The sequence below is a fragment of the Nitrobacter sp. TKz-YC02 genome (assembly GCF_049852135.1).
Classification (GTDB): domain Bacteria; phylum Pseudomonadota; class Alphaproteobacteria; order Rhizobiales; family Xanthobacteraceae; genus Nitrobacter; species Nitrobacter vulgaris.
Genome location: NZ_CP180728.1, coordinates 3,695,937 through 3,753,607 on the forward strand (window position 1 = coordinate 3,695,937; position 57,671 = coordinate 3,753,607).

A 57,671-nucleotide genomic window follows, 5' to 3' on the forward strand; every position below is an offset into this window, starting at 1 on the left:
CCGAATCGGTATCCAACCTGCAACACGCAGTGCGCGGCAATTCGCAGGAGCGCTATCGCGCGTTCGCAAAGACACTCAATGAACAGTCCGAGCGCCTGCTGACGCTGCGCGGTCTGTTCCGGTTCAAAACCGCGGAAGACGATCAGCGCAAGCCCGTCGCCCTCGACGAGGTCGAACCGGCGAAGGAGATCGTCAAGCGCTTTGCGACCGGCGCCATGAGCTTCGGCTCGATCTCGCGCGAAGCTCATACCACGCTCGCGATCGCGATGAACCGGATCGGCGGCAGGTCGAATACTGGCGAAGGAGGCGAGGAAGCCGACCGCTTCAAGCCGATGCCAAACGGCGACTCGATGCGCTCGGCGATCAAGCAGGTCGCCTCGGGGCGCTTCGGCGTCACCACGGAGTATCTGGTCAACTCGGATATGATGCAGATCAAGATGGCGCAGGGCGCAAAGCCCGGCGAAGGCGGACAGTTGCCCGGCCACAAGGTCAACGCGACCATCGCGCGCGTGCGCCATTCAACGCCGGGCGTCGGCCTGATCTCGCCGCCGCCGCATCACGACATCTATTCAATTGAAGACCTCGCACAGCTCATCTACGACCTGAAGAACGTCAATCCGGACAGTCTGGTTTCGGTGAAGCTCGTCTCCGAGATCGGCGTTGGCACGGTCGCCGCCGGCGTTGCCAAGGCCCGCGCCGATCATGTCACCATCGCCGGCTTCGAGGGCGGCACCGGCGCCTCACCGCTAACTTCGATCAAGCACGCCGGTTCGCCGTGGGAGATCGGGCTTGCCGAAACCCACCAGACACTGGTGCGGGAGAAACTGCGCTCGCGCGTCGCCGTACAGGTCGACGGCGGCTTCCGCACCGGCCGCGACGTCGTGATCGGCGCGCTGCTCGGGGCCGACGAATTCGGTTTCGCCACTGCACCACTGATCGCTGCCGGCTGCATCATGATGCGCAAGTGTCATCTCAACACCTGTCCGGTCGGCGTCGCGACTCAGGATCCGGTGCTGCGCAAGCGCTTCACCGGCCAGCCCGAGCACGTTATCAACTTCTTCTTCTTTGTCGCCGAGGAGGTGCGCGAGATCATGGCCGAGCTCGGCTATCGCACCTTCAACGAAATGATCGGCCAGGTGCAAATGCTCGACCAGAGCGCACTGGTGACGCACTGGAAAGCCAAGGGGCTCGACTTCTCGAAGCTGTTTTACCGGCAGAAGGAAGCGCCGGGTCAGAAGATCTATCACGCCGAGGAGCAGAACCATCACCTCGACAAGGTGCTGGACCGCAAGCTGATCGCGCAGGCGAAGCCGGCGCTTGACCGTGGCGCACCAGTGACGATCGAGACCACGATCAACAACACCGACCGTTCAGCCGGCGCGATGCTGTCGGGCACTGTCGCGAAGATTTACGGCCATGCCGGCCTGCCGCTCGACACCATCCAGGTCCATCTCAAGGGCACAGCCGGACAAGCGTTCGGAGCCTGGCTCGGGCGAGGAATCACCTTCGACCTTGAGGGCGAAGGCAACGACTATGTCGGCAAAGGCCTTTCCGGCGGACGAATCATCGTGCGGCCGCCCGCAAACTCCGGTATCGTCCCGGAAGAGTCGATCATCGTCGGCAACACCGTGATGTACGGCGCGATCGAGGGCGAGTGCTACTTCCGCGGCGTCGCCGGCGAGCGCTTCGCCGTGCGCAACTCCGGCGCGGTCGCGGTCGTCGAGGGCGCCGGCGATCATTGCTGCGAATACATGACCGGCGGCATCGTCGTCGTGCTGGGCAAGACCGGACGCAACTTCGCGGCCGGCATGTCCGGCGGCGTCGCCTATGTACTCGACGAGGCGGGCGATTTCCCGAAGCTCTGCAATCTCGCGATGGTCGATCTCGAGCCGGTGCTGTCGGAAGAGATGATCAATGCCGGCACCTATCATCACACCGGCGACCTCGAGGCGCATGGTCGAGTCGATGTGTTCCAGAATCTGCTGAGCTCCGATGTCGAGCGGCTGCACGTTCTGGTCATGCGCCACGCCAAGCTGACCGGCTCGAAACGCGCCGACGATATTCTCGCGAACTGGAAGGCCTACTTGCCGAAATTCCGCAAGGTCATGCCGGTGGAATACCGCCGCGCGCTGAAGGAAATGAAGACCGACGCCGACGCCGAGCCGAAGATCGCGATCGGGGCGTAAGTTGAATGGCGTGGCAAAAGCGACTCGCGACCGTACATCGGCTGCTGTCGTTAGCGGTTGCGCTGGCAGTGCCTCTCGCAGCTTATCTCGTCAACGGTACGCTGGAGCCATGGATGTTCGTTGTGGGTGCCGTGATCGGGTTTAGCTACTGTTTCCCTTTTTTTCTACCGTGAGTGTGAACAGCCGTGGGTAAAATTACAGGTTTTCTCGAGATCGAACGGCACGACCGCAAGTATGCGCCGGTCAGCGAGCGTGTGACGAACTTCAAGGAGTTCGTGATCCCGCTATCCGAGAAGGAGACGCGCGACCAGGCTGCGCGCTGCATGAACTGCGGCATCCCTTATTGTCACGGCACCGGCTCGGTCGCGCCGGGCACATCCGGCTGCCCGGTCAACAACCAGATCCCCGACTTCAACGACCTCGTCTATCAGAGCAATTGGGAGGAGGCCTCGCGAACGCTGCACTCCACCAATAACTTTCCGGAGTTCACGGGTCGCATTTGTCCGGCACCGTGCGAAGCCTCCTGCACGCTGAACATCGACGACAATCCCGTCACCATCAAGACGATCGAATGCGCCATCGTCGACCGCGCCTGGGATAACGGCTGGCTGAAACCGGAGGTCGCGACGCAAAAGACCGGTAAGAAAGTCGCCGTGGTCGGGTCTGGCCCCGCCGGCCTTGCTTGCGCGCAGCAGCTCGCGCGCGCTGGCCACGAGGTGCATGTCTACGAGAAGAACGCGAAGGCCGGCGGGCTGCTGCGCTACGGCATTCCCGACTTCAAAATGGAGAAGAACATCATCGACCGCCGCCTCACACAAATGCAGGCCGAAGGCGTAATCTTCCACTACGGCAAGCCGGTCGGTGGCGGCGCAGCGGACGCGATCGATCCGGCGCAGCTCGTCGGAGACTATGACGCGGTGGCTTTGACCGGCGGCGCGGAAGCGCCACGCGATCTGCCGATCCCCGGCCGCGATCTCGACGGCATTCACTTCGCGATGGATTTCCTGCCGCAGCAGAATCGCCGCAACGGCAACGAAAAATTCGACGAGGCGGACATCTTCGCGACCGGAAAGAACGTGGTGGTGATTGGCGGCGGCGACACCGGCTCGGACTGCATCGGCACCTCGTTCCGGCAGGGCGCTAAATCGGTGACTCAGCTCGAAATCATGCCGGCGCCGCCGGAGCATGAGAACAAGGCGCTGACCTGGCCCAACTGGCCCTTGAAGATGCGCACATCGTCGAGTCAGGCCGAGGGCGCCAAGCGCGACTACGCGGTCCTGACACAGAAATTTTCCGGCATCGACGGCAAGGTGACCAAGCTGCACTGCGCACATGTCGACAGCAAGTTTCAGCCTATCGCAGGCAGTGACTTCGCGCTGGAAGCTGATCTCGTGCTGCTGGCGATGGGCTTTGTGCATCCGGTGCACGAGGGCCTGCTCAAGACGCTCGGCCTCGACCTCGACCAGCGTGGCAACGTCTGCGCCAATACGCAGGACTTTCAAACCTCGCTACCAAAAGTGTTCTCGGCCGGCGACATGCGCCGCGGCCAATCGCTGGTCGTATGGGCGATCCGCGAGGGGCGCCTGTGTGCTCGCGCCATCGACCAGATGCTTATGGGATCTACCACGCTGCCACGATGAGCCGCGCGGCTTGTTATTCGGCGGCATCATTTCTGGTCGTTATCAAGGCCGCCCCGGCAACCGATCTCATCTTGGAATTGGCCAATTTGTAGGCACGCATCGCCAGTCATCCACACGCCGAACGTAAACCGTGCACAGTGACAATCTGTGAATTGATCGCCGTCCTCCGCACGTTACTGTCATGACAAAGTGGGGGGCAGCGAAGTGGCGACATCGCGTTGGGTGGTTTTCTTGATCGTCATCCTTCCGATCGCACCTGCACAGGCAATGTCCCGCTACGTCGCCGTTAGCGCCGGCTCATTCTTCGCCGCTGCCACGCGCTGCGAGGAACAGAACCTGATTACGCCCGGTCAAGCTGAGTATCTTCTGAGAGCGCTTGATCCCTATCTTTCGAAATCCGACAAGGAAAACATGGCCACCGGCGACGCGCACGGCAAAAAGAATTCGCAGGTGTTCGTTGAGGCGGAGAAAAAGTGGGTGAGCTTCACGCCTGACGCAACGAGCTGCTACCGCGTGCAAGGCGTGCTCGACGACTACAGGGCACAGCTGGGAGAATAAGACCGCAACGAACCTCGTGCTCGCATGAGGCGAATGTGCGCGAAACAACGCATCAAACAAAAATATAGTTGCCTTCTGATTGCTTTCCTTTTGTCAGCGCAGTCATAGGTGAACGTCGGGCCGATTCGGTAACTATCGCGAGAACAGATCCGAAAAGAATCCTGGCAGTCCGAAAGCAGCAGGCGGACGTGACGGCGCTTGCGATCTTCCCGCCTGCGCAGGCGAGAAGGCGCGGGCTCCCGACGATCCGTTCGACTGCGCTTGCTGAGCGGAAGAAACGGGTCGCGGCTTATTCGGCTTCGTGGCCGAAGAGGCGTTGTTACCCTCCGGTGCCCCGGCAACCGGCACATCGCCCTTGGCGGGTTCAAGGCCGACCTCGCGCCGCGGCCAGACGAAATCGTCGGCACGCCCGGCGGGCGCGGATAACGGTTCGCCCCTCACCAGCGTTCGCGCAGCCAGCGCGTCGATCGCCGCGGGGCGGCTGCCGGGACCACCGAGCAACTGGTCGGTCCCGAATGAGGAGGCCACCAACGGCACGATCGGACCAGCCAGCGGACGCGGCGCCGGCTGCCCCGGTTTAATGTCGGTGTCGGGCGTGCCAGGCTCCGTGGGGATTGCGATCGGCCCCGACCGCGCCGCCAGCACGCGCGTGATCTCACGCTCGACATAATGGGCGAGCTTGCGCGCGCCCGCCCTGGTGAAGAATACGCCGTCGTATGAGCGCAGACGGCGGATCTGACCTTCGAAATCCGGCCCCTGTTGGATATAACGGCCAGCCTCGTCGACGAACCCGTCCCAGATATCGACGTACGTGATACCCGCCTTACCCGCAGCATCCCGATAAAGCGAGTTGAGGAACAGCATCTCGGCAGTTGATTTTGTACCGCGCAAGGCAGGCAAGGCGACCCAGAACACCGGCACGCCCTTCGACTTGAGCACCGTGATCATTTCGTCGATCTTTTTGCTGTAGAGGTCGGCCCAGCGATCGCTGCGGAACTCGGCAACCCCGTTGGGCGCACGCGCGCTTTTCTCCTTGGCAATGGCGGACTGATCGTCGACGGCCTCGTCCGGAGATAGTTCGGAATCGGCTGGCTTTCCCTCGGACTCGGCGGCGGCTTCATCCGTCTTGTCGCTCTTGCCCCCCTCCTTCTTGTCAGCATCGGCCTTTTTCTTGTCGTCAGCTTTGTCGTCCGTCTTGCCGCTCTTGTCCTTTTCCGGCACTTCGCGAATCGACGTGCGATCGTGCAACCCGAGCATCACCACGATGGCATCCGGTCTTTCGGTCGCAAGAATGGCTTTCGCCGCGGCCGCCCAATCCGCGGGCTCGCCCTTCGGCTGATAGTGAATGAGGCCGGAAACCGTCTTATGCTTGCGGATCACGCCCATGTCGGGCGTCTCGCTAAGAGCATCCTCAAGGCCATAAGCAAGCCAGTCGGCCATGGCGTCACCGAGCACCAGCACATTACGCTCGGGCACCGTGTCCCGTTTTTCAGGCGGTGGCGCGTGTGAATTATTTTCGGCTGGCCGCTGCTGCTGCTGTTGTTGTTGCCTTGGCGGCGGTTGTTGAAAGGGTGCGAAGAAAGGATTGTCCGAGCCGAACCAGCCTCCGCCTCCGCCCCCACCTCCGCCGCGACGCGCCGGGGCTGACGCCGGGCGGTCAAAACCGAAATTGAAAAACTGCGCCGACGCGGGCGCGGCGGCCAGCGTCGCAACAACGACCGCCAGCGCGATCCATGATCCACGTTGGGTTAGTCGGCGAAGCAGCGATTTGGGTCCGGACATACGCTCAATCGCAAAGAAAGTCTGGCAATGCCATAATAACGAAATCGGGCCGCAAGCGGGCGATTTTCACGCCAAATGCGGGGCGCAAACTTGTGGCTTCAAGTACGCAAGTACGCCCTTCCCTTGGCATTACCTTGATGCCCCGGCCAGGCCCTACCGCCGCCGCAGCCGTTCCAGCGCGTCGGACGACGCAAAACCATCGGCAGGCGCCCCGACAGAAGCCTGAAAACCGCGCAGTGCCTCCCGCGTCTGGCTGCCGATCTGGCCGTCGGGAGTTCCACGATAAAAACCCTGCCGGACCAATAGCTGCTGTAACTCGAGCCGCTCGGCACGGGATAGCACCCGCTCCTGCCGTGGCCACGGCTGCACGAAGGGTTCCCCACCACGCAACCGATCGGCAAAGTGGCCGATCGCCAGCGCATAGGCCTCCGCCGGGTTGTACTTCATGAAGGCCCGGAAATTCTGCAACATCAGAAAACCCGGCCCTCCAGCGCCGGCGGGCGCAAGCAGATAGGCGCGGTCGGAGGGGTACGGGAATGCCTTGTTGCCGGCGCGCCGGATGCCGAGTTGCTCCCACTGAGCAAGCGTCATCATTTTGGCGCGGTCCGCCAGCATGTAGTCGAAGTTCTTAGGAACGACCACTTCGTAACCCCAAGCCCTGCCGGTCTGCCAACCGTCTTTCTTCAGATTGTTGGCGGTGGATGCGATCAGGTCGGCGGGATCGTCGACCACGTCGCGGCGGCCATCGCCGTCGCCATCAACCGCGTAACGTTTGAATGCAGTCGGCATGAACTGCGTAGGGCCGAACGCGCCCGCCCATGAGCCGCGCATCTGCTCCGGCCGCAGATCGTCCCGATTGAGGATCTCAAGCGCGGCCAGAAACTCATCCCGGAAATATGTCTGGCGGCGGCCGACGCATGCCAGCGTCGCAGTCGATTGCAGCACGCTGCGATCACCTATCCGCGTCGAATAATTCGACTCGATGCCCCAGATCGCCGCGATGGCGTAACGGTCAACACCATAGGCCTTCTCCGCCGCGTCGAACTGGCGCTTGTAGCTCGCGAGGACTTCGCGGCCACGCGCGAGCCGCGCATCGTTGACCAGGGCATCGAGATAATCCCAGATCGCCTTGGTGAATTCCGGCTGCGAGTCCATCAGGTCCATGATGCGGAGATCGGGCGACAGTCCTGCAGTGAAGCGCTCGAAATTTTCACGCGTAACGTGACGTCGCGCCGCGTCGGGCCACATGGCCGCAACGCAGTTCTGGAAATTCGCTGCGGCTTGACGAATAGCACTCGCAGTCATCAGCGGATGACCGGAGGCGCCGTCCTCGCCGCTCCAGGGCAACGCCTCCGAACCCGCGGCCTGCTTCGGGGCGGGCTGAAGCTCTTTCGATCCGCCGCCCGGCGGCAGGGACGCGCCCTGCCCGCCATTCTCGACCGACCCGGTGAAAAGGTTGTCAAGGAAACCCTGGATGCCGTTGCCATTCGATGCCTGGGCGCGCGCCTCGCCTGGCGGAACAAGCACTGCAAGCGCTAAAACGGCCGCCATACTTATTCCGCGCATCCATTCTTGCATCACAGTCGCAATCATTCCGGACCTTTATCTGACCTATATTTGATGGAGTATCCTGATCTCAGGAGGCCCTGTCACGGTTTCCATCGGCTTAACAGCGAATCTTTTTCCTGCCTGTCGGGGGACAGTCGGCCGCAGCTTGAACCTAATCGGTTCATGCACCGAAGGAACTCCGCTTGAAGGGCAGAGCACCTGACCGGAAGGAACACATTCACGGCATCTTATGATGCTTCCCCACAGGGCCACCGGCAGCAACCACATATCCATCTTTGTTCCCGGCTGCAAAACCGGCTAACAACGTACCAACTGATCGTATCATCCCGCCTGCAAAACAACCCACAGAATCGATATGAAAATCCGCAAAGCCGTTTTTCCGGTTGCCGGCCTCGGCACCCGCGTTCTTCCTGCCACCAAGGCCATGCCGAAGGAAATGCTCACAATTGTCGATCGGCCGTTGATCCAATACGTGTTCGACGAAGCCAAGGAAGCCGGCATCGAGCATTTCGTGTTCGTTACCGGCCGCAACAAGAGCGCAATCGAGGATCATTTCGATCGTCAGTTCGAACTGGACGAAACGCTGAAGGCGCGCGGCAAAAAGACCGAGATGGATCTGCTGGCTCAATTCCAGGCCGAAGCGGGTGCCGTGAGCTTTACCCGACAACAGGCGCCGCTCGGGCTTGGCCACGCGGTGTGGTGCGCCCGCGACATCGTAGGCCACGAGCCTTTCGCGGTGGTGCTGCCGGACGAACTGGTGCTGAACACGCCGGGCTGCCTCAAGCAGATGATGCAGGCCGCGGAGAATCTCGGATCGAAATCCAACATTGTCGCGGTGGAAGCGGTGCCCGACGACATGACCCACAATTACGGGATCTGCGGAGTCGGCAAGCGCAACGGCAATACCTTCGAGATCGAGGGCATGGTGGAGAAGCCGCCGAAGGGCACAGCCCCTTCGAATCTTTCCATCACCGGGCGCTACATTCTCCAGCCCGAGATCTTCGAAATTCTCGGAAGCCAGGAACGCGGCGCCGGCGGCGAAATCCAGCTCACCGACGCCATGATCGGCCTGTCGAAATCGCAAGCCTTCCATGGTCTCGAATTCGCAGGCGAGCGCCACGACTGCGGCTCGCGGGCGGGTTTCCTGCGCGCCAATATCGCTTACGGGATGGCGCGCCCCGACCTTCGCGAGGGCCTGCGCGCGGAAATGAAGAAATATCTCAGGACTTAACACGGTGCCGAACTACGATGCGTTGCGCGATTACCTGAAACAACAGACGCAGATCGAATTCGTCCTGAGCTTCGCGCAGATCGAGCAAATTATCGAAGACGATCTCCCGCGAGCGGCGCAGCGCGCGTCGTGGTGGGATACGACACGTGCGGAGAAGGAACGGATGCCGCAACGTGAAGCCTGCATCGAAGCCGGCTACGTCGCAACGCGTCTTGGCGACAAGGAAGGGGTGCGTTTCCGCCGAGCCGACGCAAAACGGCCGCGCTTCAAATAGCTGTAGCGGAGAGGCGAGTCGTGCCTGCTTACGGCGTTGGAGCCTTTCACGCGAACCGATATCCACTTCGCTCGAAAACGCTATACCGCCGGCCATCGCCCAAAGGACGCTGCTCACGGATTCGTGGCCTGCCACGACATAACGACCGGTAACCAAACCGGCCATCTCCGCGTATCTTGAACACGTACGCTGCAAAAACGGCGCTGTTGTGCGGCGTGCCTTTCAATCGTGCCAAGGACTCACGCATGACCCGCAATCCGTTCTGCCGCAGGGCCTTCGTCGTCGCTACTGTCGTTGGCGCAGTTGCGCTGTCGTGGCTCCTTTCCGGAGCATCCCGCGCCGAAGACGCCGTGATCATTCCGCCGCCGGCTCTGGATGTGAAGGCTGCCGACGGCATCCAGACTGCAGTCATCGCCGGCGGCTGCTTTTGGGGCGTGCAGGGGGTGTTCCAGCACACCGCCGGCGTGGTCAACGCGGTCTCGGGTTATGCCGGCGGCGCGAAAAAAACCGCCGAATACGAACTGGTGAGCACCGGCACCACGGCACACGCGGAGTCGGTCGAGATCAAGTTCGATCCAAAGCGGATCAGCTACGGAAAAATACTGCAAATATTCTTCTCGGTGGCGCACGATCCGACCCAGCTCAACCGCCAGGGGCCGGACACCGGCACGCAATATCGCTCGGAGATTTTCGCGCTCAACGGCGAGCAGAAAAAAGTCGCCGATACCTATATCGCCCAACTCAACGCCGCCAGGGTCTACAACAAGCCGATCGTGACCAGGGTTGGAACGCTGCAGGGATTTTTTCCGGCCGAGACCTATCATCAGGATTACCTGACGCTGCATCCCGACCAACCCTATATTGCATATCATGACCTTCCGAAGATCCGGAATTTGCAGAAGGTTTTCGCACCCAACTATCTCCAGAAGCCGACGCTGGTCGGCAGCACCAGGAATACGAACTGAAGAATAGAGGAAGAGTCATGCCAGACAGCAGGACAATGCCAGCCAAAATCACGAAGAGCGACAGCGAGTGGCGCAAGGAACTGACACCGATGCAATATGCGGTCTTGCGCGAAAAGGCGACCGAGCAGCCGTTCTCCGGCGAATACGAGCACGAGCGCCGCGCGGGTACCTATGTCTGCGCCGGCTGCGGGCAGACGCTGTTCGAATCCGACGCCAAGTTCGATTCGGGGTGCGGCTGGCCGAGCTTCACCGCGCCCGCGGTCAAAAGTCACATTGATGAGGAGCACGACACCAGCCACGGCATGATCCGAACCGAGGTGCTCTGCTCGCGATGCAGCGGTCATCTCGGCCATGTCTTCAATGACGGTCCGGGGCCCACCGGTTTGCGTTACTGCATCAATTCAGCGGCCGTTAAACTCGAGCCCAAATAACGGCGGCGGGCCACCTCGAATTCCGCCCTTCTCGCGCCACGATGGTCCCGGCTGTGGGTGGGACACTCCAATCTGACCCGACGGGGGCGAGAGTAAACGGCTCGCCCCAGGCGGGGCTACGTTATTCAATAGCCAAGCTTTTTATCGATATTTCGGTTTTGGACCCCGGATTCATTATCCCGGCCCTAAAAGGTCGCAATTTCTACTCCGCACACCTATATAACTGTTCATCATGACATGCCGATGCTCAGCGGCCAGGGGTGGCCGGTGCCAGTGCATTGATCCGTTGCGTACACGAATTTGTAGAGGTTCCGCCATGGCCTTCAGCTTCAAGAAATCCGCCGAACTGTTTCCCGCCGCGGTTCGCAAGAAAAGGCGTGCCGGTTTTACCTACCGCCGTTTCGATACCGCAGCCGACGCCGTACGTTTCGCAATCGAGGAACTACCGGCCGACTCACTGAACGGCGCGTATCTTCAGGTGGACGAAGCTCGCTTCGATCAGAACGGTATCCGCTCGCTCTATGACAGCCGCGATTTTCCGCTGCCTCGCCGCAAATCCGAGACGGCATCCGCGGAAACAAGAGCTTCGAAGGACGCTGCTTGATGATTCCGAGTCTGATTCACCCGACTCAAACGGAATTGAATCGGGCTCGCGCTTTGATGTTTTGATTAAGCACGGATTTTATCAGAACCGGTTTCCTCTGTGCGTTCGCGCGGCGCTTCGAGTCGGGCTCGTGCTCTAACGTGGCTGCCGCTCGAGCCAGCGCCTGAACATCCGCACGTTGCGCACGTTGGCGCGAAACATCACGTCGAAGGCATCGCCGGCCACGGGCACCAATCCGACCACCCCGTCAACCGCAACGTTGCTTAACATCCGCGCGGTGATATGCCAGGGCGCACCAAGCGCCCGCGCTTCTCTCACTAACCATAGCGAGAATGCCGTGGTTATGATGTCGCCGATCACCGGCACCAGCCCGACCAGGCCATCGATGCCGTACCGGATGTTCGTTCCCGGCACGACGAAAGCAACGTCAAGCAGCTTTGCGATCGCGTCCAGCCGCGCCAACCGCTGCTCGCGGGTGAGCGGCTGGAACGCCGCGATGAATTCAAAGCCGCCGGATGCCGAGGCGCCTTGCTTAAATGCCCCGAATGCGCCGGCCTCGAAACCATCGGGGCCCGCAGGAATTTCACGACCGTCCTGATCGATGACCTTTGCGCGTGCCGATCCCCGGGATCGGGAGGTATCGCGGAAATACAAATCGTCGTTCGGCGTGGATCTCATGGCTTTCACATGGGCTCTCCCGGCAACTTTCGCAAGCTACGTCACGCGGCCGCGCAGGATCGTGATGAGGTCTCCTATTCCATCGTGGCGCCTTCGCACATCATTCCATCATTCGTTGCTCACATGTAGTCATCAGTGCTTCGCATCGGAACAACGCTGCGGTCTGCCCTGACATCTCCCTGCCCAAGACGCAACTCCGCCCCATTGCGCCGCCACTTTCTCTGCTCAAGCGTCTTGCATGATCGCATCGGATACTTTGGAGATCATGTCGATGGGGAGGGGCATTGCATGAGTCAGATTCCGCCGCAGAAATTTGGCGCCGAATATGTCGCGCACTTGCGCGAGTTGCTCGACAACGCGGCCGAGCAGATCGGGCCAGAGCATCGCACATTGGCGAGCCAAGCGGAAACCGCCGAGGCCAAGTCGCATCATGTCACGAGCACGGCCTCGCTCGCAGGCGAGGACCGCACCGCATAAAGGTACGTTTTCGATATCTGCTGGTCATGCGGAGTATTCCCGGCGTCCGTCACCTCTGATTCAATCAAAAGCGATCTTCCGGAGAGAGTATGTCCCGACGTGACGGAGAATCTTAACAACCACGCTTCACATGAATAACGGCGCCAAAGTCACCGTCCAAGAAGCGCTACTCGCCCCACGCCGTGAAAGCCTCGTTGAACGCACGATCCCCCGGCGCGCCCTTCTCGATGGCGATGATCGCGCGACGTTGATTCGTATAGACCAGTGGCACGTCAAACCACGAGCGCTCTTTCAAGAGCTGAAGATTGCGCGCCCGATCGGACTCGACGTTCGATAACCCGACCAGGAAGAAGCCGTCGGTGACCTTGACGGCGAGCCCCGCCAGCGGGGTGCCGCGGGACTGTTCGTTGGACTTCATCAGGATGCCGGGGACGTTGGAAACTCCGCCACCATCGAAATCCTGCGGCAACACAAAGGTCAGCTCCGCAGTATGACTGGCGGGCAGCGAGGTATCGGTGTTGCGGCGGAACGACATCGTCATCTTGAACTTACGTTCGGGGATTTCGATCTCGGCGCGCACCGCAATCTCCGGCGTGTTACCCGCCGCGCCCTTCACTTCTTCGGTGCGCCATACCACCGAGCCGACATACTGTTTGCCCTTGGGATCCGCCGGATCCTCGTCATACAGCACGACGCGCTGCGCCACCGGCGCGATCGTTTCGGATAAGGAAGGCTGACCGACCCGATCAGCGATCTTCGGCTTCAGTCCCGGCGTGGCCGGCTTGGCAACCTCGGCAGTTTGGTTTGAGGAATCGAACAGCCCGCGCACGGCCGAAACCGCATTCGGACCCCAGACAATTCCAGCTCCGGCGAGGATCAACACCAGGCCGACCGCGATCGCAGTCTTGAGCGGAAAGCCGCCGCCGAACACGCGCTTCGGTCTGTCGCGGCCAGGCTGCGGCCACGAACGCGGCAGGGGCGGCGGTTGGTCGTCCACGGCCCCGCCGAAGGACGATCCATTGGAAGGGTACGCTCCCTCGAACGCACCGCGATCCTCAAGGCTCGGCTCAAGCCGGTCGAATTCGGGTGACTGTGATCGCACATTGGCATAGGTGCGGCGGGCCGAGCGATTGGCTTGCGCCGCGGCGCGGCCGAGATCGTCAGCATCCGCGGTAACGTCTCGAAAACCCGGAACCGGCGGCGGCGGGCGATCGGGCTCGAGATTGCGGCGCGGCTGCCCCTGGCTTTGCCGCTCGCGGGCAGGCGGTGGCGGCTCATCCTGTATTGGGATCGGCGGCCCGGGCGGTCGCCAAGACGGCGGCGGACTGGGGGATGGCGGTGGATCAGATGGAGGTGGGTCCGCGCGGAGATTGCGCGGTTGCGGCGTCGCGTTGACGCGCGAGCGGGTTGGCGGCGGGGCAGCCAGGTCCTGCGACTTCATCGCAGCGCGCGTCGCGGCACGGAAAGCATCCCCGGAGCGCGAACCACCGCTACGCGAGGTTTCGCGGGCGCGCTGGGCAGCCTCGGACTCGACTTTGCGCACAGCCTCTTCCAGCGCCAACCGCTCGCGGGTGATCTCGGACTCGCTTAAAGGCGGCTCGACGCCGCGGAGCTGAGCGATCAGAGCCGTCCTTGCCCGCTCGTAGAGCGCGCGCCGCTGCTCGCCGGGCGCGTTGACGTCCAGTCCAGAGATAGCGCGTGCGATCAGCGGGTAATAATCAGCCATGTCTCCTCAATGCACGAACATTAACCTTGAACGCATTCCCGTAACACCCCGTTAAGCCTCGAAAGGGTTCTGAACTAAAATGGTATCTTCGCGCTCGGGGCTGGTTGACAACAGAGCGACCGGACACCCCACCAGTTCCTCAATCCGGCGAACATATTTGATGGCCTGAGCCGGCAAGGCCGCCCATGAACGCGCGTTGGCGGTCGGCTCCTTCCAGCCCTCGATCGTTTCATAAACTGGCTCGATGCGAGCCTGCGCCCCCTCTCCGGCCGGCAGATGGTCGATGTCCTTGCCGTCGAGACGGTAGCCAGTGCAGACTTGGATGGTGTCAAAGCCGTCAAGAATATCGAGTTTGGTCAGTGCAAGGCCATGTATGCCGCTGGTACGCACGGTCTGCCGTACCAGCATGGCGTCGAACCAACCGCAACGCCGTTTGCGCCCGGTGTTGACTCCGAATTCCTTGCCGCGCTGACCGATCGTTTCGCCGATTTCGTCCGTGAGTTCGGTCGGGAACGGCCCCTGGCCGACACGCGTCGTGTAGGCCTTGCAGATACCGAGTACGTAGCCGAGCGCGCTCGGCCCCATGCCGGTGCCGGTGGCGGCCTGGGCTGCAACGGTGTTGGAAGAGGTGACGTAAGGATAGGTGCCGTGATCGATGTCCAGCAACGCGCCCTGCGCGCCTTCAAACAGGATGCGCTTGCCTTCGCGGCGCTTGTGATCGAGCAGATTCCACACGCTGTCAGCATAGGGCAGCACACGCGGCGCAATTGCGGCGAGCTCCTTCAACAACGCGCCGCTATCCACTTCCGCGATACCGTGACCGCGGCGCAGCGCGTTGTGATGGGTGAGCAGCCGCTCGATCTTGTGCGGCAGCGTCTGCGGGTCGGCGAGGTCCATCAGGCGGATGGCGCGGCGGCCGACCTTGTCCTCATAGGCCGGACCGATGCCGCGCTGGGTGGTGCCGATCGCTGTCGCCGCGCTTGCATTCTCACGCAGGCTGTCCAGTTCGCGATGCAGCGGCAGGATCAGCGTGACGTTCTCGGCAACGCGCAGGTTGTCGGGGCCGATTTTGACGCCCTGCCCCTTCAGCTTCTCGACCTCGCTGACGAAGGCTTGCGGATCGAACACGACGCCATTGCCGATGATTGACAGCTTCGACGAGCGGACGACCCCCGAGGGCAGCAACGCCAGCTTGTAGGTATTTCCGTCGATAACGAGCGTATGACCCGCATTATGGCCGCCCTGGAAGCGAACGACGATATCCGCCTGCTCCGACAGCCAGTCGACGATCTTGCCCTTTCCCTCGTCGCCCCATTGGGCGCCGACGACGACAACGTTGGTCATTTCCGCGGAAATTCCTTGCAAAAGTGGGGCGCGTCTCGACAGCGCCTTCGGTAACGAACCTCGAATTCGAAGGGCACCGGCAACTCGTGATTGTCGTAAATGGTGTGGGTTCGGAAACTCGCTTGAAAAAAGATCGCAGCGAAAATGAAGCGATCTTCCGGACCACCCCGCCAGCCGAAACACGACAGACGCAATACAAAGCCGCCAGCCACGCGAGGCGTCCCATCGGATAAAGGATGCGTGCGGTTGACGCAAGCCGGAACGGCCCCGAACTGCCCCTCCAAGCCGTTGATTCATCCTGACAAACGTGGCGTCCTGCGGCTTCCATGCGGTCCCGTGCCCGCCACAGTTTTCAAGGACGCTCGATAATCAATGTTCGGCTTACCGCTCAATCGCCGAGAACAGGAGGAGAGATGCGCCGTCTGACGACCCGCGAGTTATTCGCGGGAGCGATGTTGCTGGCGATACTGGCTCCTTCTGCCGCTTACACGCGCGAGGGGGCGTCCAGCGCGCCATCACACCATGCAGAAACCACGCCTGCCGACCCACAGGACGGCGGCGACCGGCCTGCCGCAACCGCCGACGATCGCCGGCTGCCGCCGGATTCAACCACCAGGCATAAGCTCGTCCTACCGGGCCGGACGTTGGCCTTCGCCGCAACGGCGGGCACGATTCATATTTTTAACGACAAAGGCGAACCGCAAGCGGACATCGCCACCACAGCCTATCAACTTGACGGCGCCGACCCCCGCAGCCGCCCGGTGACCTTCGTTTTCAACGGTGGTCCCGGCGCCTCTTCGGCGTGGCTGCAATTCGGCAGCAACGGCCCCTGGCGCATCCCGATGGACCGCGCGATCGCTAGCCCTTCCATTCCAATGCCGCTGGAGCCGAACGCGGAAACCTGGCTCGACTTCACCGATCTCGTTTTCATCGATCCGTTGGGCACCGGCTACAGCCGCATGGTGGCGCACGGGGACGACGCACGAAAACGCTTCCTCACAGTCGATGGCGACGTGGACTCGATTGCTCTGGTGATCCGGCGCTGGCTGGAGAAAGCCGACCGGATGCAGTCGCCGAAATTCATCACCGGCGAAAGCTATGGCGGTATTCGTGGACCAAAGATCGCCCGTAACCTGCAGACCCGGCAGGGCGTCGCCGTCAAGGGGCTGATTCTGATTTCCCCGGCGCTTGACTTCGGCGACGTGCTGGGCGCGGGGTTGACCCGGTTCGTGGCAAGCCTGCCGAGCATGGCGGCGGTTGCACGGGAAAAGGAGAAGGACGGAACGCTGACCCGCGCGGACATGGCCGACGTTGAAGCCTATGCGCGGGGCGATTTCCTGACCGACCTTGTCAAGGGACAGGCCGATGCGGAAGCCACGCGGCGGCTTGCCGACCGCTTCGCGTTGCTGACGGGAATCGATCAGGCGGAGAGCCGCCGCCTCGCCGGGCGATTCGACGTCAGCGAATTCCGCCGCGCCTTCGACCGCAGCAGCGGCAAGGTAACCGGACGCTATGATGCCTCGGTGCTGGGGTTCGACCCCTACCCGGAATCAAGCGCCAGCGACTTCAACGACCCTTCGGAGGAACCGCTGCTATCCGCGCTGACATCGGCGGCGTTCGAACTCTATGCACACAAGCTGAACTGGCGGCCGGCGGGCTCCTATGAACTGCTCAGTCGCAGCGTCAACCGGGAATGGGATTTCGGCAAGAGCCGGTCGTCCGTCGAGTCGGTGTCGGACATCCGCGAACTGCTTGCTGCGGACGGAAAATTCAAGCTGCTTGTCGTGCATGGATTGTTTGATCTGGCGACACCATATCTCGCCTCCCAGATCCGCCTCGATCAATTGCCGACCTTCGGCTCGCGCGATCGGGTCAAGTTCGTGGTCTATCCCGGCGGCCACATGTTCTATTCGCACGACGGCTCGCGTCAGGCGCTGCGCGACGAGGTTCGCGCGCTGATGAAGTGATGAAACGCCGGGCTGACTCAGAGCGTTTTCTGGCGAAGTGGATACCGGCTTTGCGTGACGTGTCAGACCAAAATCATAGAGCACCGCTTCTGATTTTATCAGAAGCGGAAAGGCTCTAGCCGTAGATCCATCATGATCGAACTTCGGTCGGTCAGAAAGTCAGCACCTTGGCCTGCTTGACCTGCGGCAGCGCCTGCACCTTGGCGAGAACGTTCTCCGGCACGCTGCCGTCGACCTCGACCAGCGCGATGGCGTCGCCGCCTTGCTTGTTACGGCCGAGATTGAACGTCGCGATGTTGACGCCCGCGTCACCGAGCAGAGAGGCGAACTTGCCGATGAAGCCCGGCTTGTCCTCGTTGGTGACGTAGATCATCGACTTGCCGAACTCGGCATCGACGCGGATGCCCTTGACGTCGACGAGACGCGGCTGACCGTCGGCGTAAACCGTTCCCGACACCGAACGCTCCTGCCGTTCGGTTGCGACCGTTACCGTGATGAGGCTTTCATAATCGCTCTGCGCGGCGCGCACGACCTCGTCCACCACCATGCCGCGCTCTTTGGCGACGACCGGCGCGGACACGACGTTGACGTCGCCCAGCATCGGCCGCAGCAGGCCCGACAGCGCCGCCGAGGTCAGCGCCTTGATCTTCATTTCGGCAACGTGCCCCTCATAGGTGATGGTCACCTTTGAGATTCCGGTCTCCGTGAGCTGACCGGCGAACGAGCCGAGCTTTTCCGCAAGCTCGACAAACGGCTTCAGCTTCGGCGCTTCCTCCGCCGTGATCGAGGGAAAATTGATGGCGTTGGTGATCGCACCGGTGAGCAGATAGTCTGACATCTGCTCGGCAACCTGCAATGCCACGTTCTCCTGCGCTTCGGTGGTGGAAGCGCCGAGATGCGGCGTGCAGATCACGTTGGGATGGCCGAACAGCACGTTCTTGGTGGCAGGCTCCTCGACAAACACGTCGAAGGCCGCGCCGGCAACATGCTTGGAATTCAGCGCGTCGACCAACGCCTGCTCGTCCACCAGGCCGCCACGCGCACAGTTGACGATGCGCACGCCCTTCTTCATCTTGGCGATGGCGGCAGCGTCAATGACGTTACGAGTCTTGTCGGTCAGTGGCGTATGCAGCGTGATAAAGTCGGCGCGTGTAAACAGATCGTCGAGTTCGACCTTCTCCACGCCGAGATCCTTGGCCCGCTCCGGAGACAGGAACGGATCGAACGCAATCACCTTCATCTTTAGGCCGAGCGCGCGGTCGGCGGCGATCGAGCCGATGTTGCCGCAACCGATCACGCCCAGCGTCTTGCCGGTGATCTCGACGCCCATGAAGCGGTTCTTCTCCCACTTGCCGGCCTGGGTCGAGGCATCGGCGGCGGGAATTTCGCGCGCCAGCGCCAGCATCAGGGTGATCGCATGTTCGGCGGTCGTGATCGAGTTGCCGAACGGCGTGTTCATGACGATGACACCCTTGGCTGTCGCCGCCGGAATCTCGACGTTGTCGACGCCGATACCGGCGCGGCCGATCACCTTCAGCTTCTTGGCATTGGCGAGAATTTTCGCGGTCGCCTTGGTGGCGGAGCGGATGGCAAGGCCGTCATAGTTACCGATGATCTCGGCGAGCTTGTCCTTGTCCTTGCCGAGCGCAGGCTGAAAATCGACCTCGATGCCGCGATCCTTGAAGATCTGCACGGCGGCGGGGCTAAGCGCATCGGAAATGAGAACCTTGGGTTTGGTCATGATGTTGTCCTCTATCCTCCCCTTGAGGGAGAGGGTCGGCGCGCTGCGCCGGGGTGCGTTGTAAGACCGTTTCTTCCCTCTCCCCTTGTGGGAGCCGAGACGAGCGAAGTTCGCTCTTAGGGTGACGAAATCGAGTGAAACGAGATTGAGCGGGTGAGGGTTGAAGCGGCGACGGGAAACACCCCTCACCCGCTCTCCCTTCGTTCAGGCACCTCTCCCACAGGGGGAGAGGGAAACAAGGCATCGAGCCTAGAGACTACGCCGCCTTTGCAAGCGAGGCCTTGGCCTCGGCGAAGGCCCAATCAATCCATTGCGTCAGCAGTGCGACGTCGCTCGCCTCCACCGTGGCACCGCACCAGATGCGCAGACCCGGTGGCGCGTCGCGGTAGTACCCGAAATCGTAGCCCGCGCCTTCTTTCTCAATTGCACCAACGAGTTTCTTGGCGAAGTCGGCTTGCGATTCTGGCGGCAACGACGTGATCGTGGAGTCGACGACCTTCAGGCAGACCGATGTGTTGGACCGGATCGCCGGATCCTGGGCCAGAAAATCGATCCACGGCGTCTTCGCCACCCAATCACTCAACACCTTGGTGTTGGCGTCGGCTCGCGCAATCATGCCCTTGAGGCCGCCAACCGACTTGCCCCAGTTCAGCGCATCGAGATAATCCTCGACGCACAGCATCGACGGCGTGTTGATGGTCTCGCCAGCGAATATGCCGTCGATCAGCTTGCCGCCCTTGGTCATGCGGAAAATCTTCGGCATCGGCCACGGCGGAGTGTAGCTCTCAAGCCGCGCCACGGCGCGTGGGCTGAGAATCAGCATGCCATGCGCCGCCTCGCCGCCTAGCGCCTTCTGCCAGGAGAAGGTGACGACATCGAGCTTGGCCCAATCGAGCGGCTGCGCAAAAGCGGCTGACGTCGCATCACAGATCGTGAGACCTTCGCGCGTGGCGCTGATCCAATCCGCGTTCGGCACACGCACGCCGGAGGTCGTCCCGTTCCAGGTGAAAACGATATCTGAGGCCGGATCGACCTTGGCAAGATCGGGAAGCTCACCATAACCCGCGGTGAGCTTGGCGACATCCTTCAGCTTCAACTGCTTGAGGATATCCGTGATCCAGCCCTCGCCAAAAGACTCCCAGGCGATTGCTGTTACCGGACGCGCACCGAGTAACGACCACAAAGCCATCTCGACCGCGCCGGTATCGGACGCCGGCACGATGCCGATCTTGTAGTCAGCCGGAATTTCCAGAACCTCACGCGTCAGGTCGATGGCGAGCTTGAGCCTAGTCTTGCCGATCTTCGCGCGATGCGAACGGCCGAGGGCTGCGTCGTTGAGATTTTGGGGGGTCCAGCCGGGGCGCTTGGCGCATGGGCCGGAAGAGAAATGCGGCACGTTCGGCCGCGAAGCAGGCTTCGCAACGGTCATGATCTATCCTTCCAGATAGCAAGCCTCCCGTTGGGGGGAGGTGTCCCGCCGCTGTGGATATGGGAATCAGCCGATCCCGTCAAGAATATTCCCGGCAGTCACGCTGGATGACGAAATCAAACCACGATCAGAACCTGTAGCCCACACCAGCGCGCACTGTATTAACGACGGTATCCACCGGAGCCGTAAACCGCAGGAATTCCCATTCGGCACGCAAGAATAGACCATCGAAGATCATCATATCGATGCCGAGACCCGCGGCGTAGCCGTAGATAAAGTGTGCATTGGCGTTGTCGGACAAAGAGCCAGAGCCTGAAAGGTCGGGAAGCGGTGGAACCTGCGTACCAACATACTGATAGTACAGATTGTAACTTGCGTTGCGCTGGATATCAGCCCGCCCCATCGCCATCCCGACGAAGGCATACGGCAGGAAGCAGCCGAGCGAATATCCCCCGCGAAGCCGAACCGAACCAAAATCCGTGATTTGCATAGAGGCGCTCGATCGTACGAACCCCGACGTCAGATAATCGGTTGGGTAGTTGAACGATCGGCCCTGACTGCCACTCGAGGACCCAAAGAATTTACCGTGGATGTAGTTGGCCTCGACGCCGAAGACGACGTCCTCCATCTGCACATTATAACCTAGGAATCCACCAAATCCGCTATTGCGGTTTGAGGATGTTCCGCCCAACGGCCATGTCGAAAGATGATACTGTCCTTCGACATCGATGTTGTTCAGCAGTCGCTCCAGCAAATCTTTTCCGGAGTTCTTGAAGTCCATGTCAGCTGAACCGTAGCTCGCCTGTCCGCCGACATAAAAACCCTGCCACACCGTCCGCGCCGTGCTGAGGCTCGGTGGCTGTGATCCGCGCAAGAACGGAAGGTCGTCGGGCATATCGGCTGCGTATGCGCCCTGCGCCGCTCCGCAAATGACCGCCGCCAGCAGAAGTCTACGCATCGTGAACGCTCCATCGACCACAACTTGAGTGGTGTCGATTATCAGCTGTTAACCTTAACCAATCGTTGTTGCGCAGCGTGATTGTTCCATATTGATTGTCGACCGATCACCGACATGCCCGACTTCTCGCAGCAGCCGGGAATCGACCGCACGAAAGCAAAACGGCGCGGGAAAATTCCCGCGCCGTTAAGAACCGTTAAGAGGTGATCAGCCCTTCGTGACCAGCGGCGGCGGGGCATAGACCGGCGGTGTGTTGAAATACCAGCGCACACCGAGTTTCACGTCATGCGACGTGATGTCGTTAAACTGCATCGGAACGCCCCGCGTGAATCCGGTGTAATCGGAAACCGCGCCCGTCATTCCAGAACCGAGATTCACATAGCTGTAAGCCAGTTCAACCGTGAGGCCCGGATTGACCATGTAGGCCAAACCGCCGTGAAGCGCCCACGCGAAATTCCACCTCGACGCAGCCGGCGCGTTTGCGAAGCTTGGGAAGGCGCCGAAGCCAAATCCGTCATTGTTGACCATGCCGGTATCGGTGTAATTCGCGATCGTCACGCGCGCCGCGCCGACGCCTGCGCCGATGAATGGCGTAACGCCCCACCAGGTACCGAGATCGGCATAGCCATTCGCCAATACAAGCCATTCCGATTTGGTGGCGTTGTAGTTGTTGATACCATTTCCGACGACGCCGCCGCCTGCGGGATAGGTCAGAAGATCGGTGCCTTTGAAATTCGAATTACCGCGATACTGGCCTGTGAAATCGCCGCGGAACCAGTTGTTGAACTGATAGCCGACACCGACGCCGTAGATGCCGGCGGCATCGAAAGCGGTCGTCTGTTGCAACGACAGCAGTTGCGCGTTGCGGCCGTCCGCCATCGCAATGTTATTCACACGCTGGTTGCTGAATCCGATGTCGCCTCGCAGATACCAGCCGCCGAAACCCACGACCGGCGGGGCGTAATAGGGCGGAGGCGCGATGGGCAGGTCAGCGGCGAATGCGGCAGATGATAATAGTGATGCCGCTCCGGCGGCTACGAGCAATTTTACACCACGCATCGGCTTCGTCCCTTTGTGCCGTGAGGCAAGTGCGGCCCCACTCCAATTCGGAGGAACGATGACACCAAATCCTTAAGAGCCGCTTAACCCTAATTTTTAAGGTTGATTTTCGGTAAGTTTATTCTGGCGTGAACGGCGCCGCGAACCATCATGATGGATGCTGCCACACGAGTCCGTGGACGAGCGATCCTACGGCGGCGACTACGAGTGCTGGATTTTCGGCATCTTCGGCAGGAACATCGCCAGCAGGCCTATAGCCGGCAGGAACGCACAGGCTTGATAGACAAACTCGATACCCTTGGCATCCGCGACCTCGCCCAGCAGCGCGGCACCAAGTCCCGCCGCGCCGAATGCAAAGCCGAAAAACATGCCTGAGATCATGCCGAGACGGTGCGGCATCAGTTCCTGCGCAAACACAATGATCGCAGGCATCGCGGATGAGAGGATAATACCGATGACCACCGTCAGCACCACTGTGCCAGCAAGATTTGCAAACGGCAGCAATAGCGTGAATGGCAGCACCCCGAGGATCGACAGCCAGATCACATAGCGGCGTCCGAAGCGATCGCCGATCGGACCGCCGAAATACGTGCCTATGGCAACCGCGCCGAGAAACACGAACAGCAAAAGCTGGGCTGTCTGCGTCGAGACGTGAAACTTCTCGATCAGATAGAAGGTGTAATAACTCGTCAGACTCGACATGTAGATGTATTTCGAGAACACCAGCACGATCAGAATCGTCAGTGCGAGCGCCGTCCGCGCGGGCGCCGGTGCCTCCGACGACCGGCGCGGCGAGGCGCTCTCGTGCGGCGAGATCCGCAGCTTGTACCATCGACCGATTTGAAACAGGACGACGATCGCGATGAATGCGATCGACGAAAACCACGCGATGCTGGGCTGCCCGAACGGCACGATGATCAGAGCCGCCAGGAGCGGCCCCATCGCCGAACCGAAATTCCCGCCGACCTGAAAAACCGATTGCGCGAAGCCATAACGACCGCCGGACGCCATTCGCGCGATACGCGCGGACTCCGGATGGAACACAGCAGAGCCAAGGCCGATCAGTGCAGCGGAAACAAGGATCATTCCGTAGACATGAGCAACACTCAGCAGCAGCAAGCCCACGAAAGTAAAGCCCATGCCGACGGCAAGTGAGAACGGCTGGGCTTTCTTGTCGGTGACATAGCCGACTACGGGTTGCAGCAGCGACGCGGTCACCTGAAACGCCAGCGTGATCATTCCAATCTGAGCAAAGTCGAGCGCGTAGTTTTCCTTCAGGATTGGATAAACCGAGGGGATCAGCGACTGCATGGTGTCGTTGAGAAAATGCGAAAAGCTGATGCCGCCGAGCACCAGATAGGCGGGACCTGCAGCGGCGGCCTTATCCGTGATCCTGGAAACCACGACCGGCGCAACCAGCGTTTCCTCGGAGATGACAGGCTTGTCCACGGACGGCTTTCCGGTTGTTACAACCGGAGCCTGTTACGACGCGGGCGCCCGGCCGTCCACCAATCGTTATAGCTGGGATGCATCAGGATATTCGCCAACGCGGCCCGACGGCTCAAGGTTCTGGTTGCGGTTTCACGCCGCCGCCGGGTTTCCCAATGCAGAAACGATCGTGTCCACGACTTCCTCGACCAAGATACGGTCATCGCCCTCACCCATGACGCGAATGACAGGCTCGGTTCCCGAAGAACGGACTAACAGACGACCATGGCCGTTGAGACGCTTCTCGCCCGCTGTAATGGCCGACTTCACCTCCGCGCGATCCAACGGCTTGCCGTTGCGATAACGGAAGTTCTTCAATATCTGCGGAAGCGGCTCGAACTTGTGGCACACTTCGGAGACCGGGCGTCCCAGCTTCTGGACAACGGCAAGCACCTGAAGCGCAGACACGAATCCGTCTCCAGTGGTCGCATAGTCCGACAAGATGATGTGCCCTGATTGTTCGCCGCCGAGATTGTAGCCATGCTTTAGCATCTGCTCGAGCACGTAGCGGTCGCCGACAGGTGTCCGCACCATCGACAACTCGCGATCCTTCAGGAATCGCTCAAGGCCGAGATTGGACATCACGGTAGCGACAATCCCCGGCTTGGTCAGCCGGCCGTCTTCCTTCCAGCTTTCCGCGATCACAGCGAGAAGCTGATCGCCGTCGACCACATGGCCGCGCTCGTCGACGATGATGACGCGGTCGGCGTCTCCGTCGAGCGCGATGCCGATATCGGCGCGCATCTCGCGGACCTTGCGGCACAGCGCCTCCGGCGCGGTGGAGCCGCATTCCTTATTGATATTGAAGCCATCGGGCTCGACGCCGATCGGAATGACGTCCGCGCCCAGTTCCCACAGCGCCTCCGGCACCACCTTGTAGGCTGCGCCATGGGCGCAATCGACCACGACCCGCAGCCCCTCGAGGCTAAGTTCGCGGGGCAGCGTACGCTTGGCGAATTCGATGTAACGATCGTGCACGCCGTCGATACGACGGGCGCGGCCAAGGTTCCCGCTCTGCGCGAGTTTCTTGTCGAGGTTTTCATCGAGCAACTGCTCGATCTTCTTTTCGACCTCGTCGGACAGCTTGAAGCCGCGCGGGCCGAACATTTTGATGCCGTTGTCCTCGAAAAGGTTGTGCGAAGCTGAAATCATGACGCCGAGGTCAGCACGCATGGATTTGGTCAGCATCGCTACTGCCGGCGTCGGCATCGGACCGAGCAGGAGCACATCCATGCCAACCGACGTAAAACCCGCGACCAGCGCGTATTCGATCATATAGCCGGAGAGACGCGTATCCTTGCCGATCACGACGCGATGACGGTACTCGCCGCGCTGGAACACCAACCCAGCGGCCTGTCCGACTTTCATCGCCAGTTCAGGCGTGATCAAGCCGTTAGCCCGGCCGCGAATGCCGTCGGTTCCAAAATATTTGCGGCTCATTTTCCCCCCATGACCCGCCCTTTGCTCACCGCTACGCTTGGGGCCGGCTCAGCGAATCGTTGGACGTCGAGCATATCGCAAGGCCGCTTATAACGCCCCAAAAGATAAACCCACTTCAAAAAATATAATAAACCGTTACCGGAATTGTGGGGGAAATGGCCGGATCTTATTTTCTGGCATGTCAGGACGAGGCAGCCACCCCTGCCTTCGTCCTCTCAATGCAAGCGCCTCTAATGGCTACGATCCGATTGATCCTTGGCGGGTTTTTCTTTGGCGGGTTTTTCAGGAGCCGGCTGGGTGACGCTCAACGGGTCCGAACCGGGAAACGACTCTTTCAGAGCGCGATCGAGTTCCTTGTCCAGTTCTTCCTTGGTTTTTTGGTTCCGGTCGTTCGTCTCACCGTCATGTCGCGCCATAGCTTTCTCCCGGTGTGGGCAGCTAATGTAACGCCATTATGTAAGCGTCGGTTCCGGCGAATGTGGAATTCAAGTCCAGCTTGCTGCGGCGCCTGACCCTTCGCAGCCCGCCAAAACGCCGAAGGCGCGCGCCGGACCGGCGGTCAGCCCCAACCTAACGCCAGCGAGATGCGGTAGGTGACGAACGCCGCCAGATAAGCCATCGACAGCATGTAGAAGAATGTGATCATCACCCAGCGCCATCCGCCGGTCTCGCGCTTGATAACGGCGAGCGTTGAGGCGCATTGCGGCGCAAAGACATACCAGGCGAGGAAGGCCAGCGCGGTCGCGAGACTCCATTTCCCGGCCAGCATGTGACCGATCTGTTCCGCCGCCTCGTTACCTCCTTCAATCGCATAGACGGTGCCAAGCGAAGCCACCGCCACCTCGCGCGCAGCCATGCCGGGAATAAGCGCAACGCTGATCTGCCAGTTGAACCCGATCGGCGCGAGCACAGGTTCGATCCAGCGGCCGATCATGGCTGCAAGGCTGAAATCGATCGCAGGCTCGGTGGCGCCAGCCGGCGGACGGGGGAACGACGCCAGGAACCAGATCAGAACCATCATGGAAAAAATCGTGGTGCCGGCGCGCTTCAGAAATGCCATCGCGCGCTGGTAGAGATTCATCAGCACGCTGCGCAGTTGCGGCAACTTGTAATCCGGCAGTTCCAGCATGAAGGGCGGCGTCGCGCTATCACGCCAGAAGAAGTGGTTGGCCACGAATGACACCGCGAGCGCGCTGAAGATCCCGACCGCATAGAGCCCAAACATCACGAGCCCCTGCAATCCGAGAATGCCGAGCACCGGCCGGTTTGGCACGAACGCCGCGATGATCAGCGTATAAACCGGGATGCGCGCCGAGCATGTCATCAGCGGCGCGACCATGATCGTGGTCAGCCTGTCGCGCTTGTTATCGATCACGCGCGTCGCCATGATGCCCGGGATCGCGCAGGCGAAGCTCGACAATAGCGGGATAAAAGCGCGGCCGTGCAGTCCGGCGCCGCCCATGATGCGGTCCATCAGGAACGCCGCACGCGCCATATAGCCAAGGTCTTCGAGCAGCAAAATAAACAGAAACAGAATGAGGATTTGCGGCAGGAACACGATGACGCTGCCGACGCCGGAAATGATGCCGTTCTGGATGAAACTCTGCAGCAATCCTTCCGGCAGCACAATCGCCGAAAAGGCGCCGAGCGCATCGAAGCCGCCGGAGATCAATTCCATCGCCGGTTGGGCCCAGGCGAACACGGCCTGAAACACCACGAACAGAAGCAGGAGCAGCGCGATCATGCCCGACACCGGATGCAGCAGCACTGCGTCCACGCGCGTGGTCCATGTATCGGGCTTAGCCGGCTCGCTGACCGCAGCGCCGATCACGCGATCAGCCTCGCGCTGCGCCGCGCGAAGATCTGATACGCCCGGCGTGGTCCAGTCGCTCCCGACGATGGCACCTGCCGGCTTGCCGGCGATGTCGTCAATCCTGTGCAGGAGATCGTCAATGCCGCCTCGCCGCACGGCGGTCGATGTGACGACCGGCACCTCAAGTTCGGCGGAAAGCTTGTCGAGATCAATGCCGACGCCGCGACGCCGCGCGATGTCGATCATGTTCAGCACCAGAAGCATCGGCCGGTGAACACGCTTCAATTCGATCACCAGGCGCAACGCCACACGAAGATTGGTGGCGTCGGCGACGCAGAGCAAAAAGTCCGGCGGGCTTTCGCTCGCAAGTTTGCCGAGAATGACGTCGCGGGTAATGTCCTCGTCCGGACTGCGGCCCCGCAATGAATAGGTCCCCGGCAGGTCGATCAGATCGACCCGGTGGCCGGATGCCGTGCGCAAAACCCCGGACTTCCGCTCCACGGTGACGCCAGCGTAGTTGGCCACCTTCTGCCGGCTGCCGGTGAGCGCATTGAACAAGGCGGTCTTGCCGCTGTTCGGCGTCCCAACCAGAGCGATACGCCAGTCATTCACATCGATTGCGGTCATGCGATGGTTTTCGCTAGCTGGCCGTGATCGCCGACCATGACCGCCATGGCTTCGCGCCGGCGCAGCGCGATCGTTGTGCCGTTAACCCGGACCGCTATCGGATCCCGGCCAATCGGCCCTTCATGCAGGACCTGAACCGACGCGCCCTCGACGATGCCAAACTCAAGAAGACGCCGCTCGATCTCCATTGCGGACACTCCCAGGTGGTCGCCGTCAACCATGATGGCGGTCACCCGCCCACGAAAGCCGCGCCGAGCGAGGCCAAGCGGCGTGGTTTCCATAGCTTCAGGGATACGGGGATCGAGACTGGACATGACGTTCGCTTTGGATCAAGCGCTCCCGGGGGTCAAGACAAAGAGAGGCGATTGCGGCAAAATGGAACAATTGAAAATACCGGGCCAATCGTAAATCTCAAGTCGCGGGATGAGGGACCCGGAGATCGGCCTCGACCAGCGTGCGTAAATCCTGCGTCACCACGGGACGCTCTCCGAACCACAGCTCGAATCCGCGTACGGCCTGATGCAGTAGCATCCCGAGGCCGTCTGCGGTCCTGAGGCCCCGCGCCCTCGCCGCAGCCAGCAATGGCGTTTCCAGAGGAACATAGACCAGATCGGCGACCACCGCATCCCGCGGCAGCAGCGGCAGCTCGATGTCCAGTGGCGGCTGCCCGTTCATGCCGAGCGAGGTTGTATTCACGAGCAGACCAGTGCGCGGCAGCACGTCGCCAAGCGTGTTCCAAGCCGCTGGCATAACCGTGGGTCCGAATTGATCCGCAAGCACTTGCGCCCTTTCCATCGTACGGTTGACGAGATGGATGCGCTTGATCCCGCGTTCGATCAGACCGAAAACCACGGCCCGCGACGACCCGCCGGCGCCAAGTACCAGCGCATCCTCGATGCGATCCCAGCCCGGCGCGACGGCATCCAGATTGCCGATGAAACCCTCGACGTCCGTATTGGTGGACCGCAGGATAGCGCCATCATAATAGAGGGTGTTGGCTGCGCCGACGGCTCTCGCGCGCTCGTCTGGCTCCGTCAATTGCAACGCCCGCTCCTTGTGCGGGATTGTGACATTGGCGCCCACGAAGCCGTGCGTCGAAAGATGCATGACGAATTCGGCGAATCCTTCGGGCGGAATCGCTTCGATGCTGTAGCCGCCCGTTATGCCGTGCACGCGCAGCCAATAATGATGGATCAGCGGCGAGCGTGAATGCGCCGCAGGCCATCCGATCAGGCAGGCGGCCCGGCCTGTTATCCCGGCTGTCATCATGAATCCCGTCGTGTGACGCGCCGACCATCAGGCGGCACCCGATGAAATCATGCAAGCTGACCCGCCTGTCAATGCCGCCGGTGCGGTCGCCGTGCAGCCGCACCGACCCAACCCTAAGCCGCCACCCGACGCGCAGCGATGATCTGGTCGGCGGTCCGGCCGGTGACTTCGGCCATGCGATCGAACTCCCGGGTAAAACTGCCCGCTCCCGCCGTCGCCGACCTCAGTTCGACGATGAGATCGCCGATCTCGGCTTCCGGCATCATCGCTCGCACACAGTCCCAGCCGACCCAACTCTCGCGACTGTCGAAACCAAGAATCTGGCCGCGGCGTGCCGACAGGATAGCGTTGACCTTCGCGGTCGCGTCACTCGGGCAAACGATCTCGACCACATCAATCGGCTCCAGCAGCACCGGCTGGCATTTCGGCAAGGCTTCGGCTACCCCGATGCGGGCGGCGGTGCGGAACGCCTGATCCGAGGAGTCGACGCTATGGTAGGATCCATCGGTCAGCGTCACCTGCACGTCAACCACCGGAAAGCCAAGGGGACCGCGCGCGAATCCGTCCACCACGCCGTCTTCAACTGCGCCGATATAATTGCGCGGCACTGCGCCGCCGACAATTTTGTCGACAAAGACAAAGCCCGCGCCGCGTGCCAGGGGCTGAACCTCCAGCACCACATCGCCGAACTGGCCATGCCCTCCGGACTGCTTCTTATGGCGTCCCCGCTGGCTGACAGGCTTGCGGATCGTTTCCCGATAGCTGATCGCGGGCGGATGTGAATCCACATTGACCCCAAAGCGACCGTGCAACCGTTCGAGCGCAACGCGTAGATGCATCTCGCCTTGTCCCCACAGCACGGTATCGTGAGTCTGCGTATTGTGAACGACGGCGAGCGAGGGGTCTTCCTCGTTGAGCTTGATGAGAGCCTGTCCGAGCTTGACGTCGTCCTTGCGGTCGCGGGCGGCAAGCGCCCTTGCAAGCACAGGCGCGGACGGCGCGATGCTGACAAGTGAGGGCGGCGCGATCCGGGCGGTCGTTAACGTATCGCCGGTCTTGACGGCCTCGAGCTTGCCCAACGCCACCACCTCACCCGCGCACGCCGATGCGCGCTTGGTCTCCTGCGCGCCGGTTGCTGCGAGAATGCCGGAGATTTTTCCTGCTTCGCCTGACGACGCATGCACCGTCGCGGCATCGTCGAAGCGACCTGTCAGCACCCTCGCCAGCGACAGCTTGCCGCCGTGCTGGAGGTGCATGGTCTTGAACACGTAGGCCAGCGCCTCCTCGCTATCAGCCACGCCCATGCGCTTCGCCGTCTCGCTAATGCCAGGCGCTTCGTGGCGCAGCGCTTTCATCAACCGCAACACGCCGTTCTCGCGCGCAGCCGAGCCGAGCAATACAGGGCAAATCTGGCCATCGCGCAGCTCACGAGCGAGATCGTCGAACACTGCATCCCGCGGCGGCGCAATATCCTCGAGCAGTTGCTCCATCAGCGCGTCGTCGTGATCGGCGAGTGTCTCCAGCATCGAGAACCGCGCTTCCTTCTCGCGGTCGAGATCGCCGACGTCCAGTTGGACAACTTCGGAGGCCATATGCTCGCGGTAGACGAAGGCGCGCTCCAGCGCGAGATCGACAAATCCGGCGATCAAATCGCCGTTCCAGATCGGCATCTGCCGTAGCAACAGTGGAGTCCGCGACGCCGGCTGCAACATTGCCAAGGTTTGGCGAACGCCCTTGTTCGCCTTGTCGATCTTGTTGAGGAACAAGAAACGGGGAATGCCCAAATCTTCCAGTTCGCGCAGGATAATCTGCAACTGCGGCAACTTGCGCTCGTCCGCCTCGCACACGACCACCGCCGCATCGACCGCGGGAATTGCAGCGCGCATGTCGTGTGCGAATTCGATCGAACCCGGACAGTCGATAAAAGTATAGGCTTCGCCCATGAAGCTGGCGGTGGCCGGAGTGAGTCCGACTCCCATTTTGTGCTGGCGAGCTTCGTCGCTGGCGTCGCCGACGCTGGTTCCTTGATCGACGCTGCCTGCTTTGGGGATTGCGCCCGTTCGGGCAAGGATGGATTCGAGAAGTGTGGTTTTACCGCTCTGGAACGGGCCCACCAGCGCAATGCACCGGGGACCCGACGTTTGAGTGCCTTGAGGTCCCCCTTGGGGACTTCTGAGGTCTTGTCCCATTGCCGCCTCCTAGTCTGGAAGTCGGCCCATGATTGGGTCGGCGATAGCCGATGCTCCTCCCGCAGACGGAATTTGGCAAGCAGGAAAACGCGTCGGGATATCCGCGCCGACGGTTCAGCCAACGCGCAGCCTGGCTCAATGGGGCGAAACGCCGAACGGCGGCGGAAGCCTGTTAGCGGCCCGGACGCAATTCCAGCGCAGCGAGACCCGCCGCCACGTTGAGGCCGACCTGACCCTGCACGCTGAGCGGTTGCAGCGCGATCGAATTGGCGGAGCCGCCGATCAGAACGTTGCCGCCGAGACCAACGCCGACCGAAGCGCTGCCCTGTGCACCGGCGTAGTTACCCGAGAGATCGCCAGGCCCGAGCCGCGCCACTGGAGCGTAAACGCCCCAGGCCAGCGCCGATTCCTGGGTAATGCCGAGATCGACCCCAACCTTGCGGATCGTAGCCACATAACGATCTTCTGGCAGGCCGTCGGCGTGAAACACGCAGCCAAGATGGGTAACGGAGCCGACGACAAACCCAACACTCGCTCCGCCGCGGCATTCGAGAACGCCGACCTTGACAGGTTGCCGGGACTGCTGCGCAACGGCGTCCGCATACAACGCGATCAGCGCCGCCGCCGCGCCCGCCAGAGCTGGAAAACCGCGCATGGCAAAACTCCGGATGAATTTGGTGGTATGATGCAAAAACGGCCACTCTAATGAGTTGCGAAACGTGCTTTTTTATCGCACCTGCCTGCCGCTCACGAGACGCGCCCCGCCGTCATGAACGCCTCAACCATAAGCCATAAAAGTGAGGCCCGCTTTCGCGGGCCCCAACGGTCGTCCGATCCGATCAGTGATGATGGTGGTGATGATGGTGGTGGTGATGGTGCCGATGCCGCCTGTAGCGTGGCGCCGCACGCAGATCCACCGGGCGCAGATCAACATCGACGATGCCAGCCACGGCGCTAAGGCCGGTCTGGCCCTGCAGGCTCAGCGGCTGCAGCGAGATCGAATTGCCGGAACCGCCGGCCAGCAGGTTCGCGCCGATCCCAACTCCGACCGTCGCGTTAGCGCCGACCCCGCCGAAGTGACCGGCAAGTGCTCCGCGGCCCAGCCGGCCACCCGGCGCGTGGACCATCCATGCCAAACCGGTCTGCTGAGTGATGCCAAGGTCAAGACCAAAGCGCTGAATGCGCGCGATATATGGTTCAGGCGGCGCTCCGCTGTTGCTGCGGAAGACGCATTGCAGCTCGGTTGTCGAACCAACGACATAGCTCACGTTCTGGCCGCCCGCACATTCGAGGACACCGGCCTGGACGGTATTATATTGAGCATGGGCGCTCGCAACCGACGCAACGAGCGTCACGGCGGCCACGGCGAGAAGTCTCGGGAAGTTCATGGAATAATCTCCGCTTGGAATCGGGAAAGGGGGAAAAACGTGGAATCGGTAAAGGTGTGGGACATGATGGAATCGCCGTGTCCAAAACAAGGCAATCGCCACATTGCGGCATCAACATGCCGGTACGTTGCTAAAACTTAATGAACATCAGGACAAAGCCACTCCAGAGTTGGGCATTGCTGCCGCGAAGGCGATCAGCGCAGATTGCCACAGAAGTGCTGGATGCGCTTGCAGGCCTCTTCGAGATCCGCCGTTTTGGTCGCATAAGAGATACGGAAGGCCGGTCCTAAGCCGAACGCGGACCCCTGCACCACCGCAACTCCCTCGGCCTCCAGCAACTCGGTGACAAAATCCTCATCCGTCTCGAGCTTCCTGCCCGACGGCGTGGTCTTGCCGATGGCGCCGGCGCAGGACGGATAGACGTAGAACGCGCCTTCCGGCCGTGGGCAATCAATGCCGTTGGCCTGATTCAGCATCGCCACTACGAGGTCGCGGCGCTCCTTGAATATCTTGTTATTCGCTTCGATAAACCCTTGCGGGCCGCTCAGGGCTTCCACCGCCGCCCATTGCGAGACGGACGACGGGTTAGATGTCGATTGCGACTGGATCGTTGCCATAGCCTTGATCAGTTGCACGGGACCCCCGGCATAGCCAATACGCCAACCCGTCATACAGTAGGCCTTTGACACTCCGTTCACTGTGAGTGTGCGATCGAACAATTTTGGTTCGACCTGCGCAGGCGTGGTAAATTCGAACTCGTCATAGATCAGATGCTCGTACATATCGTCGGTCATCACCCAGACGTGCGGGTGCTTCACCAGCACATCGGTCAGCGCCTTCAATTCGGCGCGCGTGTAGGCCGCGCCGGTCGGGTTCGACGGCGAGTTGAGGATGATCCACTTGGTCTTCGGCGTGATCGCTCTTTCCAGCGCCTGGGGCTGCAACTTGAACCCGAACTCCGCCGTGCAAACCACGGGCACGGGCTCGCCTCCCGCCAACGCCACCATTTCGGGATAGCTGACCCAGTACGGCGCAGGGATGACGACCTCATCACCCGGATTGATGGTCGCCATCAGCGCGTTGTAAAGTACCTGCTTGCCGCCGGTGCCGACAATGATCTGGTTCGGCTTGTAGGTCAGCTCGTTCTCGCGTTGAAACTTGGCGATAATCGCCTGCTTCAGTTCGGGGATACCATCGACCGCTGTATACTTGGTCTTGCCCGCCTCGATGGCATGAACCGCGGCCAATTTGATATTGGCCGGTGTATCGAAATCCGGCTCACCCGCGCCGAGACCGATCACGTTCCGCCCCTCCGCTTTGAGCCGACGTGCTTTATCCGTGACCGCGATGGTCGCGGACGGCTTCACACGGTCGAGCGCAGTAGACAGGAACGACATCGTCATCTCCTAGCAAGCGTGGTCGGTCACCATTTCCACGCCATTTCAGTGATTGGGATCGCAAACACATTAGTGTGCGTTACGTTGCACCGCAAGAACAATGCTGACCGACGCACATCTGATAGGTTTCAGAGAACCTTAAATACCAACGATTAGTGTCCGCCGGACCTCCGCATCGGCGATTGGGACATGACCCGTTTTTGGCAAAAGATTCGAACCGGACAATGGCTGACCGCGGAGCGTCTGCAAGGCTACAGCATCATTTTGCTGGTTCTCTGCGCCATCGCGATCGTCGTGTGGGTCGCAGCGTCGGACGGGCTCATCGACCGGCGCGGCGAGCCGATCGGAACGGACTTCTCCAATGTCTACGCCGCTGGCGCCCTGGCTTGGCAGGGGTTGGCGCCTGACGCCTACGATCCCGGGCTGCAGCATGCCGCCGAACAGGCCATCTTCGGCGGCCGGCCGGTGCCCTTCTACGGATGGCACTATCCGCCGTTTTTCTTTGCCATCGCGATGGCCACCGCCGCCTTTCCTTACGGTTGGGGTCTGCTGTTGTGGCTGGTGACTAGTCTGTCAGGTTACCTCGTGACGGTCTGCGCCATCGTCCGGCGCCCCGGGACCTGGCTGCCGGCGCTGGCTTTTCCGGCCGTCTTCATCAATATCGGCCACGGACAAAACGCATTTTTCACCGCGACGCTTATCGGCGGCGCGCTGGTGTTACTCGATCGCCGGCCGTGGGTTTCAGGCATCCTGATCGGTCTGCTGATCTACAAGCCACAGTTTGGTGTGCTAATCCCCATTGCATTGCTTGCCGGCGGGCGCTGGACGACCTTTGCCGCGGCGGCTCTCACCGCATCGGCACTCGCGGTCGCCAGCTTCGCGATATCCGGCGTCGAGATCTGGCACGCCTTCGCGGTATCGACGACGTTTACGCGAACGGTGATCCTGGAACAGGGCGCCACCGGCTGGCACAAAATCCAATCGCTGTTTTCAGCGGTCAGGATGTGGGGTGGCGGAATCCATCTTGCCTATGCAGCTCAGGCAATGCTGGCCGCCGCGCTCGCAATCAGCATTGCATGGCTATGGCGCTCGCGAGCTTCGTATGATTTGAAAGCCGCCGCACTCTGCACCGCATCGCTGCTCGTCACGCCATATGTACTGGACTACGATCTCGTCGTTCTCGGCATTGCGATCGCGTTTCTCGCCCGTCACGGTCTGGCGCACGGTTTCATATCCTACGAACTTTCGCTGCTGGCGCTGGCGTGGATCATGCCGCTTCTTACACGCACCGTTGCCGACACGAGCGGTCTTCCCCTTGGCCTCATCGCGATGATGATGCTCTACGTCGTCATCCTGCGCCGGGCGGCGATGGAAACCGGCGTTATCTTCAGGAGTGATGTCCTTGCCAAGGCTTGACCGGATCCGCGACGAAATCGACGGCATGTTCGCGCAGAGCAGCATGGTGCGAAACCAAACGATCGCCGTGCTTCTCCCTTGCTACAATGAGGAAGTCACCATCGGTGGCGTGGTCCGCGGATTCCTTCGCGCGCTGCCCGGCGCCAGGGTCTACGTCTACGACAACAATTCCACTGACGGCACCTACGACGCAGCGCTCGCGGCCGGTGCCGTCGTTCGCCGTGAACTGCTGCAGGGCAAGGGAAATGTCGTCCGCCGCATGCTGGCGGATATCGACGCCGACATCTATGTTCTGGCGGATGGCGATGGCACTTATAAACCGGACGCCGCCGGCGCGCTGATCGAGGCGCTTGTCGTGCGCAACCTCGACATGATGATCGGAACCCGTAACGGCGACGACAAGGCTTTTCCGTCAGGCCATCGGTTTGGCAACCTCTTCTTCAATCGCGTCATGGCGCACATGTTTGGTGACGGCTTCACCGACATTCTCTCGGGTTATCGAGTTCTTTCCCGCCGCTTCGCCAAATCATTTCCGGTGTCGTCGGCAGGCTTTGAGATCGAGGTCGAGCTCTCGGTCCATGCCCTCGACCTGAAGATCGCGACCGGCGAAATGGCACTGCCTTACGGCACACGCCCCAATGGATCGACCAGCAAGCTGCGCACCTATCGCGATGGCCTGCGCATCCTGCTGATGCTTTTCAAGCTGTACAAGGAAACGCAACCGCTACGATTCTTCGGTGCTGCAGGCACCATGCTTCTGCTCGTTTGTCTTGGGCTCGGCATCCCACTCATCGCGACCTATCTGGAAACCGGCCTTGTGCCCCGAATACCAACTGCGGTACTCGCTGCAGCGATTGCCCAGCTCGGATTCCTCAGCCTGGCAATCGGACTCGTGCTCGATGCCGTCGCGCGAGGTCGCCGTGAAGCCAAACGGATGCGCTATCTCGATCTTGACGCAGTTGCAAACAAACCTTGATGCTAATCGGGTCGTTGATCGCGCAATAAAATCTCCCGCACGGATTTGCGGCAGTTCAATTTTACTTTCCAAACGGCAAGACCTTGCGGCGAGTGGCCTGCGACCACTATTGTTTCACTGCGTTGCAGGCGAGTGGGCCGGACGCTCCAGCGATCAGGCGAAGCTCCGTAATGTACAAGCTCTATTCGATGCAGCGCTCGGGAAACAGCTACAAGGTTCGCCTCGCGCTGACTTTCCTTGACGTGCCTTATCATGCCATCGAAATCGATATCCTGCGCGGCGAAAGCCGCACGCCGGATTTTCTCGCCAAGAACCCGAGCGGACAGGTACCGTTACTGGAGGTGGCAGAAGGGCGTTACCTTGCCGAGTCCAATGCCATCTTGTGGTATGTCACGATCGGAACCGCATTGGCTCCGAATTCACCGATCGAGCGCGCAGAAGCACTGCAGTGGATGTTCTTCGAACAGCACGCGCTGGAGCCCAACATTGGCGCCGCATATTTCTGGCTGTCGCTGGTCAAGGGAGGCCGCGAGCTGCAGACTCACGCGCTGGAAGACTGGATGGAGCGCGGCTATGCGGCCCTCCGGGTCATGGAAAACCATCTCAGAACCCATGACTTTTTCGCTGCCGGGCAACTCACCATCGCCGACATCGCACTTTATGCCTACACCCATGTCGCCGACCAATGCGACTTCGACCTCACGGCGTTCCCGTCAATCCGCGCCTGGTTACGGCGGGTTGAACAGCAACCCGGCTTTGTAACCATGGACGGCAGCGCGGCTTTCTCGGACGATGCCGCAGTCAGAATCGCAAGGGCTTGATCCGTGCGGCCGACATCGGGCTAAGAACCGGCTTTGATGTCGCAAGGCGGGAACCTCTTCGCCTCATTCAATTTGCCCCAATCCTGCCCGTGCTTGGTGAAAGATTGTCCAGGCTGGTGATTCGCCAGTGCTTGTGGAGATCCGACAATGATGCGGTCGCGAGGTTCGAGCGGATGGTTTGGAGGGCGCTTCGCACCCGTCGCGTCCTCGCGTCTGACCAATGCTGTTGCCGCCTCACTCGCAATCGCTGCTTTTGCAGTCGTCGTTTCGGTCGCCTTCGCGATGATGTCGGTCAAGGTTGCGATGGCTATGCCAATCGGGATCTGAACCGCACTCCTTGCAATGTGCATTGGTTTCTCACAATTTTGTGACGGCTAACCGTGTGACCATACGCTCGCCGCCAGGAGCGTTCGATGAAAAGACCAATGGTGCAGGTTACGGCCATTCTGGGCGCGGCCACTGTCCTCGCGGCTTACTTCGCCACCAACGCGCGCAGCGAAAGCAAATCGTTCCGGTCGTCAGCCGGACCGATCGAGGTCTCAACCATTGCCCGCGGCCTTGTCCATCCTTGGGGGCTCGCCTTGCTGCCGGACGGGCGGATACTGGTCACGGAGCGGCCCGGGCGCTTTCGCATCGTCAGCCGCGACGGTGATCTGTCGCCGCCGCTCAAGAACGTGCCCGAAGTGTGGGCCTCCGGTCAGGGCGGGCTGCTGGACGTTGTGCTGGACAAGTCGTTCGTGACCAACAAAACCCTCTATTTCTGTTTCGCAGAGCAGGCGGAAGGCGGCGGGCGAACCGCCGTTGCACGCGCCACATTGGGTGAGGATCGGCTTCAAGACGTCGAGGTCATATTCCGGCAGGAGGGACCGCTATCGTCGGGCAATCACTATGGCTGCCGCATCGCACAAGCTGACGACGGCAACCTTTTCGTGACGCTAGGCGAGCATTTCAACCATCGGGACGAGGCGCAAAATCTGGCGAACCACCTCGGCAAAGTGATCCGGATCGCGCCCGATGGCTCGGTGCCGGCGGACAATCCGTTCGTCGGCCGCGCAGACGCCAAGCCGGAAATCTGGAGCTACGGCCACCGTAACGAACAGGGGCTCGCCATCAATCCGGCGACTGGCGACCTTTGGGAGGTCGAGCACGGCCCTCGTGGCGGCGACGAGGTCAACATCATAGGCAAGGGTAAAAACTACGGCTGGCCGGTGATCGGCTACGGCATCGACTACAATGGCGCCAAAATCCATGCCAGCACCGCAAAGGAAGGCATGGAGCAGCCCGTGAAATATTGGGTGCCCTCAATCTCGCCATCCGGCATGGCCTTCTATACCGGCACGCTGTTTCCGCCGTGGAAAGGAAGCCTTTTCACCGGCGCGCTGTCGGGCAAGATGCTGGTGCGGCTCTCGCTCAGTGGCAATGAGGTGACTGGCGAGGAACGCCTGCTGGAAGACCTCAACGAGCGCATCCGCGACATACGCCAAGGGCCGGACGGCGCGTTGTGGCTTTTGACCGATAGCACTGCGGGACGCCTCTTGCGGGTGTCGCCGGCCGGGAAATGACTTCTAGATTTGACGCGCTTCTTCACGCGAACCGGATCCCACTTCGCTCGTAAACGCTCTAGCACCGCGATCGCCGCACCTCGCGTCACGGAGTCCTGAGCGCTGCGAGTAGCGCGAAGCCGAACAGCACGATGACACCGGCTATGAATCCGAACGCGAATGTCCGAAACCCGTGGGGCGACTTTTTCGCCTCCGCTTGCTCCCACAGCGGCGGCGCCGATAGCACACGCTCGCGCTCGATCATGCGGCGAGCGACATAATCCGTGACAGCTTTGACGATCGTGGCCGAGTCATGAGATTCCGCGAGCACAATCCGGCCATGCCGGGTATCCTGGACAAAACGGTACAAGCGCTTGTCGCGTCCCATCAGGACGTGGGCCACAATGTCGATCCAAAGCCGCGGTGTGTCTCCCTTGCTGAGGCCCCGATCGAATAGATCGATCTGATCCGGCACTTGCGCGAACAGCGGATCGAGCGCCTCGTTCAAGATCTCAAGCCGCGCCACTTCCGCGTCGCGCAGATCAACGACGACGCCGGTGCGATCCGCGGCCTCGATCCGAGCCTGCCACAGTGCCTCGCGCAGCCGCAGCGGCTTCGCCGTTTCCGCCATACTCCTTCCAATGTTCGATCCGTCCGACATCGGTAGCCTTTCCCGCAGATACTGCCGCCTTCTTAACCTGGCGGTAACCATGTAACTTAGCAGGCACTCCGTTTCTGGCAAAGGCCGTTTAGTTCCAAAGGCTTAGACGCGCAGCCCGCTAGCCGCCGCGATCCGCCTTCTGAACGAACAAACGGCCCTGCCCGATATGCCGGGCAGGGCCGTTGCTTCCTTGGACGCTTCTTCTTCTACGATAGATGCAACATCAGCTCGCCATGCGATTCGGCTCTTCCACGATTGAGAACCGCACGCCAGCGCGGTGACGGTTTTCCTCAGACACGACCCGCCAGGCGTCCTCCGCTTCCTTCCGCGTTTTGAACGGTCCTTGCACCTGAGCCGAGCCCTCCACCAGCTTGTGAAAGTTCATTGAACCAAATTCGCCGCCAATCACCCAGAAATTGCTGCCGGTCATGAGAACCTCCTTCTGTTCCGCCGCTTACTCAGCAGCCTGGACCTTGATCTGCGAACCTTGCGACTTGAACTGCGCGGTTTCGGTGGAGTCGTGAAGCGCAGTGGTCGACGACTGGCCTCCCGTGATCGTGGTCGAGACCAGATCGAAGTAGCCCGTGCCGACCTCGCGCTGATGGCGCGTCGCCGAATAGCCGAACTTCTCCGAGGCGAACTCGGCCTGCTGGAGACGGGAATATGCCGCCATGCCCTCGGCCTTGTAGCCGCGCGCCAGTTCGAACATGCCGTGGTTGAGCGAATGGAAGCCCGCCAACGTGACGAACTGAAACTTGTAGCCCATCGCTGCAATTTCCTTCTGGAACTTGGCAATGGTATCGTTGTCGAGGTTGGCTTCCCAGTTGAACGACGGCGAACAGTTGTAAGCCAGCATCTTGTTCGGATAGACCTTCCTGACCGCTTCCGCGAACTTGCGCGCGCCCTCCAGATCCGGCTTTGAGGTCTCCCACCACAGCAGGTCAGCGTATTTCGCAAACGACAGCCCGCGCTTGATGCAGTGATCGAGGCCAGTGCCAGGCTTCAGGCGATAGAAGCCTTCCGCCGTGCGTTCGCCGGTGATGAACTCGTGATCGCGCTCATCGATGTCTGAGGTGATGAGCTTCGCACTCTCCGCATCGGTGCGCGCCAACACGAAGGTCGGCACCCCGCAGACATCGGCGGCAAGCCGTGCCGCGATCAGATTGCGTTCATGCGCGGCGGTTGGGATCAGCACCTTGCCGCCCATGTGGCCGCACTTCTTCTCCGACGCGAGCTGGTCCTCGAAGTGAACGCCAGCCGCGCCCGCCTCGATATAGGCCTTCATAATCTCGAACGAGTTCAGCGGTCCGCCGAAGCCCGCTTCCGCGTCGGCCACAATCGGCACGAACCAGTCGATCTTGGCACCGCCTTCAGCATGCTCGATCTGGTCGGCGCGCTGGAAGGTTCGGTTGATGCGGCGGCAGAGTTCAGGACCGGCGTTGGCCGGATAAAGGCTCTGGTCCGGATACATCGCGCCCGCGGTATTGGCGTCGGCGGCGACCTGCCAGCCCGAGAGATAAATCGCGGGCAAACCGGCGCGCGCCTGCTGCATCGCCTGGTTGCCAGTGACGGCGCCGAGCGAATTCACATAAGGCATGTCGTTGAGCTGCTTCCACAGCCGGTTCGCGCCCTTCTCGGCCAGCGTGTACTTGATCTCCACCGAGCCGCGCAGCTTTTCGACGTCCGCCGGGCTGTAGGAACGGCTGATCCCCTCAAAACGACCGTTCGGGGCCGGAACGAGCTGCTCAAAGGTCTTGGCCATTTTTATCTCCAGCACCACATTTATGACATTGCACCGCAACTGCACTGCAACCATGGTTCATAGATAAACGCCAAACAGACCAACCCGTACAGATGGCTTGATCTCAATTGATGATGTCATGTAACATATCTACATGTCATAGGTGTTATTTTGTAATTATTGTCACAAACGAGCGTGAGGATGGTCACCGATCCCGGCAAAAAACTCTTCGTCGGCCCGCGATTCCGGCGCATCCGCCAACAGCTCGGGTTATCGCAGACCCAGCTCGCAGAGGGGCTCGGCATCTCGCCCAGCTACGTCAACCTGATCGAGCGCAACCAGCGACCCGTCACCGCGCAAATCCTTCTTCGCCTCGCGGAGACCTACGATCTCGACCTGCGCGACCTCGCCACCGCCGCCGAAGACCGCTTCTTCGCTGAGTTGAACGAGGTCTTTTCCGATCCGCTATTTCGCCAGATCAACATTCCCAAGCAGGAATTGCGAGATCTCGCGGAGCTGTGTCCCGGCGTGACCCACGCATTGCAGCGCCTCTATGCCGCCTATGCCGAGGCGCGGCGCGGCGAAACGCTGGCGGCGGCACAGTTCGCGGGGCGCGACGAAAGCATGGGAGGGCGCTTCGACGCGAACCCGATCGAGCAGGTTCGCGACCTGATCGAGGCCAATCGCAACTACTTCCCTGAGCTTGAACAAGCAGCAGAAACCCTGCGTGACGAGATCAACGTTCCCGCACAGGACTTGTTCGCGGCTTTGAGCACGCGGTTGCGTGAAAAGCATTCGATTCAGACCCGTATCATGCCGGTCGATGTCATGCGCGAGACGCTGCGCCGTTTCGACCGTCACCGCCGCCAGCTCCTGATCTCAGAACTGGTGGACGGCCCCGGCTGCGCTTTCCAGCTTGCGTTTCAGATTGCGCTTTCCGAATGCACGGCCGCTTTTGATACGATCATCGCCCGCGCCGGCGCGCTCGACGACACCTCGCGCCATCTCTACCGCATCACGCTCGCGAACTACTTCGCAGGCTGTGCGCTGATGCCCTATCAGCCCTTCCTTACCGCGGCGGAATCGCTCGGTTACGACATCCACGTGCTGGCGCAGCGCTTCAATACCGGCTTCGAGCAGGTGTGTCACCGCCTGACGACGCTGCAGCGGCCGAACGCGCGCGGCGTGCCGTTCTTCATGCTGCGCGTCGACAACGCCGGTAATGTCTCCAAGCGATTTTCATCCGGCACGTTCCCGTTCTCGAAGTTTGGCGGTACCTGTCCGCTGTGGAATGTCCACTCGACGTTCGACACGCCGGATCGCCTCTTGAAGCAGGTGATCGAGTTGCCGGATGGCAACCGCTACTTCTCGGTTGCGCAGATGGTGCGCCGGCCGGTCGCGCCGCATCCGCTGGCGCAACCACGCTTCGCTATCGGCCTGGGCTGCGAAATCCGCCACGCCGCAAGGCTTGTCTATGCTTCCGGGATGGATCTGGACAAGTCCGAGGGTACGCCGATCGGTATCAACTGCCGCCTCTGCGAGCGCGAGAACTGTGCTCAACGGGCCGAGCCCCCACTCACGCGGACCTTGATTTTGGATGAGAACACGCGACGCGTGACGAGCTTTGCATTTTCAAATGCGCGGGAGGTATGAGAATCCGATGTATGGACGGCACTCAGTTCCTCCGTCATTCCAGGTGCCGAGCAACAACAATCCAGCGTCAAATGGAGCGTAAGACGGATATAACGGAGATAATGGATTTCGGGTTCGTTCGTTACACGCGCCCGGAATAACGCAGATCAAAGGCTGCCTTTGCTATCGGCCACAGAGTTTGAGAACTCGAGCGCCGTTGCTCCACATTGTTTGGCTTCGCCGGGCTCGATACTCGCATTCAGAGCCGTCTCGTCGGTCAGCCGAATAAAGTGAATCTGATCCACGAGACACGCTACGCGGGCCGGGTCGGTGTCTGAGAATTCTGGTGAGCACACGTACCCCTTCACAAACACAAGATTGCTGACGGGCTTATGAAAACCGAGACAATATTTTCGGATGCCATCGGCGTTTACGTCAAACCTCACGCCGCGGAGTTCGCCAAGCCGCGTATTAAGTGCGTAGTATCCCGGCCTATAGGTGTGCCGTACCAATCGAAGGTCAGCAATATCTTCAAGATTTCGGATCAAGCTAATGGTCAACGGCTTGGCTTTGGTCTGTCTCACAATCGAGAAAGTGAGATTGGGCGAATTCAGCGGAAATGATCCGGCGCGGATCCAATCGTTTCGGCTGCCATCCTGGTGAACATAGGTTAGCGCATCAGTCTGTTGACCCGCGAAGGAAGTTTTCTCCAGTGAGAGCGCGGCCTTTTCGTTTTTAATTTTAATCCATGCCTCAGGCGTGCCTGCGCGTGACGATGTCGGATCAAGCTTTAAAAACAGGAACGCAAAAGCGACCCCCAGCAGAACCAAGACGCAACCGAGCGCTATGCGGCGCACAAGGGTCGGACGCAGTGGATCAGTTTTCCCATCGGAGACCACGGCATTTTTGCTCACGACAGGCTCCCTCAAACCGGAAGTTAGTTATCGGTTCACTGCTGAAATACGGTTCCGAAATTCCTTAAAGTTAGACGTAATCTGAACCAGCACTAATCCGAGAAGATTCGTTCAGGTCCTTTTTCGGAGTGGAAGCGATATCCTGCTGAGCGCGACTTCGACCAAAGTATGTTCAACGAGCAGCCCGGCGGCGATCGCGAAGATCGTTGCGGTGATGATTCGGCGAGGACCGAGAGGTTGCGGCTTGTGACGTGAGCCCCCATCTGCAAACAGCAGCGCATTCTGCTGTCTCACCATCGCGTTCGCACACCAGAACAGACAAAGGCATTCCATGTCATTTTACGATTCCGCCCCGCCAGCCTTCCTGCAAACGCTCGGCGCCCTCTCCGACATTCTCAGGAAAGCCGAAGGCTACGCCACCGCTCGGAAGATTGCGCCCGACACGCTGCTCGCCGCGCGGCTCTATCCAGACATGCTGCCGCTGACGCGCCAGATCCAGATCGCCTGCGATTTCGCCGTGAAGACCTGCGCGCGGCTGACCGGTTCAGAGGTACCGAGCACCCCGGATACCGAAAAGACCTTTGACGAGTTGCAGCAGCGGATCGCCCGGGCAACGGATTACGTCAAGAACGCAGCGCCCGGAAAATTCGAAGGCGCGGAAAGCCGCGATGTCACCTTCCCGGCAGGTCCCGACAAAACAATGACTCTGAAGGGCCAGCAATATCTCAGCCATTTCGCCTTGCCGAATTTCTATTTCCACGCGACGACCGCATACGACATCCTGCGTCACAACGGCGTCGAACTCGGCAAGCGAGATTTCTTGGGCGTAAAATAAGGCTTGAGGCGAGACTTATGGCCGTGCTTCCGCTTCCCTCGGGCGGCCGGCCTCCGTCCGCTCCGCGAACCAGGATTCAAGCGCCGCTATGTCAGCCGCCGACATGCGCAAGCCGAGCTTGGAGCGCCGCCAGATGATATCCTCCACGGTGCATGCCCATTCGTCGGAAATCAGATAGCAGACCTCGCGTTCAGTGAGCGTGGCTCCGAATTCCCGGCCGAGATCCGTCATCGTCTTCGCCACACCCAGCATCTTGGCCGCGCGGGTGCCATAGGCGAGCGCGAGACGTTTCGCGTGTCCTTCCGTTAGAAAAGGATAGTCGCGCAGCAGATTAGCCGTCAGCGCCGCGACTGCAGACACCTCCATGTCTCCGCCGGGCAGCGCCGCCTTCGCAGTCCAGCCCTCGCGCGCTTTTGTCCCTTTCAGATATGGCGACAGCTTTTCCAGCGCCTCTTCGGCCAGCCGGCGATAGGTCGTGATTTTGCCGCCGTAGACCGAAAGCAGCGGCGCCCCGCCGGGCGTATCGAGTTCAAAGGCGTATTCGCGGGTGGCGGCCTTGGCTTCGCTGGCGCCATCATCGTAAAGCGGCCGCACCCCGGCATAGGACCAGACCACATCCTGCGGCTTCACCGGCTTCGCCAGATACTCGCTGACCGACGCGCAGAGATAAGCAATTTCCTCGCTTGAGGCCTTTACCTTGGCGGGGTCCCCCTCATAGTCGCGATCCGTGGTGCCGATCAGGGTGAAGTCATCCCGATAGGGAATGGCGAACACGATTCGGCCGTCACTGTTCTGGAAGATGTAAGCCCGGTCGTGATCGTAGAGTTTCCTGACCACGATATGCGATCCTTGCACCAGCCGCACTCTCGCACGGGTGTCGACGCCCGCGCCCAATGTCAGCACCTGTTCGACCCAGGGGCCGCCCGCGTTGACCAGCATCCGCGCGGCGATCGTGCTGCGTTCGCGGCTTCGCGTATCCTCGACCGTGATACGCCAGAGGCCGTCGGACTGGTGGGTCTCGACGGCGCGCGTTCGGGTCCGGATATCCGCTCCGCGGTCGGCCGCATCGCGCGCGGTAAGGATAACAAGACGGGCATCGTCGACAACGCAGTCAGAATATTCGAAACCCTTGCGGTAGCGGCCGGGGCTCAGCGGCTTGCCGACACTGTCGCGCGCCAGATCGACCGAGCGCGTCGGCGGCAACAGCTTCCGGCCGCCGATATGGTCGTAAAGGAAAAGGCCGAGCCGCAGCAGCCATGCCGGCCTCAGGCCGGCGTGATGAGGCAGCACGAAGCGCACCGGATGAATGATGTGAGGCGCGATCCGCCAGAGAATTTCGCGTTCGATCAGCGCCTCGCGAACCAGATGAAACTCGTAATACTCCAGATATCGCAGCCCCCCGTGCACCAGCTTGGTCGACCACGACGACGTGCCGCTGGCAAGGTCGTTCATTTCACACAGGAAGACCGAGTTGCCCCGCCCAGCCGCGTCGCGCGCGATCCCGCACCCGTTGATGCCGCCGCCGATGATAGCGAGGTCGAAAACCTGACCCACGGACGCGCCCCCTCCATCACCTTAACGCGAGATGAGATCGTCGAACCGGCGTGCGGCCGACGATCACCTCGATGCGAGGAGGGCGATAGTCGTTACAGCAACAGCACCCAGGACCCGCAGGACATGCCATGGTGCTGATGTTGGACGAAGCCGTCAACGCAGTTTCCTGCGTCGGCCAGCATCTCCGTCAAAAGGGAAGTTTCGGCAAAGCGCGCCGCAGCGATTTCACAAACTCGGGACATGTGGATTTCTTGGGCAACGCACGGTTTTTCGCCGCGCGCTCCGCTTCACGGGCGCTGCGAAACAGCTTGCCGTCGAGGCAGCTGAACCGCCGGGAGGCCGAAAAGAACCGGAACCCGGCGCGATCACGCACCACGATCCCGGCAGATTCAGAACCGACTTCGATAATATAGGTCTTCGACATGTCCCACTCGCATCTTGTCCGGCCAGAAAGGCCGCGCCAATAACGGGCAATGGCGGGAAACGTTCCCTGTCGCACCAACAAGATATGGACATGGTTCTGACGTTCGCAACTAGAATCGGTCGAGGTTGGGCACCGAGAGCATTTTTGCTTCTGACGCGTTTCCTTCAGGCAAACCGCATCCACTTCGCTCGAAAACGCTATTTCGGATCGACGAACTGGCGGCTAGCGCGGCGCAAAACCGTTCCGGTTCAGCAAACAGGCTTTCTGGGAGTGCCGGCTAGGCCGTAGCCGGCCGGCCTGCCTGGGGAACTTCCCGTGGCCGGCCATTATCGTCGATCGCGACGTAGGTAAATTTGCCGTCGGTGACGAGGATGAACTGCTTCTCCTTGCGGCGCATCACCCAGGCTTCCAGATGCACCGTGATCGAAGTCTTGCCAATGCGGACGAGTGTTGCATGCACGGAGACGAGATCGCCGACAAAGACCGGTTTGCGGAAATTCATGGCGTCGATTGCAACCGTCACGGTGCGGGACTTCGCGAGCTTGGAGGCGAAGACGCCGCCGCCGATGTCCATCTGACTCAGCAGCCAGCCGCCGAAAATGTCACCATTCTGATTGGTGTCGGCGGGCATTGCCAGCGTACGGGTGCAGAGTTCGCCGAGCGGCGTGGTTTCACTGATCGCCGGGGCGTGAACGGCTGTGAGGTCGGTCATGATGTCTGTCATTCGTTGGTCTGAAGCAACATCACGCATCGCCTCACTTGAACGTATCCCAGCCCGGGTCCGGCGCGAAACGAGCGCCGTATTTTGCCGCGAGCTCGCGCAAATTGGCGGCGACATTCTCCGGGCCACGGGTGCGCGCATACTTCAGCGGACCGCCGCGGAACGGAGCGTAGCCGGTTCCGAAGATCATGGCCCCGTCGACAAGGTCGGGATCGTCGACGATGCCTTCGCGCAGGCATGCGACGCAAACGTTCGAGATCGGCAGCATCAGGCGGTCGATCAATTCCGGCCGAACCTGCGAATTCCCGGCATCGCCCTTCTCAGCCTTACCTTCGCGCCAGGTATAAAAGCCCTGGCCGGTCTTGCGGCCGAGTTCGCCTTTCGCAACTTTCTTACGCAGCCAGTCCGGCGGCTGCGGAAGAGCTTCGCCGAACTTCGCGCGCAACTCGTCGCCAACGGCGAGGCAGATGTCCAGCCCGACCTGGTCGGCGAGTTCGATCGGTCCCACTGGCATGCCAAATTTTTCCGCCGCGGCATCGATCACCGTCTTGTCGATCTTTTCATCGAGCATGACCATGGCTTCGAGCATATACGGCGTCAGTGCGCGGTTGACCAGGAACCCTGACGAGCTCTGCACGGGCAGCGGCAGCCGGTCTATTGCCCCGACGAATGCCATGGCCTGTTTCAGCACCTGCGGGTCGGCGGTTTCGTGGCTGACCACTTCCACCAGTTGCAACCGCGATACCGGATTGAAGAAATGCAAGCCCACCAGGCGCTCAGGACGCTGCAATGTGGTGCGCAGCTCCTGCAGCGGAATGCTCGAGGTGTTGGTGGCGAGGATCGCGCCCGGCTTCATTCTCGGCTCGATTGCGGCATAGACTTTCTGCTTCAGTTCGAGCTTTTCGGAAACCGCCTCGATGATGAGATCGGCGTGGCGCACCCCTTCGCCAACCAGGTCGGGGATCAAACGGTCGAGCGTGTCGCGGATACCGGTCCGCTTGCGGACGATCTTGCTGTAAAGATCGGCTGCGCGCCTGATCGCGGCGGCGATCGGCTCCGGCTTCATGTCCGCGAGCGTGACCCGGATATTCTGATGCGCGCACCACGCGGCGATGTCGCCGCCCATGGCGCCGGCGCCGATGACGTGCAGATGCTTCACGACGTTGTCGCCGGCCGCGAGCTTCTTCATCTCCTCGCGGAGGAAGAACACCCGGATCAGGTTCTGCGCCGTCGATGTCACCATTAGCTCGGCGAAGGACCGCTTTTCGGCCGCCAGCATCGCCGTCCTGCTGCCGCCATGCCTCTCCCAGAGATCGATCAGTGCATAGGGAGCGGGATAATGCTCCTGCGGCGCCGCCTTCGCGGCCTCCTGGCGCATCCGCTTGGCTAGAAAGCCGCGGACGGGGCCGAGATTAAGCAGCTGATTGAGCACGCTTGGCCGGCCACGCTTCAGCCGGCCGGCCATCACATCCTTTACAGCGTTGCGGACGTGGCGTTCCTGGGTCACGGCATCGACAAGACCAAGCGATTTCGCTTTCCGCGCATCGATGGTCTTGCCGGTCAGCATCAACGTCATCGCCTGCATCGGATTGACAAGCCTGGTAAAGCGGACGGTGCCGCCGAGGCCGGGATGCAGGCCGAGCATCACTTCGGGGAAACCGAACCGCGCATTGTCGATGGCGATTCGTGTCCGGCATGCCAATGCCACCTCGAGTCCTCCGCCGAGGCAGAAGCCATGGATCACGGCGACGGTCGGAATCTTCAGCGCCTCCAGCCGGCCGATAATGCCGTCGGCGCGACTGAGCGTCGTTTCGACCGCGCCCGGATCGGCGGCGCCGCGGAATTCGTTGACGTCGGCGCCTGCGATGAAGCCGGACGTCTTGGCCGAACGGAGCACGACCCCGGCGGGCGGATGGTTTTCCAGCGCGGCGACGATTGCGCCGAGCTCCTCCATCACGTCCGACGACAGCGTGTTGGCGCTGGAATCGGCGCGGTCAAACAGAACCCAGGCCACACCATCGCTATCGCGGGTCAGCTTGAAGTTGCGATAGGGACCGCTTGCATCGGGCGTTGGCCCAAGCTCCAGCACGCGATCCTTGAGAGCGTCCAATACCTTTGATTTCATGACGCCCTCACACCATCTCAACCAGCATCGCACCGCCCAGCCCGCCGCCGATGCATTCGGTGGCAATCCCGCGCCTCGTGCCGAGCCGCTTCATGGCGTTGACGAGGTGTAGCACGATGCGGTTGCCCGAGGTGCCGACGGGATGGCCGAGGCTGACCGCGCCGCCATCAACATTGAGCCTGGCGCGATCGATCGTGCCGGCGGCGCCCTCAAGTCCGAGCACTTCGCGGCAGAACTTCTCGTCCTCCCACGCGGCGAGGCAGCCGAGCACCTGCGTCGCGAATGCTTCATTGAGCTCCCAGGTTTCGATGTCGTAAAGCGACAGCTTGTTGCGCTTCAACAGTTCAGTCGCCGACAGCACCGGCCCCAGTCCCATGACTGAAGGATCCAGCCCCGACCACTGGCTGTCGATGATCATCGCCTTCGGCTTGAGACCGTGTTTGATGACGGCGTCTTCCGATGCGAGAATCGTCCAGCAAGCGCCGTCAGTGATCTGCGAGGAATTGCCGGCGGTGACCTGGCCCCATGGCCGTTCGAACACCGGCCTCAACTTCGCCAGCGACTCCAACGAGGAGTCGGGGCGCACGCCGTCGTCGTGATCATAGAATTTGCCGTCGCGCGCGAAAGTGGTTTCCAACTCACCTTTCAGCCAGCCTTCGGCCTGCGCCTTAGCAAGGCGTTTGTGGCTCTCGACCGCGTAGGCATCGGACTGTTCGCGCGTGATGCCGAAAAGATGGCCGACCACCTCCGCGGTCTGGCCCATATTGAGTTCGGTGATCGGATCGGTCAGCCCCCGCTCAAGCCCGATGATCGGCTTGAAATAGGGCGGCCGCGCTTTGGCGATCGCCTTGATTTTCTCAACGATGCCCTTGGCGGCGGCAACGCCTGCGAACCAGCGCACGCCCTGCTGCGGCCATACCAGCGGTGCATGGCTCAGCGCCTCCGCTCCGCCAGTCAGGATCAAATTGGCGTCGCCGTCGCGGATGTAGCGGTAGCCGGTGTCTATCGACTGCATGCCCGAGCCGCAGTTGATCTGCACCGTGAACGCGACCATCGCCTCGCCCATGCCGAGCCGCAATGCCGCGACGCGGGCCGGGTTCATTTCATCGGCAATGACGTTGACACAGCCGAGGATGACCTGATCGAACGCGTCAGGCGCGAACGGCTGGCGCGCCAGCAACGGCCGGCCGCATTGCACAGCCAGATCGACCGGCGTGAACGGCCCCGGACCGCTGCGCGCTTTCAGGAACGGAGTTCGGCTGCCGTCGATGATATAGACTGGGCGCACCATCAGCCTACCGCCCTCGTCTCGGTCCGCTCCTGCACGACTTGCACGTTCGCGGCCTTCTCGTGAGGCGACAATGCCTCCGGCGCAAAGTCGTCGACCTCAATGACCCGGGCCACCGCCTCTTGCGCCGCCTTGTACTGCTCGGCTTCGACCTGGGTGATGGTGCCTTGCCTGACGGCGGCATCCGCATCGCGCAGGCGTGCCGCGCGCATCCGCTTAAACACGTCTTCGGCGGCGGTAACCAGCAGGAATGCCTTCTCCAGCCGGGCTGGCCCACCGTCATCATCGACATGCGACAGTCCCTGCGTCAGGCGATCGCGCGCGACGGAAGGCTCCAACACCAGTTGCGCGCAGGCGTGGATGACCTTATCGCTGGGTCCGCGCGCTTGCGCGCCGAGCGGCTGGATCATGAATTTGAGCATGATCGCGACAACGCGGTTCGGCAGGTTCGCCAGGATATCCGCAAACCGCTGCTCGATGGTGCGGAAGCCGGTCGCCATGCACCATTCGACCGCTGCAAGATCGGCCTCCTGACGGCCCTCATCGTGCCAACGCTTGAGCACGGCCGACAAGAGATACAGCTCGGAAAGAATGTCGCCAAACCGTGCGGACAGCATCTCCTTCCGCTTCAACTTGCCGCCGAGCGTCAGGAGCGCCATATCGGCGCATAACGCGAAGGCCGCCGAATACCGCGAGAGTTGGCGGTAAAAGCCGGTCACCGCGCCAGCATCATCGGGCGCGGGCGCAAAGAGTCCGCCGCTCCAGCTTCGGCCCCAGGCACGGGATAAAGTTTTGAAGCTGTGGACGATGTGAACCCAGAACGTCTTGTCAAAAGCATCAAGGCCTCGGGCCTTGTTCGTGTCACCGAGCGCATTCATCTCCTGCAGCAAATAGGGATGCGCACGGATCGCACCCTGCCCGAAGATGATAAGATTGCGCGTCAGGATGTTGGCACCTTCCACGGTGATCGAAACCGGCACCCCCCGATAGAGGTTACCGAGATAATTTTGAGGTCCATCGATGACCGCCTTGCCGCCATGGATATCCATTGCGTCATCGATCACGGTGCGCAGCCGCTCGGTGGCGTGCAGTTTCATGATGCCGGAGATGACCGCGGGATGGTGGCCCTCGTTCAGCGCAGCGCAAGTCAGCCGCCGCGCCGCATCGATCAGATAGGCTGTGGCGGCAATCCGCGCCAACGGCTCCTCGATACCCTCGAACTTGCCGATCGGAATGCCGAATTGTTCGCGGATGCGCGCATAAGCGCCGGTCGTCCGCGCCGAAAAAGCCGCGCCCGCAGCCGACAACGAGGGCAACGAGATGCCGCGCCCGGCAGCCAGCGCGGTCATCAGCATCTTCCAGCCCTGACCCAGACGCTCCTTTCCGCCGATGACGTAGTCGAGAGGAACGAAGACATCCTTGCCCCAGGTTGGGCCGTTCTGAAACACCTGCATCGCAGGAAGATGGCGACGGCCGATCGAAACTCCAGGCAGGCTGGTTGGGATCAGCGCCACGGTGATGCCGAGGTCCTCCTGCGAGCCAACCAGATGATCCGGATCGTAGGCTTTGAAGGCGAGGCCAAGAAGTGTCGCCACCGGACCAAGTGTGATGTACCGCTTGTGCCAGTTCAGCCTGATCCCAATGACCTCGTGACCCTCGAACATGCCCTTGCAGATGATGCCGCTGTCGGTCATCGCCGCCGCGTCGGAGCCGGCTTCCGGGCTGGTGAGGCCGAAGCAAGGAACGTCGCGACCGTCAGCCAGACACGGCAGCCATTTGCTCTGTTGATCCCTGGTACCGAAACGCATCAGCAATTCGCCGGGGCCGAGTGAATTCGGCACCATCACCGTGACCGCAGCGACCAGCGAGCGCGATGAAATCTTGCGCACGACTTCCGAATGCGCATAGGGCGAAAAGCCGAGTCCGCCATGCTCGGTCGGAATGATCATGCCGAGAAATTTTTTCTGCTTGATGAAATTCCAGACCTCGGGCGGCAGATCTCGCAATTCCCAATTGATCTTCCATTCGTCGAGCATGGCGCACAGTTCGTCCACGGGCCCGTTGAGGAATGCCTGCTCTTCTGCTGTCAAAGTTGCCGGCGGGGTGTCCAGGAGTTTCGTCCACTCTGGATCGCCGGTGAACAGGTCGGCATCCCACCAGACGTCCCCGGCTTCCAGCGCCTCGCGCTCGGTATCGGACACCGAGGGCAGCACACGGCGCGCCCAGGAGAAGATCAGCTTGGAGATCACGTCACGGCGAAAGCTCATCGCAATGTCCTCATGTTCGGGTACTCGACGCCGTCGGTCCGATTCGGGATTACTACAGGCAATGATCTTACCGCTATAAGGAAAATATCTTTAAAATAGGGAAAGGCCGGCTTCATTTCATATTTTTCATAATCGAAAACCAAACGGAAAACAGCGGTTAGAGCCTGAACCGAACGCAAGGTTTGGTTGCGAGACATCATCCACTCGCGTTTATTGGTAAAATTTTAATCCTGTAGTTCGAAGATACCGCCGATTTGAGCGGTTCATGTGTCGTACCGCGGGGCCTTCTCGCCACTCACCCGCGCATCAAACCACAACGTCCTAACCCGTACTACAGCGACCAAACACCAGCCTCGATCAACTGAGAACGGTTGATCGGCGAAGAGTTCACCTGCATCGGAAGGATCCGAAAATGAAGGCGAAGATAAGCGTTACACTGCCCGCGATCGTCTCCGCGCTCGTCATGATAGGCGCACTTTCCGCCGGAATCTCGGCCTATCAAGCCTACGAACAGCGACAGCAATCTGAAGCATTCCTCGAAGTGAACCACATCTCGCAATTGCTGTTGCGAAGCGCGGGACAATGGGCGGTGGAGCGCGGACTTACGAACGCGCCGCTGAAGTCTCCCGACGCGCTGCCCGCAGAACTCCGTCCTCAGATCGCCGAAACACGGCAAGCCGCCGATCGCGCATTTTCGGAGGCCGCTCAACTGCTGCGCGGAAATCCGGCGATGAAATCTGCGGAATCGAAAATCTCGGAGGCCGAGAGCGCTTTCCAAGGGTTCGTCGGATTTCGCACGCGCCTCGACGAGAATCTTCCCAAGCGGGGATCGGAACGGAGTCCGGACGTCGTGGAGAACTTCTCGCCGACCATCACCAAGCTGATCGACGTCTCCGGCAACAGGCTGCGGCTCACTTTGGAAACGCTGACCCGCCCGCCCACAGCGGCCCTGACGCAATTGGTCAGCTTACGTCATCTGACTGCGCAGATGGCAGAGAACGCCGGAAGGGAGCGCGCGCTCCTTGGAGGGATGGTTGGCTCCCGCGCCAAGATTTCCACAACCAGCTTGCGGACGATCGCTCGTTTCCGCGGAAATGTTGAGCTGGCGTGGGAAACCATCTCACCGGCCCGTATGCGCGCCGACTTGCCGAAAAAGGTTGCTGATGCGATCTCGGGTGTCGAGAAGGACTACTTCCAAGTCTATGGCCAGACTCGCGACGCCGTACTCGCGGCAGCCGAGACGGGTGAATACAAGATCAGCGGCGGCGACTATGTCGCGCAGGCGACGACCGCGATCAATTCGATACTTCGGCTGGCCAATGCGGTCGGTGAAGCGGCCGACCAGGAGGCGGCCAAGGAGGCTGCAAACAGCTCATCCAAACTGCTCATCGCTGGCTTGATATTTCTGGGCTGTATCGCCCTCGCTTTTGTCAGCTTCTGGATAGCGTTCTCGCGAATCCTGCGGCCGCTGGCGGCGCTGACGACAGCGATGGGTGAACTCGCAAAAGGCAATTTCTCCGTCGTCCTACCCGGGCTCGACCGCAAGGACGAAATGGGCGACATGGCGCGGGCGGTCGAAACCTTCAAGGTCAAGGCCGAGCAGAAGGCGCGCGATGAAGCGGAAGCCAAGATGCAGCAGGATCAACTTGCTGCGCAGCAGCGCAAAGCGGACATGCACCGCCTTGCCGATAGCTTCGAAGCGGCGGTCGGCGCAGTGATCCAGACCGTATCCTCGGCGGCGACCCAACTCGAAGATTCGGCGACCGCCTTGACCAAGACGGCCGAGCAAACCCATCAGCTGTCATCAGCTGTGGCAGCGGCTTCCGAGGAGGCAACGGTCAACGTTCAGTCTGTGGCCTCTGCAAGTGAGGAAATGGCGGCCTCCGTGAATGAAATCAGCCGGCAGGTGCAGGAAGCCTCGAGGATCGCAAACGATGCGGCGCAGAAAGCTCATAGCGCCGACCAGCGTATCAATTCGCTGTCGCAGGCATCCGCGAAGATCGGAGACGTGGTTGAACTTATCAATACGATTGCCAGCCAGACCAATCTCCTGGCACTCAATGCAACGATCGAGGCCGCTCGCGCAGGTGAAGCTGGCCGGGGGTTTGCCGTCGTAGCGTCCGAGGTCAAGGCGTTGGCCGAACAGACCGCGAAGGCCACCGCCGAAATCGGCCAGCAGATTACAAGCATCCAGTCGGCGACTGACGACTCTGTCGATAACGTGAAGGAAATCGGGATCGTCATCGGCAAGATCGCGGAGATTTCTGCCACGATCGCTTCGGCAGTCGAAGAGCAGGCGTCGGCAACTCAGGAGATATCCCGCAACGTCCAGCAGGCTGCCGCCGGAACCTCCGAAGTTTCCTCCAACATTATTGAGGTCAGCAACGGAGCTTCGGTGACAGGCAGCGCCTCCACGCAGGCCCTTGCGGCGGCGAAGTCCCTGTCCGGGGATACTGGTCGTCTCAAGCAGGAGGTCGAGAAATTTCTCGCAACGGTCAGAGCTGCTTAGTCGGGGACGAACTCCTCGATCCATAGCCACATCTGGCGCGAACATGAATCATGAGCGGATTGCCCTTCCGATCCGCTCATGAACCTCTCTTCTGAATTTCTTTTTAAAATACGGAACGGCACGTCCCCTTTCGACCGCAGGAACCCTTCAACGCACTGCACGTTATGGTGCAGGCTGACGTGAAGGAGAAAAGCTCATGGGTTCCACTACCGACAAGATCAAGGGTACTGCCAACGAAGTCATCGGTAAAGCCAAACAGGGAATCGGCGAAGCGATCGGTTCAGAGAAGCTTCAGGGTGAAGGCGCAATTCAAGAATTAAAAGGCAAGGGCCAGAACGCGCTTGGCGACGCCAAGGAAGCGACCAAGGACGCTGCTGACAAAGCAGCCGCCGCAATCAACAAGAAACTCTGATCTGACCAATCTGATCCAACTAAGACGTGCGTCGCATTCTGACGTGAATGGCCGGCCCTTTGCGGGCCGGCTTTTTCAATGCGGCGAAGTATCCCTTGACGGTCGAACGGCAACAGAACCTCGTATGCAACGACCGTTTCAGATGGCGGTAGAAGACCGGTCTGCACGACGAAGCGGGACAGAAGGGACATTATCCGCTATCGACCCTCTATTGAATTATTGCATGGGTTTCGCGACGCGGTGCGGGCTGCTAAACTCGCCCCATGCTCAAGGTCGCCGCTTTGTACCAATTTACGCCGCTGCCGAATTTTCGCGAGTTGCGCGAACCGCTGTGCGCGCTGTGCGCCGGGCGATCCGTCAAGGGCTCGATCCTGCTCGCTGCCGAGGGCATCAACGGGACCATCGCCGGAATGCCGGGCGCAATCGACGCGCTGGTGTCAGAATTACGGACCGGCACACTGTTCTCCGGCCGGCTGAATAATCTCGAGCTAAAATTTTCGCATGCCTCGACGATGCCGTTTGCACGGCTGAAGGTCCGGCTCAAGAAAGAGATCGTGACGCTGGGCGACCCCGCGACCGATCCGACCCGTGCGGTCGGCATCTACGTCGACCCTAGGGACTGGAATGAACTGATCGCCGCGACTGGCACACTTCTGATCGATGTCCGCAATGCCTTCGAGGTGGCGATGGGCAGCTTTGAAGGCGCGGTCGATCCGCAACTCTCCCGTTTCGGAAAATTCAAGGATTTCGTCGCGCAAGAACTCGATCCGCACAAGCATCACAGGATCGCAATGTATTGCACAGGCGGGATTCGTTGTGAGAAAGCAAGCTCCTACCTGCTGTCGCGCGGATTCGGGGAAGTCTATCACCTCAAGGGCGGAATCCTGAAATACCTCGAGGACACTCCTGAAAGCGAAAGCCGCTGGCGAGGCGAATGTTTTGTATTCGATGATAGAATCGCTCTCAGTCACGGACTGAAGGAATCCCGATCCCCAGACCAGCCGATGGACGGAATGCCGTGCGATGATTGACAAGGCATTCGCGGATCGCATCGATGCGCTGGAAATGCGCGCAACGCATCAGGAGGAGACCATCGAGGCCCTGAATCAGGTCGTCACTGCGCAGTGGAAGCAGATCGACTCGCTGATGCGACAGATCGCCGAACTCGGCGAGCGCTTGCGGGAGGCGGAAGCCGGGCGGCCAGCCCCTGCTAGCGAACCGCCTCCGCATTATTGAGGCGGGCGTGACCCGTTTGCTCCGGATCGCCGTTGATCGGCAATCGTTCTCGGCTTATCAGGAAGCGCAACACCGCGCATCGCTGCCGCGGTCGTTGCATCGTCAACAGTACAAGCGACGCACGCCGGAAAGGATCGCATGAGCGCGGAAGTCTCGATTGGGGACGCAGAGTCCGCCCGGCTTGCTCCGCATCCGCTACGCACCGCGATTCTCGGCGAGCTCCATGCGCGGCCCTTCACGGCGCTGACCGTCCCCGCCCGAATTCTGCATTTCGCGTTCGACACGGCCGGCGAGCGCGCGCAGGCAGACCTCGCCAACCTCGCGAAATTCTGCTCGGCGCGTGGCCTACCCGTACCGACCGCCTCCGA

52 protein-coding genes (2 of these 52 cut by a window edge) are annotated in these 57,671 nt (G+C 60.9%); 22 read left to right on the forward strand and 30 right to left on the reverse strand.

Translation table 11 applies throughout. From position 1 onward, the window contains the following. The 4 genes from gltB to ACM561_RS17805 all read left to right on the forward strand — a co-directional run. Nucleotides 1-2,186 carry the 3' portion of a glutamate synthase large subunit gene (gltB, locus tag ACM561_RS17790; RefSeq protein WP_425906830.1) on the forward strand. It extends 2,563 nt beyond the left edge of the window, so the window shows 2,186 of its 4,749 coding nt (coding positions 2,564-4,749); its start codon lies beyond the left edge, outside the window; the stop codon is at nt 2,184-2,186. Nucleotides 2,187-2,191: 5 nt separating this feature from the next. Then, complete coding sequence (locus tag ACM561_RS17795) at nt 2,192-2,359, forward strand: hypothetical protein (protein ID WP_425906832.1); 168 nt, start codon at nt 2,192-2,194, stop codon at nt 2,357-2,359. Nucleotides 2,360-2,371: 12 nt separating this feature from the next. Next, nucleotides 2,372-3,826 carry a glutamate synthase subunit beta gene (locus ACM561_RS17800; RefSeq protein ID WP_425906833.1) on the forward strand — a complete coding sequence of 485 codons (1,455 nt, stop codon included), beginning with the start codon at nt 2,372-2,374 and terminating at the stop codon, nt 3,824-3,826. Between the two features lie 204 nt (nt 3,827-4,030). Then, nucleotides 4,031-4,384, forward strand: coding sequence for a hypothetical protein (locus ACM561_RS17805; RefSeq protein WP_425906835.1), 354 nt, complete (start codon nt 4,031-4,033; stop codon nt 4,382-4,384). Between the two features lie 132 nt (nt 4,385-4,516). On the opposite strand, the gene ACM561_RS17810 is transcribed toward ACM561_RS17805, so the two are convergent. Both ACM561_RS17810 and ACM561_RS17815 read right to left on the reverse strand, forming a co-directional pair. Further along, nucleotides 4,517-6,166, reverse strand: a complete 1,650-nt coding sequence (locus ACM561_RS17810) for a DUF459 domain-containing protein (RefSeq protein ID WP_425906837.1) — start codon at nt 6,164-6,166, stop codon at nt 4,517-4,519. A 153-nt stretch (nt 6,167-6,319) separates the two neighbouring features. Continuing rightward, complete coding sequence (locus ACM561_RS17815; RefSeq protein ID WP_425906839.1) at nt 6,320-7,759, reverse strand: lytic murein transglycosylase; 1,440 nt, start codon at nt 7,757-7,759, stop codon at nt 6,320-6,322. A 331-nt stretch (nt 7,760-8,090) separates the two neighbouring features. On the opposite strand from ACM561_RS17815, the gene galU reads away from it, so the two are divergent. The 5 genes from galU to ACM561_RS17840 all read left to right on the forward strand — a co-directional run bounded on the left by galU (nt 8,091) and on the right by ACM561_RS17840 (nt 11,240). Next, the gene (galU, locus tag ACM561_RS17820; protein WP_425906841.1) at nt 8,091-8,966 is read left to right on the forward strand and encodes a UTP--glucose-1-phosphate uridylyltransferase GalU; all 876 of its coding nucleotides are present in this window, start codon (nt 8,091-8,093) and stop codon (nt 8,964-8,966) included. A gap of 4 nt (nt 8,967-8,970) precedes the next feature. Beyond that, nucleotides 8,971-9,240, forward strand: coding sequence for a DUF7662 domain-containing protein (locus ACM561_RS17825; protein WP_425906843.1), 270 nt, complete (start codon nt 8,971-8,973; stop codon nt 9,238-9,240). Nucleotides 9,241-9,485: 245 nt separating this feature from the next. Then, a complete protein-coding gene (msrA, locus tag ACM561_RS17830; RefSeq protein ID WP_425906845.1) occupies nt 9,486-10,205 on the forward strand; it encodes a peptide-methionine (S)-S-oxide reductase MsrA in 720 nt (239 codons plus the stop codon). A gap of 17 nt (nt 10,206-10,222) precedes the next feature. Then, nucleotides 10,223-10,636: a peptide-methionine (R)-S-oxide reductase MsrB gene (msrB, locus tag ACM561_RS17835; protein WP_425906846.1), complete on the forward strand. Its 414-nt coding sequence runs from the start codon at nt 10,223-10,225 to the stop codon at nt 10,634-10,636. A gap of 316 nt (nt 10,637-10,952) precedes the next feature. Further along, entirely contained in the window at nt 10,953-11,240 is a 288-nt protein-coding gene (locus ACM561_RS17840) for a hypothetical protein (RefSeq protein ID WP_425906848.1), read from the forward strand. A gap of 135 nt (nt 11,241-11,375) precedes the next feature. Here the strand turns inward: ACM561_RS17840 and ACM561_RS17845 are convergent, their stop codons facing one another. Continuing rightward, complete coding sequence (locus ACM561_RS17845) at nt 11,376-11,918, reverse strand: DUF4112 domain-containing protein (protein ID WP_425906850.1); 543 nt, start codon at nt 11,916-11,918, stop codon at nt 11,376-11,378. 288 nt (nt 11,919-12,206) lie between these two features. On the opposite strand from ACM561_RS17845, the gene ACM561_RS17850 reads away from it, so the two are divergent. Next, nucleotides 12,207-12,395 (forward strand): hypothetical protein, encoded by a 189-nt coding sequence (locus ACM561_RS17850; protein WP_425906851.1) that lies wholly within the window; start codon nt 12,207-12,209, stop codon nt 12,393-12,395. A 166-nt stretch (nt 12,396-12,561) separates the two neighbouring features. Here the strand turns inward: ACM561_RS17850 and ACM561_RS17855 are convergent, their stop codons facing one another. Then, on the reverse strand, nt 12,562-14,121 hold the full coding sequence (locus ACM561_RS17855; RefSeq protein ID WP_425906852.1) for a hypothetical protein: 1,560 nt from the start codon (nt 14,119-14,121) through the stop codon (nt 12,562-12,564). Nucleotides 14,122-14,172: 51 nt separating this feature from the next. Next, complete coding sequence (locus ACM561_RS17860; RefSeq protein WP_425906853.1) at nt 14,173-15,465, reverse strand: adenylosuccinate synthase; 1,293 nt, start codon at nt 15,463-15,465, stop codon at nt 14,173-14,175. 413 nt (nt 15,466-15,878) lie between these two features. On the opposite strand from ACM561_RS17860, the gene ACM561_RS17865 reads away from it, so the two are divergent. Further along, the gene (locus tag ACM561_RS17865) at nt 15,879-17,432 is read left to right on the forward strand and encodes a S10 family peptidase (protein ID WP_425906854.1); all 1,554 of its coding nucleotides are present in this window, start codon (nt 15,879-15,881) and stop codon (nt 17,430-17,432) included. A 151-nt stretch (nt 17,433-17,583) separates the two neighbouring features. Here the strand turns inward: ACM561_RS17865 and serA are convergent, their stop codons facing one another. The 14 genes from serA to ACM561_RS17935 form a co-directional block, all read right to left on the reverse strand. Beyond that, a complete protein-coding gene (gene serA / locus ACM561_RS17870; RefSeq protein ID WP_425906856.1) occupies nt 17,584-19,173 on the reverse strand; it encodes a phosphoglycerate dehydrogenase in 1,590 nt (529 codons plus the stop codon). Between the two features lie 256 nt (nt 19,174-19,429). After that, nucleotides 19,430-20,602 (reverse strand): phosphoserine transaminase, encoded by a 1,173-nt coding sequence (locus ACM561_RS17875; protein WP_425906858.1) that lies wholly within the window; start codon nt 20,600-20,602, stop codon nt 19,430-19,432. A 127-nt stretch (nt 20,603-20,729) separates the two neighbouring features. Further along, nucleotides 20,730-21,560 (reverse strand): outer membrane protein, encoded by an 831-nt coding sequence (locus tag ACM561_RS17880; RefSeq protein ID WP_425906859.1) that lies wholly within the window; start codon nt 21,558-21,560, stop codon nt 20,730-20,732. 207 nt (nt 21,561-21,767) lie between these two features. After that, nucleotides 21,768-22,619 carry an outer membrane protein gene (locus tag ACM561_RS17885; protein WP_425906861.1) on the reverse strand — a complete coding sequence of 284 codons (852 nt, stop codon included), beginning with the start codon at nt 22,617-22,619 and terminating at the stop codon, nt 21,768-21,770. A 201-nt stretch (nt 22,620-22,820) separates the two neighbouring features. Further along, nucleotides 22,821-24,068: an MFS transporter gene (locus tag ACM561_RS17890; RefSeq protein ID WP_425906862.1), complete on the reverse strand. Its 1,248-nt coding sequence runs from the start codon at nt 24,066-24,068 to the stop codon at nt 22,821-22,823. A 132-nt stretch (nt 24,069-24,200) separates the two neighbouring features. Beyond that, the gene (glmM, locus tag ACM561_RS17895) at nt 24,201-25,547 is read right to left on the reverse strand and encodes a phosphoglucosamine mutase (protein WP_425906864.1); all 1,347 of its coding nucleotides are present in this window, start codon (nt 25,545-25,547) and stop codon (nt 24,201-24,203) included. Between the two features lie 230 nt (nt 25,548-25,777). Continuing rightward, complete coding sequence (locus ACM561_RS17900) at nt 25,778-25,963, reverse strand: hypothetical protein (RefSeq protein WP_425906866.1); 186 nt, start codon at nt 25,961-25,963, stop codon at nt 25,778-25,780. A 143-nt stretch (nt 25,964-26,106) separates the two neighbouring features. Beyond that, complete coding sequence (feoB, locus tag ACM561_RS17905) at nt 26,107-27,987, reverse strand: ferrous iron transporter B (protein WP_425906868.1); 1,881 nt, start codon at nt 27,985-27,987, stop codon at nt 26,107-26,109. Further along, on the reverse strand, nt 27,984-28,301 hold the full coding sequence (locus tag ACM561_RS17910) for a FeoA family protein (protein ID WP_425906870.1): 318 nt from the start codon (nt 28,299-28,301) through the stop codon (nt 27,984-27,986). The genes feoB and ACM561_RS17910 overlap by 4 nt, the downstream gene beginning before the upstream one ends. A gap of 97 nt (nt 28,302-28,398) precedes the next feature. Continuing rightward, entirely contained in the window at nt 28,399-29,256 is an 858-nt protein-coding gene (locus ACM561_RS17915; protein WP_425906872.1) for a shikimate dehydrogenase, read from the reverse strand. A 113-nt stretch (nt 29,257-29,369) separates the two neighbouring features. Next, complete coding sequence (locus ACM561_RS17920) at nt 29,370-31,445, reverse strand: elongation factor G (RefSeq protein ID WP_425906874.1); 2,076 nt, start codon at nt 31,443-31,445, stop codon at nt 29,370-29,372. 172 nt (nt 31,446-31,617) lie between these two features. Then, entirely contained in the window at nt 31,618-32,100 is a 483-nt protein-coding gene (locus ACM561_RS17925; RefSeq protein WP_425906876.1) for a DUF992 domain-containing protein, read from the reverse strand. A 184-nt stretch (nt 32,101-32,284) separates the two neighbouring features. Continuing rightward, the gene (locus ACM561_RS17930; protein WP_425906878.1) at nt 32,285-32,833 is read right to left on the reverse strand and encodes a DUF992 domain-containing protein; all 549 of its coding nucleotides are present in this window, start codon (nt 32,831-32,833) and stop codon (nt 32,285-32,287) included. Between the two features lie 194 nt (nt 32,834-33,027). Next, nucleotides 33,028-34,230 carry a pyridoxal phosphate-dependent aminotransferase gene (locus tag ACM561_RS17935; protein ID WP_425906879.1) on the reverse strand — a complete coding sequence of 401 codons (1,203 nt, stop codon included), beginning with the start codon at nt 34,228-34,230 and terminating at the stop codon, nt 33,028-33,030. 189 nt (nt 34,231-34,419) lie between these two features. Here ACM561_RS17935 and ACM561_RS17940 point away from each other — a divergent pair, with 189 nt between their 5' ends. The 3 genes from ACM561_RS17940 to ACM561_RS17950 all read left to right on the forward strand — a co-directional run bounded on the left by ACM561_RS17940 (nt 34,420) and on the right by ACM561_RS17950 (nt 37,443). After that, on the forward strand, nt 34,420-35,646 hold the full coding sequence (locus ACM561_RS17940; protein ID WP_425906881.1) for a glycosyltransferase family 87 protein: 1,227 nt from the start codon (nt 34,420-34,422) through the stop codon (nt 35,644-35,646). Beyond that, on the forward strand, nt 35,627-36,622 hold the full coding sequence (locus ACM561_RS17945; protein ID WP_425906883.1) for a glycosyltransferase: 996 nt from the start codon (nt 35,627-35,629) through the stop codon (nt 36,620-36,622). Before ACM561_RS17940 ends, ACM561_RS17945 begins: the two co-directional genes overlap by 20 nt. Nucleotides 36,623-36,792: 170 nt before the next feature. Further along, nucleotides 36,793-37,443 carry a glutathione S-transferase family protein gene (locus ACM561_RS17950; protein WP_425906885.1) on the forward strand — a complete coding sequence of 217 codons (651 nt, stop codon included), beginning with the start codon at nt 36,793-36,795 and terminating at the stop codon, nt 37,441-37,443. Between the two features lie 20 nt (nt 37,444-37,463). Here ACM561_RS17950 and ACM561_RS17955 read toward each other — a convergent pair whose 3' ends face one another. Next, nucleotides 37,464-37,739, reverse strand: coding sequence for a hypothetical protein (locus ACM561_RS17955; protein WP_425906887.1), 276 nt, complete (start codon nt 37,737-37,739; stop codon nt 37,464-37,466). Between the two features lie 117 nt (nt 37,740-37,856). Between ACM561_RS17955 and ACM561_RS17960 the strand changes: the two genes are divergently transcribed. After that, nucleotides 37,857-39,005, forward strand: a complete 1,149-nt coding sequence (locus ACM561_RS17960) for a PQQ-dependent sugar dehydrogenase (RefSeq protein ID WP_425906889.1) — start codon at nt 37,857-37,859, stop codon at nt 39,003-39,005. A gap of 85 nt (nt 39,006-39,090) precedes the next feature. On the opposite strand, the gene ACM561_RS17965 is transcribed toward ACM561_RS17960, so the two are convergent. The 3 genes from ACM561_RS17965 to aceA all read right to left on the reverse strand — a co-directional run bounded on the left by ACM561_RS17965 (nt 39,091) and on the right by aceA (nt 41,407). After that, nucleotides 39,091-39,645, reverse strand: a complete 555-nt coding sequence (locus tag ACM561_RS17965) for a hypothetical protein (RefSeq protein ID WP_425906891.1) — start codon at nt 39,643-39,645, stop codon at nt 39,091-39,093. Nucleotides 39,646-39,868: 223 nt separating this feature from the next. After that, a complete protein-coding gene (locus ACM561_RS17970; protein ID WP_011509641.1) occupies nt 39,869-40,075 on the reverse strand; it encodes a DUF4170 domain-containing protein in 207 nt (68 codons plus the stop codon). 24 nt (nt 40,076-40,099) lie between these two features. After that, nucleotides 40,100-41,407: an isocitrate lyase gene (aceA, locus tag ACM561_RS17975; RefSeq protein ID WP_425906892.1), complete on the reverse strand. Its 1,308-nt coding sequence runs from the start codon at nt 41,405-41,407 to the stop codon at nt 40,100-40,102. 180 nt (nt 41,408-41,587) lie between these two features. On the opposite strand from aceA, the gene ACM561_RS17980 reads away from it, so the two are divergent. Next, entirely contained in the window at nt 41,588-43,039 is a 1,452-nt protein-coding gene (locus ACM561_RS17980; RefSeq protein WP_425906894.1) for a helix-turn-helix domain-containing protein, read from the forward strand. 146 nt (nt 43,040-43,185) lie between these two features. Here ACM561_RS17980 and ACM561_RS17985 read toward each other — a convergent pair whose 3' ends face one another. After that, the gene (locus ACM561_RS17985) at nt 43,186-43,932 is read right to left on the reverse strand and encodes a hypothetical protein (protein WP_425906895.1); all 747 of its coding nucleotides are present in this window, start codon (nt 43,930-43,932) and stop codon (nt 43,186-43,188) included. A gap of 331 nt (nt 43,933-44,263) precedes the next feature. Between ACM561_RS17985 and ACM561_RS17990 the strand changes: the two genes are divergently transcribed. After that, on the forward strand, nt 44,264-44,767 hold the full coding sequence (locus tag ACM561_RS17990; RefSeq protein ID WP_425906896.1) for a DUF1993 domain-containing protein: 504 nt from the start codon (nt 44,264-44,266) through the stop codon (nt 44,765-44,767). Nucleotides 44,768-44,782: 15 nt separating this feature from the next. Here ACM561_RS17990 and glpD read toward each other — a convergent pair whose 3' ends face one another. The 6 genes from glpD to ACM561_RS18020 all read right to left on the reverse strand — a co-directional run bounded on the left by glpD (nt 44,783) and on the right by ACM561_RS18020 (nt 53,146). Then, nucleotides 44,783-46,321 carry a glycerol-3-phosphate dehydrogenase gene (glpD, locus tag ACM561_RS17995; RefSeq protein WP_425906898.1) on the reverse strand — a complete coding sequence of 513 codons (1,539 nt, stop codon included), beginning with the start codon at nt 46,319-46,321 and terminating at the stop codon, nt 44,783-44,785. A gap of 187 nt (nt 46,322-46,508) precedes the next feature. Next, nucleotides 46,509-46,745 (reverse strand): hypothetical protein, encoded by a 237-nt coding sequence (locus tag ACM561_RS18000; RefSeq protein ID WP_425906900.1) that lies wholly within the window; start codon nt 46,743-46,745, stop codon nt 46,509-46,511. 277 nt (nt 46,746-47,022) lie between these two features. After that, nucleotides 47,023-47,457, reverse strand: coding sequence for an acyl-CoA thioesterase (locus ACM561_RS18005; RefSeq protein WP_425906902.1), 435 nt, complete (start codon nt 47,455-47,457; stop codon nt 47,023-47,025). Nucleotides 47,458-47,500: 43 nt separating this feature from the next. Further along, nucleotides 47,501-49,591: a 3-hydroxyacyl-CoA dehydrogenase NAD-binding domain-containing protein gene (locus ACM561_RS18010; protein WP_425906904.1), complete on the reverse strand. Its 2,091-nt coding sequence runs from the start codon at nt 49,589-49,591 to the stop codon at nt 47,501-47,503. A gap of 7 nt (nt 49,592-49,598) precedes the next feature. Then, nucleotides 49,599-50,882 carry an acetyl-CoA C-acetyltransferase gene (locus tag ACM561_RS18015; protein ID WP_425906905.1) on the reverse strand — a complete coding sequence of 428 codons (1,284 nt, stop codon included), beginning with the start codon at nt 50,880-50,882 and terminating at the stop codon, nt 49,599-49,601. Then, complete coding sequence (locus tag ACM561_RS18020) at nt 50,882-53,146, reverse strand: acyl-CoA dehydrogenase (protein WP_425906907.1); 2,265 nt, start codon at nt 53,144-53,146, stop codon at nt 50,882-50,884. The genes ACM561_RS18015 and ACM561_RS18020 overlap by 1 nt, the downstream gene beginning before the upstream one ends. 412 nt (nt 53,147-53,558) lie before the next feature. Between ACM561_RS18020 and ACM561_RS18025 the strand changes: the two genes are divergently transcribed. The 5 genes from ACM561_RS18025 to ACM561_RS18045 all read left to right on the forward strand — a co-directional run. After that, complete coding sequence (locus tag ACM561_RS18025; protein ID WP_425906908.1) at nt 53,559-55,655, forward strand: methyl-accepting chemotaxis protein; 2,097 nt, start codon at nt 53,559-53,561, stop codon at nt 55,653-55,655. Nucleotides 55,656-55,851: 196 nt separating this feature from the next. Then, nucleotides 55,852-56,067, forward strand: a complete 216-nt coding sequence (locus tag ACM561_RS18030) for a CsbD family protein (RefSeq protein ID WP_425906910.1) — start codon at nt 55,852-55,854, stop codon at nt 56,065-56,067. 263 nt (nt 56,068-56,330) lie between these two features. Further along, a complete protein-coding gene (locus tag ACM561_RS18035; protein WP_425906911.1) occupies nt 56,331-57,098 on the forward strand; it encodes a rhodanese-related sulfurtransferase in 768 nt (255 codons plus the stop codon). Then, on the forward strand, nt 57,091-57,303 hold the full coding sequence (locus ACM561_RS18040; RefSeq protein ID WP_425906913.1) for a SlyX family protein: 213 nt from the start codon (nt 57,091-57,093) through the stop codon (nt 57,301-57,303). Before ACM561_RS18035 ends, ACM561_RS18040 begins: the two co-directional genes overlap by 8 nt. A 138-nt stretch (nt 57,304-57,441) precedes the next feature. After that, nucleotides 57,442-57,671: the 5' end (the start) of a DUF3422 family protein gene (locus ACM561_RS18045; RefSeq protein WP_425906915.1), read on the forward strand. The gene runs 1,087 nt beyond the window's last position; the window shows 230 of its 1,317 coding nt (coding positions 1-230); it begins with the start codon at nt 57,442-57,444; its stop codon lies beyond the right edge, outside the window.

Coding starts and splice junctions, on each gene's coding strand:
- ACM561_RS17795 (WP_425906832.1), top strand. CDS start 2,192: ATGGCGTGGCAAAAGCGACTCGCGACCGTACATCGGCTGCTGTCGTTA.
- ACM561_RS17810 (WP_425906837.1), bottom strand. CDS start 6,166: ATGTCCGGACCCAAATCGCTGCTTCGCCGACTAACCCAACGTGGATCA.
- ACM561_RS17815 (WP_425906839.1), bottom strand. CDS start 7,759: ATGATTGCGACTGTGATGCAAGAATGGATGCGCGGAATAAGTATGGCG.
- galU (WP_425906841.1), top strand. CDS start 8,091: ATGAAAATCCGCAAAGCCGTTTTTCCGGTTGCCGGCCTCGGCACCCGC.
- msrA (WP_425906845.1), top strand. CDS start 9,486: ATGACCCGCAATCCGTTCTGCCGCAGGGCCTTCGTCGTCGCTACTGTC.
- msrB (WP_425906846.1), top strand. CDS start 10,223: ATGCCAGACAGCAGGACAATGCCAGCCAAAATCACGAAGAGCGACAGC.
- ACM561_RS17840 (WP_425906848.1), top strand. CDS start 10,953: ATGGCCTTCAGCTTCAAGAAATCCGCCGAACTGTTTCCCGCCGCGGTT.
- ACM561_RS17845 (WP_425906850.1), bottom strand. CDS start 11,918: ATGAGATCCACGCCGAACGACGATTTGTATTTCCGCGATACCTCCCGA.
- ACM561_RS17850 (WP_425906851.1), top strand. CDS start 12,207: ATGAGTCAGATTCCGCCGCAGAAATTTGGCGCCGAATATGTCGCGCAC.
- ACM561_RS17855 (WP_425906852.1), bottom strand. CDS start 14,121: ATGGCTGATTATTACCCGCTGATCGCACGCGCTATCTCTGGACTGGAC.
- ACM561_RS17860 (WP_425906853.1), bottom strand. CDS start 15,465: ATGACCAACGTTGTCGTCGTCGGCGCCCAATGGGGCGACGAGGGAAAG.
- ACM561_RS17865 (WP_425906854.1), top strand. CDS start 15,879: ATGCGCCGTCTGACGACCCGCGAGTTATTCGCGGGAGCGATGTTGCTG.
- serA (WP_425906856.1), bottom strand. CDS start 19,173: ATGACCAAACCCAAGGTTCTCATTTCCGATGCGCTTAGCCCCGCCGCC.
- ACM561_RS17875 (WP_425906858.1), bottom strand. CDS start 20,602: ATGACCGTTGCGAAGCCTGCTTCGCGGCCGAACGTGCCGCATTTCTCT.
- ACM561_RS17880 (WP_425906859.1), bottom strand. CDS start 21,560: ATGCGTAGACTTCTGCTGGCGGCGGTCATTTGCGGAGCGGCGCAGGGC.
- ACM561_RS17885 (WP_425906861.1), bottom strand. CDS start 22,619: ATGCGTGGTGTAAAATTGCTCGTAGCCGCCGGAGCGGCATCACTATTA.
- glmM (WP_425906864.1), bottom strand. CDS start 25,547: ATGAGCCGCAAATATTTTGGAACCGACGGCATTCGCGGCCGGGCTAAC.
- ACM561_RS17900 (WP_425906866.1), bottom strand. CDS start 25,963: ATGGCGCGACATGACGGTGAGACGAACGACCGGAACCAAAAAACCAAG.
- feoB (WP_425906868.1), bottom strand. CDS start 27,987: ATGACCGCAATCGATGTGAATGACTGGCGTATCGCTCTGGTTGGGACG.
- ACM561_RS17910 (WP_425906870.1), bottom strand. CDS start 28,301: ATGTCCAGTCTCGATCCCCGTATCCCTGAAGCTATGGAAACCACGCCG.
- ACM561_RS17915 (WP_425906872.1), bottom strand. CDS start 29,256: ATGATGACAGCCGGGATAACAGGCCGGGCCGCCTGCCTGATCGGATGG.
- ACM561_RS17920 (WP_425906874.1), bottom strand. CDS start 31,445: ATGGGACAAGACCTCAGAAGTCCCCAAGGGGGACCTCAAGGCACTCAA.
- ACM561_RS17925 (WP_425906876.1), bottom strand. CDS start 32,100: ATGCGCGGTTTTCCAGCTCTGGCGGGCGCGGCGGCGGCGCTGATCGCG.
- ACM561_RS17930 (WP_425906878.1), bottom strand. CDS start 32,833: ATGAACTTCCCGAGACTTCTCGCCGTGGCCGCCGTGACGCTCGTTGCG.
- ACM561_RS17935 (WP_425906879.1), bottom strand. CDS start 34,230: ATGTCGTTCCTGTCTACTGCGCTCGACCGTGTGAAGCCGTCCGCGACC.
- ACM561_RS17940 (WP_425906881.1), top strand. CDS start 34,420: ATGACCCGTTTTTGGCAAAAGATTCGAACCGGACAATGGCTGACCGCG.
- ACM561_RS17945 (WP_425906883.1), top strand. CDS start 35,627: ATGTCCTTGCCAAGGCTTGACCGGATCCGCGACGAAATCGACGGCATG.
- ACM561_RS17950 (WP_425906885.1), top strand. CDS start 36,793: ATGTACAAGCTCTATTCGATGCAGCGCTCGGGAAACAGCTACAAGGTT.
- ACM561_RS17960 (WP_425906889.1), top strand. CDS start 37,857: ATGAAAAGACCAATGGTGCAGGTTACGGCCATTCTGGGCGCGGCCACT.
- ACM561_RS17965 (WP_425906891.1), bottom strand. CDS start 39,645: ATGTCGGACGGATCGAACATTGGAAGGAGTATGGCGGAAACGGCGAAG.
- ACM561_RS17970 (WP_011509641.1), bottom strand. CDS start 40,075: ATGACCGGCAGCAATTTCTGGGTGATTGGCGGCGAATTTGGTTCAATG.
- aceA (WP_425906892.1), bottom strand. CDS start 41,407: ATGGCCAAGACCTTTGAGCAGCTCGTTCCGGCCCCGAACGGTCGTTTT.
- ACM561_RS17980 (WP_425906894.1), top strand. CDS start 41,588: ATGGTCACCGATCCCGGCAAAAAACTCTTCGTCGGCCCGCGATTCCGG.
- ACM561_RS17990 (WP_425906896.1), top strand. CDS start 44,264: ATGTCATTTTACGATTCCGCCCCGCCAGCCTTCCTGCAAACGCTCGGC.
- ACM561_RS18000 (WP_425906900.1), bottom strand. CDS start 46,745: ATGTCGAAGACCTATATTATCGAAGTCGGTTCTGAATCTGCCGGGATC.
- ACM561_RS18005 (WP_425906902.1), bottom strand. CDS start 47,457: ATGACCGACCTCACAGCCGTTCACGCCCCGGCGATCAGTGAAACCACG.
- ACM561_RS18010 (WP_425906904.1), bottom strand. CDS start 49,591: ATGAAATCAAAGGTATTGGACGCTCTCAAGGATCGCGTGCTGGAGCTT.
- ACM561_RS18015 (WP_425906905.1), bottom strand. CDS start 50,882: ATGGTGCGCCCAGTCTATATCATCGACGGCAGCCGAACTCCGTTCCTG.
- ACM561_RS18020 (WP_425906907.1), bottom strand. CDS start 53,146: ATGAGCTTTCGCCGTGACGTGATCTCCAAGCTGATCTTCTCCTGGGCG.
- ACM561_RS18025 (WP_425906908.1), top strand. CDS start 53,559: ATGAAGGCGAAGATAAGCGTTACACTGCCCGCGATCGTCTCCGCGCTC.
- ACM561_RS18030 (WP_425906910.1), top strand. CDS start 55,852: ATGGGTTCCACTACCGACAAGATCAAGGGTACTGCCAACGAAGTCATC.
- ACM561_RS18035 (WP_425906911.1), top strand. CDS start 56,331: ATGCTCAAGGTCGCCGCTTTGTACCAATTTACGCCGCTGCCGAATTTT.
- ACM561_RS18040 (WP_425906913.1), top strand. CDS start 57,091: ATGATTGACAAGGCATTCGCGGATCGCATCGATGCGCTGGAAATGCGC.